Genomic DNA, 56,333 nt, shown 5'->3' with positions numbered 1-56,333 from the left:
CCTCGAAATCCGGGGTCAGCTCATGCACCCGCCAGGGCCGGGACGTGAATTCGGTATTCGGCAGCCTCATAGGGGATCTCCATCCGGTGTGACCACTGATCGCCATGAGTGCGACCATGGCTTCATGGTCGAGCAGCCGCGGGCGTGGCGTCTTGAACGAAACGGCAATACCGTTTTCGCCGCCGTCTGCGCCGAATTCGCCTGCTATGCCGAGGACTCCGGCCCCACCGGCGGCGCGCACCGCAATCCGGCCTGGCACCTGGGACTCCCCTGGGACGGTCCCATCACGGCCGTCGACGAGACGGGGCGAACGATCACCGGGGCCGGTCTGCTCGTCCCGCCGGGCCTGCTCTCCGCGGTCGAGCACGCCCCCGGCATCACCGCGCTGTGGATCGACCCGCACCGGCTGGCCATTCCGGGCACGCCGCGCATTCACGCGCTGACGCGCAGCCAAGCCCAGCGCCTGCTGACCGCCATTACCGACGATTTCGATCCGGAGCGCCTGCGCCACACGGTCCACCGGATATTCGGCGGATCGCCGCTCGTCGATCCCCGGTTGCAGCAGGTCCTGCAGGTTCTCGACCACGACGTCGAGATCGACGAGCTGGCCGATCGGGTCGGACTCTCACCCCGGCGGCTGCGCCAGCTCTCCGGTCAGTTACTCGGCGGCCCGCTCGTCAAGCTGCGCCGCTGGCATCGCCTGCGGGAGGCCGGGCTCCAGCTTCCCTTCCTCCCGGCGGCCGAGGTCGCGGCCCGCACCGGCTTCGCCGATCAGTCGCATTTGATTCGCACCATGGTCGCGCTGTGCGGCCGGACGCCCACATCGAGCGCCGTGCACTGGCGGTGAAACTTGCCGGGCGGCGGGGCGGCATGGCTAGGGTGGGTGCGAAGGATGTGATCGAGCAACCGCCGGAGGCACCGTGCACGTGATTCGCCGACTCTTGTTCGTCCTGCTCGCGCTGGCCGGATGTGTCGCGCTGGCCGTGCCCGCGGCGCATGCCACGCCATCGGTGACTCTCGACGACGCCACCGCGTGCACGCTCGACGAGGCCCTGGCCGCGCGGGCGGGCGCGGGCGCGGTGAGCGCCGGGGAGCTCGCCGAGGTGGTCTCCCGGCAGTTCCTGGGCACGCCGTATGTCGCGAATATGCTCGTCGGCTCGGCGAATCAGCCGGAGCAGCTGGTCATCGACTTCCGCGGCCTGGATTGCTTCACCTATCTGGATTACGTGGCGGCGCTGAGCAAGTCCGCCGATCGGGAGCAGTTCGTGCAGAACGTGGTGCGGCAGCGGTATGTCGACGGGCAGGTCGATTTCGCGCATCGCAAGCACTTCTTCACCGACTGGGCCACCACCTCGCCGGTCAATGCCAAGGACATCACGGCCGCGCTGAGCCCGAACGCGGTGACGGTGACCAAACAGCTCAATGCCAAGGGCGACGAGAGCAACTATCTGCCCGGCCTGCCGGTCGTGCAGCGCGGAATCACCTATATCCCCAGCCAGTTCGTGGACCAGAACCTGGTGAACCAGCTGCGCAACGGTGACTGCATCGGCGCGTACACCGATCTGCCCGGGCTCGATGTGACGCATACCGGACTGTTCGCCACGACGGCCGCCGGGCCGGTGTTCCGCAATGCGTCCTCCCTGGCAGCCAACAACAAGGTCGTGGATTCGCCCTTCTTCGACTATGTGAATTCGGTACCGGGCATCGTGGTGCTGCTCACCGAATGATAACGAAATAGTCACGCTACCTACTGCTCGCTAGGTCGCATCCGCTACCGTCTCGGCCCATGAGGAACCGCTTGGGCAAGAGTCTCGTGTCGCTGGTCGCGGCGATCGCGGGATCGACCGTCATCGGGGCGGGCGCGCACGCCGATACTCCTGCCCCGGGCAATCTGCCCACGGGGGCCATCGAGTCCACGTATTTCGAGCCGGGGCCGTGGGCGGTGACCGAGCAGGCCGGATTCGGCTGCTGCGATTCCGCCGGGTCGGCATTCGATATCTGGTACCCGTCGGAGCTGGGCGCGGGCGTGGTCCGGCATCCGATCATCACGTGGGGCGACGGGACCTGGGCGCATCCCTACCAGTACCGGTACCTGCTGTCCCATTTGGCCTCATGGGGTTTCGTGGTGATCGCGCCGGACAATACGAATACCGGCACCGGAGAGGAGATGCTGGACGCGGTCGAGTATCTGGTGGGTCGGGCGGCCGATCCCGCGAGCCCGTTCCATGGGAAGCTCGACACCGGCGCGGTCGGGGCAATGGGGCACTCGCAGGGCGCATCCGGTGCGCTCAATGCCTTCGCGCACTCCGGTGGGGCGATCAGGACCGCGGTGACCATCGAGCTCGTCGGGCAGTTGCTGTGCCCCATCGGCCCGATCGTGTCCGGGGAGGCCGGAATGTCGACCTGTGCCGATCCGCAGCAGCTCGGTTCCGGATCGATCTTCTACATCAATGGTTCGGGCAGCCCCATTTCGCCTACCAGCCAGTCGATTCCGTGGCCGCTCGGCGGAATCCAGTCCGCGCAGGGGTATTACGACGCGACCCCCGAGGCGGTGGAGAAGGTGCGGGCCACCCTGAACGGACCGAACCACAATGACATTCAGGGCGGGCCGGATTACGCCGGGATCAGCGCGGGCCGTGTGAACGGGGTCTACGGGTTCCTCAGCTACGCGACGGCCTGGTTCATGGACCGGCTGCGCGGGGATGCCTTGGCGCACAGCGCTTTCGTCGCTGGATCGGGTGAGTTGTTCGCGCAGACCGCCAATTGGAGCGAGCCGCGGAGCAACATCACCCGATGACCGGCGTCAGTTGCCGGGGAGCGGGATATCGGCCTTGAAGCGCGGGCCGGGCGACAACCCCCGCAGGACGGCGCTGGTCCAGGCCACCGCCGGGGGCCAGCCCGCGACCGCGTTCACCACGTGTTCGGGCAGTGGCATGGTGTAGAAGCGCAGGTCCGCGCCGCGGTTCCAGTAGTCGTTGACCGTGAGCAGGACGGCGGACGCCGGGATCAGCTCGTCCCAGATGCCGTGCCACCAGAAGATGGGCGTATCCGGAATGTGTTTGCCGAGGCTGTTGTCGCGGAGCACATCCATGACCGCCGGAGTGCCCTCCAGGGATTTACCGGGCTGGAAATAGGCGCTGATCGGACGGTACATGCCGGTAGGGGCAATGGTCAGGACACAGCGGCTCTGGAAGTCGGCGAGGATGGCTTGACCCTCCTCGGTCAACAATTCCTCGGCATTGAAGGCGTCCGGGTATTCGCGGGACAGGGAGGCGAAGCCCAGCCACATGGTGAAGTTGCTGATTCCGGTGAGTCCGGGCTGCTGCTGGATGGCGTAGCGCGCCTGCTCCACCAGATTGGCGGGCATACCGCCGACCGCGGTGCCCAGCAATTGCACATCGGGGGCGTAGCTCTGGCGGAGTTCGGCGGCGCGAATGGAACCGGAGCCGCCGCCGGAATAGCCGTAGAGGGCGATACCGGAATTCGTCAGGCCGAGGCTGGGCTCGTTCTTCATGGCGCGCAGGCTGTCCAGGACCATCTTGCCTTCGTCGAAGGTGTTGAAGGTATTGAACTTGCCGTCGAAGTCCGGGACGTTGATGGCGAAGCCCTGCATCAGCCAATACTGGTCCAGCAGCGCCTCTTTCATGGTGCCGACCTGCAAGGTGTAGGACGGGTTGCAGGAGGAGTCGGTGGAGTCGATGGCCTCCTGGAAGGACACCACTGGGCGCGGGCTGCCGATCCATGGAATGCCGGGGGTGATCACCGAAGTGGCGGTGGCAATGGCGTTTCCGTGTACATCCTCGCTGCGGTACAGCAGCTGTTTGGTGTCGACGGGGAACGGAATGCCCAGGAGTCGCGTCTGTACCGAGCGGGTGCGGATGATCTGGCCGGGCGCATGCGATTCCAGGTCCGCCGGATCGTCGTACCAGGGGTCTTCGTCGGGCACCGGGATCGGGAGCGCGTCGTAGAGCTGGGGTTCGGAGGGCAATTGCGGCAATTGATTCTGATCCGGCGGGAACACCGGCAGTGGATCCGCCGCGGCGATTCCGCCGCCCGCCATGACGCACAGTGCGGTCACGGGAGCCGCAACCCATCGGCAAAGCCCCGACGCTTTCACCATCTGTCTCCATTTCGGCTGGAGCATCGCCATTGATGCCCATAGGAATTGGTTATCAGTAGACAGTGCGGCGCAGGTCACTCGTATCCGGAATTCGACAGACTTCACCGGCTCCGATTGGTCGAGTGCACAAAGGCGATGGATGAACGGAACGCGCTCAGCTGGCGTCGACGGTGGCGAACCCGACCCAGACCAGCGGCGAATGCGCGATATCGCCGTTTTCCCGCCAGGTCGCCAGTTGGGTGCGCTGCCAGTCGTTCAGGGCGCGGACCGGGTCCTCGGCCTCGTGCGCGGTATCGATGGCGCACACCGCGTCCTGTAGCGGGCGGCTGTCCGCCGCCGCACCGCCGAAGCGCTGGAAGGCCAGATCGGTGGGCAATGGCCAGCGACCGGCGGTCACCAGCTCCGCCCCACCGGTGAGCATGGCCGCCACCAGCCCGAGCGGCTCACCGAACCGCAGATCCCCGCCGCTCTCACAGGCAATGAGCGCGACCCGGCTCGGAATCGGCCAGAGCGCGGGACCACTGCGCGGATCATCGGACAGCGTATGCGTGCCGAGCAGCAGATCCCGCGCCGCCAAGGGCCGGTGGTCACGCTGTGCGGGCGCGAACCCGACAGTGTCGGCCGTGCACGCCAAATGCAGTGTGGCCGACTCACTCCGCCCCGAAGCCGGTGCCGCCGCGGTCACATGACCCACATACAGCAGCCGAGATGCCCCGGCCCGCAAGACTTCCCCGAGCCAGTCCCGATCCACATCGGTGCGCCGGAAAACCGCGAGCGGATCGTCCCCGTCCGGCACCAACCGATCCACGGCGGCGTACTCGCCCACCCGAACCGCCAGCGGCGCGGCCGAATCCATACGCCCCAGCACCGACCCGAGCGCGGAATCGGCCCGGAAGCCCGGAATGCGCGGATCGAGCACGGCCACCACCGGCAGGCCCCGAGTCTGCCGCCACGACCTGCCGATACGCGCGGGCGCGTGCACGATCCCCGTCGGAGCCAGCACGCTCACATCCGCGATGTCGAGCAACCGCAGCCCCTGATCAGGCGCGATCAGCTCCCACGGAATCTGCGCGACCCGCGGCGACGGCTGAATGCGCAGGTGCGGCCGCACGCCCCGAACGGAAAGCTCATGTAGCTGCGCGGCCAGCCCGTAGGGCAGCAAGGCCGCCGAAAGCGCCTGCGCCAACTCGTGTTCAGCCTCGAAGGACGCCAATTCCCCGGTGCTGAGCGCGGCTTCCAGCCCGCCCGGCGCCCCGGGCACGGGCAACGCGGCCGCGAACCGCCGCACCACATGCTCGACCTGCTCCTCGGGAACGACCCCGACACCCTCCGGAGCAGCCTCGTCCACCCAACGCCAAGTCACATAGAGATCCCCGGCATCGGCCATGCGCACCAGCGCGGTCGGCCTCGCTTCAGTCATTCTCGAACCACGGATCATGCGGGGATCACCCGGTTTTCGCGGAGGGGGCGGCCGTAGCGCTGTTCCGCGGCGGTGATCCAGTCGGCCAGGGCGATGTGATTGTCGGGGGCGACGGCGATACGGGGTGGGAGGGTGATCGGCAGGCCCGCGCTGGCGGCAACCGCGGCCGACGCCGTACCCAATTGCAGGGCTTCGGGGACAGGGGCCTGATTCGTCACAGGTGGGGTCGGCAGGTCGAGGGTGTCGAAGGGCAGGCCGGATGGGGCGATGGAGAGGCGGTCCAGGTCCAAGGTCTCTCCGGCGCAGATTGTTTCGATGAGGTCGGCGATGAGGCGGGCGTCACCGGCCAGGTGGGCGTAGCGGAAGGCCAGGCGGAGCGCCGGATCGGCCATGCGGCGGTTCCAGTTCTCCCGTTGGGCGCCGTCGGGGAGTTCGTGGCGGACGGCGTCGAAGGCCAGGGCGGCGGGGACGGCCAGGTCCACGGCCTGGGGCAGCAGAGCCGGGAGGCTGTCGAGGAGGGGTTCCAGCAGACCGGCGTGCCAGAAGTCGAGCTGGGCGCAATGCAGGCCGAGGCCACGCTCGGCGTAGGTCTGGCGCGCGGCGGCCAGTTCGGCTTCACCGGTGGGATGGTCGCCGCCGGTGAAGGCGACGGTGGCGAGGCGGGTTCGGACGTCCGCGGCGTCGATTTCCGCGCCGGATTGCTCGAATCGCTCCAGGGCCTGCCGGTAGCGGGCGGCGGCGGTCTCGAGATCGACGCGGTGTTCGGCGATGAAACCCATGACCTTCCAGCCGATTCCGGCACGATAGGCCAGGCCTGCCGACTCGAAATAGTCCTGGGAGGCGGTCAACGGCGCTTCGGCCTCGTCGAAACGTCCGCTGCGCGTGTGCATCAGGGCAAGATTCTGGCGGGTCTCGGCCACGCCGTCGATATCACCGGCGGCTTCGAAGGCGGCCAGCGCCTGCCCCGCGAAGTCCTCGGCGAGGTCCCAGCGGCCGGTCTCGAAATGCGCGGCGGCCAGGTTCATCAGGGGGTGACCGGCCTGCTCTGGCGCGAACAGTGTTGCCGCATCCAGGGATTCGCTCGCCAATTCGATGGCGCGGGCCCACTGGCTCCGATGCAGCGCGATCGCGGTGGCCGAAACCCCACAGGCGAACCGCAGATCGACGGGCGCATCCTCGGCCGCCAGCAAGCCACGGGCCTGTTCGAGCGCGTCCTGGGCGGCATCCAGATCACCCAGGTGTTGCAGGGCCTGAGAGAGGCCGATCAATGCCCCCGGCCGCATGCGCGGGGCATGGGAGGGCATCTGCCCCAACGCTTCCCGGAACCGCTTCGCCGCCCCAGCATGATCACCCGAATGATCGGTCACCACGGCGGCATTGACCATAGCGGCCACCCGCACATCGCCGGTCGCCGTGCGCGCCGCATCCTCGAAGATGCGCAGGGCCGCACCCAGGTCGCCGCGCCCCATGGCCTCGGCGCCCGCCTGCATCAGATCCCACCCGCCGGGCTCGGGCTCATTCGTTGTCTCGGTCACGTCCCCACCGCCCATGTCAGAAGTCCGAATCTTGTGCGGCGGAGGCGATTTCGGCGAGTAGCGGCGCGTCGGGGGCCTCGGGGGCGGTGGCGGCGCCCGCCACGTGGCGGAGGCGGGCGGCGGCGAATTCGCGGATTCTGCGGCGGAGTTCGGTGGCGGCGGGGTCGGGGTCGGCGGGGGCGCCGAAGCCGGGGAGGTGGATGTCCACGTGGACGGCGGTGGCGGACGGGACTACGGCCTCGCCGGTCCAGGCGCCATCGGCCAGTACCAGTCCGGTTTGTTCGGCGCCCGCGCTGGTTTCGATGCGCGCCCAGGGGCGCAGGTAGGCCGGGACGGTGGCGGGGGCGCCGGGGGCGGCGACGGCGCTGACGGCGACAGTGGTGACACCGGCGTCGCGAATGACCTGCCAGGAGACGGCGCGTTCGGAGGCGTCGAGGAGGCGGGGCGGGCAGCAGCGCCAGTCCCAGCCGCCGCTGCCGCGGGCCAGGACCAGGGCGCCGGGGTGGGCTTCGTCCCCGGCGGCCAGGGCGTAATCGGCGGCGCGGGGGAAGGATTCGACGAGGGCGGTCACGGTCAGGACGAGGGCGTCGGCGCCGTCGACCATGTATTCGCAGTCGGCGGTGAGGGCGGCGATGTCCTGGTCGAGCAGCCCGGGATCGAGGGGCGGGATGCCGTCCAGGGTGGAGGCGGGCCACCACTGGGATGCCCAGTGCGCGTAGGCGAGTCGCCGAGCGCTCGCGGCGAGGGCGGGCAGGGCGGGTGCGGCCGTCACCTCGGTCATGCGGCCGTCGTCCAGGGCGAGGGCGGCGGGTTCGCCGTAGACGGCCCATACCCATTCCTGGGCTTGGTCCGCGTCGTGGATGACGGCGGCCGGAATCGGCTGTCCGGCGAGCACATTCCAGGTGAGGTGCCCGCCCGCCACTTCCAGGACCATCACGTCCACATCGGCCGTGGTGTCGAGCACCGTGGGTGCGCCGGGTGGCGCGATGACGCGCAGCCGGTCGGCGTTCTGCTGGATCAGCACGGTCGAATTCGTCATCCCGCCCTCGATTCCATCGGATCGAGTGTCGTCGTCTCGCCCGCGTCGGTCAGGGCCGTCGCGGCCAATGCCTTCTTCACCCGCTGGCGGTGATCGAGGATGACCGAGCGGGCCACCCCGTCGAGCACATCCCACAGCTCGTCCGGCGTGTACACCGGCATATCGCGCACATCCCGGCCGTGCAGGCGCGGCCATAGTCGCCGCAGGTAGGGCCGCCACGGTACGCGCAACTCGGCGGCAATGGCGGCCAGCGGTCCGGATGCGCCCTCGTACACGGTCATCCGGCGCGCTTGCAGCACATAGGCTTCCCGCTGCCACCGGCCGTTGACTATGCTGGCGGCGGGCGAGCTCGAGTTCGCGGCATCGGCGGGGCGCAGCTGTACGGCGAGCGCCACTCCGGCGGCGGCGGTCACGCGCAGCGATTCGTCCAGCAGCGCCCAGGGCGCGCAGGCCCGCGCGATCTCGGCGTCCACGAGTTCGGGAATCGGCGGCAGTTCGGCGCGCTCGCTGGAGGCCTGCAGCACCGTGAACACCCGCTCGTGAATGGTGCGGTCGAACGGCAGGCCCAGGCTCGCCTTGGAGGCGGAGTCGCCGACCGCGGGCGGCCGCGGCAGCGGATGCGCGGTGAGCCCGAGCCGCTGCGCATTGTTGTTCTGCCACAACCGGATTCCGGTGTGCGTGCCGATCAGCGCCGCCACCGGATCATCGATATCGGCGTCCTCGACAATCTCGCCGAGGCGTCCGGCGGCGCAGGTGTCCAGCAGATCGGCCAGCACGGCGCTGTGATCGGGGGTATCGGTGAGCGGCCGCCGCCGCCAGGCCGTGCCGATCAGCGCGCCCAGTTCGCGGGCGCGCTGCGGATCGGCGAGGTACTCCTTCAGGGCTTGGGTGGTGCGGCCCGCGGTCAGATCGTGGATCTCGCGCAGCGCGCCCTCGGCGGCGGCCCGATCCCGCAGTGCATCGGGCATTCCGGACACGGTAGCCAGTTCGAAGCAGCGCTGGAAGTACAGATCCTGGGCATTGCCCTCGGTGATCCGCAGCGCCCGGCGGGTCTGCTTGAGCAGCGTGAACCAGGCGGCGGTCGCGCGCAGCACATCGGCGGCCGCGTGAATCCGGGCGGCCAGCAGGGTGGCCCCGTCCGCGGACAGGATGGATCCGGCGCACAGCGGATGCTGCACCGGCCGGATCACCAGCGGATCCAGGATCAACTTCACCGTGCGCCGCAAGGGCCCGCCGTGTGGTCCGCTCAGGGCTTCCACACCGTCGAGGCGGCGCCAGACCTCATCCAGCACCATCGCCCGCGGTCGTCGCATTCGCCCAGGTTAGCGGAGTTTCCGTCGGATTCGCGTCGGAAAAGTTGGGATCGGTAGGGCGATCATCGATTCCTACCGTTCTGGCATCGGCTCCACCGGGAAGCCGAACGGACCAGAACGAGGAACCATCATGAACACCACGTCGATTCGCCTGACCGCCGCCTTCGCCGCCGCCTCCGCCGTCGCCCTGCTGGTGACGGGCTGCGGTGACAACTCCGGCAGCAAGCCCGCCACCTCGGCCGCCCCCGCCGCGGCGCCGGGCACCAGCGCACCGGCCGCCACGGAGCCCGCGGGCAAGTCGGCCGCCACCGTGGACGGCAAGGCGCTCACCGCCAAGTTCGAGACCACCTGCGTGCAGCAGGCGGGCACGCTGGCGCTGGCCCTGACCGATACCGCCAATGCCACCTACGGCGAGCTCGCCGTGAGCGCCACCGTGACCGGTGACAACACCGTGCAGGCGGTCGGCATCGCCGGTAGCAAGGGCGGCGAGAACGGTCTGCCGTACGCGCTCGGCTTCGGCAACGGCATGCCCGGCGGTTCGGCCAAGGTCGTCAAGAGCGGCACCACCTACACGGTCACCGGTGAGGGCGTCGGCACTCCGGATCTCACCAATCCGATTGCCGGAGCGAAGAACTCGACCTTCGAGATCACCTTCGCCTGCTCCAGCATCGTCGGCGGCTGATCCCGCCCCGCCCCGCCCCGCTCATGCCGCACGGCATGAGCGGGCTTCGTCCCATCCCACACCGATTCGACTCCCCCACCACTGATTTCGAGGACACCATGAAGACCCGAATCCGCGCCGCCGCCCTCGCCTTCCTCGCCTTCTCCATCGGCTACTACCTGGTCCACAGCCTGCTCTCCGACGATCCGTTCGCCTGGGCCGGTTGGCCGCTGGCCCTGCCGATCATCGCGATCACGCTGGCGCCCTTCGCCTTCGCCTTCACCGGCGACGGCATCCTGTCGGCCCTCACCGGCGCCAACAGCTCCGAATTCCGTAACGCCCCCATCGGTCTGGGCACTGTCGAATCCTTCCGCCACACCGGCGTCACCCTCAATGACCAGCCCCAGGTCCGCATCGAATTCCGCGTCGAAGGCAGCGACGGCAAATCCTTCCCCGCCCACGCGAAAATGATCGTCCCCCTCACCGAACTGGCCCTGCTCCGCCCCGGCGTGGTCCTCCCCGTCCGCTACCTCCCCGGCCGCACCGACCGCGTCGAGTTCGACCTCTCCGGCGACACCACCGCCGCCCAGCAGGCCATGAACGCCGCCATGCTCCGCAAAGGCTTCACCACCCCCGCCAAACTCGATATCGCCGCCCGCGGCATCCCCGCCCAGGCCGTGGTCCGCTCCCTCTCCGTCCCCGGCGAGATCCGCGACGGTCACACCCGCCTGGATCTGACCCTCCTGGTCACCCGCCCCGACGGCACCGCCTTCGAGGCCCACACCGAGAAATTCCTCCCGCCCGCGGGCGTCTCCCAGGTCCAGATCGGCCGCGTGATCAAGGTCCGCTACCTACCCGAGAACGAGCGAGAGGTGGTTCTCGTCCTCAACGCCAATGCCTCGATCCCCTGACCGGATCGATCCGGTGGCCTATCCCGTGAGCCGCCAGCCCTGTGCACGTTCGCGTTCCCGCCAGAAATCCCGATAACGACCCGCTTGCTCGATCAATTCGACATGGGTGCCGCGCTGAGTTATCCGGCCGCCGTCGAGGACCAGGATCTGGTCCGCGGCGGCGATCGTGTGGAGGCGGTGGGCCACTACGAGGAGGGTGCGGTGTTCGGCGAGGGCGCGGAGGGCATCGCCGACGGCGGCTTCGTTTTCCGGGTCGAGGGCGGCGGTGGCCTCGTCGAGGAGGACTATGGGTGCTTGCTTGACGAGGGCGCGGGCGATCGAGACGCGTTGGCGCTCACCGCCGGAGAGGGCCGTGCCGCCCTCGCCCACACGGGTGTTCCAGCCGTCGGGGAGACGGTCGATGATCTCGTCGACCCGGGACAGCCGGGCGGCTTCCTGGATTTCGGCGCGGGTGGCGTCGGGGCGGCCGAGGCGGATATTGGCTTCGATGGTGTCGTCGAAGAGGTAGACGTCCTGGAAGACCATGGCCAGCTGGGACATCAGGGCCTCGGAGGTGAAGTCGCGGACATCCGCACCGCCCACGCGGACGGTGCCCGCGCCGGTATCCCAGAAGCGGGCGGCCAGGCGGAGGATGGTGGTCTTGCCCGCACCGGACGGGCCCACAATGGCGGTGAGGGTGCCGGGGCGGGCCTCGAAGCCGATGTCGCGCAGTACCGGTCGATCCTCGTAGCCGAAGGTGACGTTCTCGAAGCGCACCGCGCCGGGCGACGGCGGACGGGTCAGCGCCCCTTCTGGCAGCGGCGGCACCGCGAGGACCTCGTCGATGCGGTCGATGTCCTCCGCCGCCATGCGCAGGGCGGCGGCGTGGTCCACGAGTTCAATGAGCGGACCGGCGAAGCGGGTGATCAGGACGAGCAGGGCGATCAGTTCGGCGGCGTCGAGCGAACCGCCCAGTGCCAGCGCCACTCCGAGGCTGATGAGGGCCAGGAAGGCCGCCTGCACGGCCACTGAGAAGGACAGCAGCGCGGTGACCGCATTGCGGTTCATGCCGCCGTAGGCGCGGCGCTGACCGGTGAGCGCGCCGTCGAGCAGGCGGTTGCCGTCCTCGCCGCGGCCGAAGGCGCGCAGGATGGGCTGGCTCTGCGCGAATTCCACCACGCGCCCGGCGGATTCGACCGCGGCGTCGTCGATGGCGCCGAAGCTGCGGGCAATGGCCTCCTGCGCCCAGGTGTGCGTGGCGAGCAGGACCAGACCAGCTATGAGCAGACCCGCGCCGAGCCGCCAGTCGAAGGCGAACATGCCCACGGCCACCACGGCGGGCGTCACCGCGCCGCTGATCACCGGCTGCATGAGGTGGGCGGGCACGCTGACGATATTCATCGAGCCCTGTGCGACGGAGGTGGTGAGGCGTCCGGTGCGATCGGCGCCGAACCAGCCGAGGGGCAAGCGCGCCAGGTGATCCCCGATGCGGTGGTGGATGCCGATCAGCAGGTCGATGGCAATGCGCTGACCGTGCGTGGCCTGGACGTAGTAGATCACCGCGGCCGCGGCCACCACCGCGGCCAGGGCGAGGAGCCAGGGCAGGGCGGCGGCGCGGTCGCCGGACAGTACGGGGCGCAGGACCGGAACCACCAGGAGGACAGCGAGTCCCTGCACTACCGAGAAGGTCATGATCAGGGCGATCCAGCGCACGAACCGGGGTCGGTCGCCGCCGTCGATCATGCGAAAAAGCTTGGCGATCACAGCGATTCCTTTCGTGCCGAGGATTGTGCGGCCCACATCCGGGCGTAGGGTCCACCGGCGGTGCGCAATTCGTCGTGGCGGCCGGTCTCGGCGATCCGGCCGTGTGCGAGCACGACAATGCGATCCGCGCCGCGAATGGTGTGCAGCCGGTGGGCGATCACCAGCAGGGTCCGGCCGGAGACCAGGCGGGACAGCGCATCCTGGACCGCCGCCTCGGATTCCGGGTCGGCGAAGGCCGTGGACTCGTCGAGCACCAGCACGGGGGTGTCGGCCAGTAGGGCGCGGGCGATCGAGATGCGTTGCGCCTCAACGCCAGAGAACCGGGCCTCGACGCCGACGACGCTGTCGTATCCCCGAGGCAGCGCCATGATGCGATCGTGGATCTGCGCCGCGCGGGCCGCGGCCTCGATCTCCGCGGGGTCGGCCTCGGGCCGCCCGAGGGCGATATTGTCGCGAATGCTGGTGCGCAGCAGCGTGGTCTCCTGGAAGACGAAGCCAACGCGGCGATACAGATCGCGCGGCGACATCTCCCGGATATCCGCTCCGCCGATCCGCACGGCGCCGGACCCGACATCCCAGAAGCGCGGAAGCAGTTGCGCGAGCGTCGATTTACCCGATCCGGACGGGCCGACCAGCGCGGTGACCGTCCCCGGCTCCAAGGTGAGATCGATGCCGTCGAGGACATTCGCGCGGCCGTCGTAGGCGAAGCGCACCCCGTCGAATTCGACCCGCGCGCCCTGCGACGTCCGGGGCGCGGCCGGGCGCGGCAGCTCCGGGGTCGCGAGCAGGTCAGCGATCCGCCGGGCCGCATCCGTGGCGACCTGAAAGGCCATGGCCCCGAATCCGAGTGCCAGCACGGGCCCGCCGAGCCCGACGGCCAGCATGACGAAGGCGATGACCTCCACCGGGTCCGCGCGCAGCCATACGCCCGCGCCCAGGGCCACCAGCAGCAGGACCGGCGGTGCGATGAGCACCGAGGACAGCGCCTCGAGCCGTTGCATCAGCCCGGCCCAGGCGGCGTGGAAGTGCGCCAGGCCGTCTCCGGCGCGGCGATACCGATCCTGTGCGCGACCGGCCTGGCCGAACGCCTTCACCACCGCGATGCCGTCGACGTACTCGACCACCGCGGCATTGACCTTGTCCAGCTCGGCGGTCCAGCGCCGCATCTGCACCTCTTCGTCGCGCAGCATGAAGACATTGATGGCGAGCCAGAGCGCCAGGGGCACAAGGCATATCAGGGCCAGCCGCCAATCCAGCACGAACAGGTACACCAGCGCCGCGACCGGGAAGATGACAGCGGCCACCAGATCGTTGAGCGCATGCGCCACCACGTGGTGCACCGCGGCCACATCGTCGGACAGCGCCCGCTTCACGCGCCCGGAGCTGCGCTCGGTGAACCAGCCCAGCGGCACCCGCCCCAGCCGGGCGGCCATTTCGCGCCGAATCCGCAGTCCGACCTCGGCATCCGCGATATGGCCGAGCGTATAGGCGGCGCCGGAACAGGCCGTCCGGATGGCGAACCCGGCCACCGCGATGCCCACCCACAGCCACACCGCGCGGTGGTCGGGCGTTGTGCCGGAGAGGAATTCGCGCGCGATCTCGACCACGGCGAGATAGGGCGCGAGCCCGGCCAGCGCACCGGCCGATTGCAGCCCGGCCGCCGCGGCCAGCCGCCCCCGCACGGGCGCGAGCACCACCCCCAGCCCGCCGCGCTTCGCCTCCGGCGGCGGCCCGGCCACCGATACCTGATCCATTACCGCTGTACTCATGGGCTCTCCCCGAGTGAAATTAGATCACTGTTCTAATTTCGAGCGTACAGCGCGGCTCGCGCGGGCGGCAAGGGCGAGATTTCACCCTCCCCGCAACTGCGCGGGATGGTTCTCCGATCAGCTCAATGCGGGGTATGAACTGCAGATTTCAATTCGACGAGACGGGCTTCGAGTCCGTCGAGCACACGGTCGAGGGCGTAGCGGCAGTACGCCCGCCGCGCGGCCGCCACGGCCGCGGCGTCACCGGTGAAGCGCGCTGCGAGCTGCCGCATCTGCTCCGCTCCGGCCCCGGCGGCGGGATGAGCGTCGATATTGTGCTGCAAACCGACGAGCCCGGTTTCCCCGCCGTCGCCCACCGGCTGATCGCCGAGCGCGATCAGGCCGAGGCAGGTATTGAAGGCCACGGAGTAGGCCGTGGCCGCCTCGTCGCCCCACCCCGCCGCCAGCATGCGCGCGATTCCGGCCTCCATGACCGGCACCAGACCCTCGGTCTGCGGGCCGTTGCGCAACAGCCAGGCCGCGACGCCGGGATACCGCGCCAGATGGTCGATCATCGGCGACAGCACACCGTAAATCTGCCCCCGCCAATCGGTTTCCTCGATGGGCAGCGCCATATCGGCATAAATGCTGTCCACCACCGCGGCGCACACCTGGCCGCGATCGCCGACATGGTGATAAATGACCGACAGCGAAGTCTCCAACCGCCCCGTCAGTTCACGCATGCTCCAGCCGTCCAGCCCCCGCTCCGCCGTCAGCGCCACCGCCGCGGCCACGATCAGTTCACGCGACAACCCGGTGCGGTACGCGCGCCGCGGAGCCTTGGCCATTCCGCTGCCCTCTCTGCCGCCGGAATCGGGAACAACCCATCCAACACTAGATCGATCCCGCACTCGCCTGCGGCACCGCCGATCTCGGTGTATACGTGGACGGTGGGGGCCGGTCGGCTCGAGGGGAATTCGGGCTGGAGCGAAATCCGCTGACCGGGCGCGGGAACGACGGAAAGAATCCGACTGTGATCTACCAGCATTCTGATCAACCCGGTGACGGGACGGGGGCCGGAAAACCCACGGACGCCACCGGCCCAGCCGACACCACTCCACCCACAGCCGCCACCACATACGGCTCCGCCACACCCGGTTCAGCCACAGCCGGGTCAGCCGCACATAGCTTCGCTCCAGCCGATTCGACCGCACCCGGTTCGGCCGCACGTAACTCCGCCCCAGCTGATTCGGCCGTATCCGGTCCGGCCTCGGACAGTTCGACCACAGCCGGTTATGACGCAACAGCCGGTTATGGCGCTGGAGGTTCTGGCGCAGCCGCATCAGGCGAGGTCGGGGCTGCCAATGCCGCACCCCGCACGGTTGATTCGGCGGGAGCTGTGTCAGACGCAGCCGGTGGGGCCAATGGTGTGGCCGACGGGGCGGGTAGTGCTGCGACCAGGGCGGCGGCCTTGGCGGCGGCGGATGAGTTGTTGGGGCGGTGTACCGAGTATCGGTTCGAGCCTGCGGAGAATCCGGCGGTGTCGGCGCTGGCGCTGGCGGTGGGGACGAATCTGCCGGTGTTGTTGTGGGGGGAGCTGGGGATTGGGAAGACGGCGGCGTTGCGGCAGCTCGGGGGCGGGCTCGGGATCACCGTGGAGACGGTGATCGCGAGTGTGCATGAGCCGTCGGATTTCTCCGGGTTGCCGATTGTGGAGCCGGATCCGACGGTGAACGGGGTGCCGATGGCGCCGCCGGATTGGGCGGTGCGGCTCTAGCATGCGGGGCAGGGGCTGCTGTTTTTGGATGAGCTTTCCTCCGCGCCGCCCGCGGTGCAGGCCGCACTGTTGCGCGTGGTGCTGGAGCGGCGGGTAGGCAGCCTCGATCTGCCGCCGCCGGTGCGCATTGTGGCGGCGGCGAATCCGGCTGCCAGTGCGGCCGACGGGTGGCATTTGAGTCCGCCGCTGGCCAATCGGTTCGTGCATCTGGATTGGGTGCACGATCCGGCGGTGGTGTCGCGCGGCCTCGCCGGGACCTGGCCCGCGGTGACCGTGCCGCGGGTGGATGCGGCGACCGGATCCTCCGCGGTCGCCAAGGCGCGCGGCCTGGTCGCCGGATTCCTGTCCGCGCGACCGACTCTCACCCACCAGCTGCCGCCCGATACCGAGGAGCGGGGCCGGGCCTGGCCCTCGCCGCGCACCTGGGAGATGGTGGTGCGGCTGCTCGCCTTCGGTTTCGCCGCCGACGCCGATGACCAGGCGGTGGCGCTGGCGGTATCGGGTGCGGTGGGGCCGGGCGCGGGGCTGGAGCTGCTGTCCTTCATCGCCGAACTGGATCTGCCGGATCCCGAAGCGGTACTCGCCGATCCGGCGGCCTTCGCCCTGCCGCGGCGCGGTGACCGGCAACTCGCCTTCCTCACCGCCGTGGTCGCGGCGGTGCAGGGCCGGGTCACCCGGGAACGCTGGGAGGCCGCCTGGGAGGTGCTCGGCAAGGCCGTACACGCGGGTTCCCCCGATGTGGCGGCCCGCGCGGCCTTCGATCTGGCGGCCCTGCGCACCGGATTCGATTGGCCCGCACCGGCGGTACTGGACGCCTTCATCGAGGTGCTGCGACTGTCGGGCCGAATGCCAGCGCGCTGATGAACGATTCACCTGAGATGGATCGAACCAAGATGCTGGCGGCCAGATTTCGCGCCGCCACCGACCGCCCGTACCTGGCAACGGCCCTGTACGCCCTGACCATGGTGCCCACCGCGCTGGTGCCGACCCTCGGCGTGGACGCCCGCTGGCGCTGCTATGTGAACGCGGAATTCGTTGCGAGCCTGACGGTTACGTAGCTGTCCGGGGTTCTCGTGCACGAGGTGTCGCATCTGCTTCGCGGGCACTTCGAGCGGGCGGCGCAACTCGCCGAGCCGGTGCATCCCATGCTGGTGAACATTGCCGAGGACTGCGAGATCAATGACGATCTCATCGCCGAGGAGCTGGTGCTGCCCGAGGGCGGCCTGCATCCCGCGCTGTTCGGCTGGCCCGAGGGCAAGCTGTTCGAGGAGTACCTACACCTGCTGCTCGACCAGCTCGACGACGAAAAGTCCTCGGCCACAGGCGACTCCGCCGACTCTCCGGAGCAGGACACCGACGCTCTCGCGGACCGCCTGTCCCAGCGGTTCGGCTTCCCGCTGGGCCCGCACACCGACTGCGGCTCCGGCGCGGTCCCGGGACCGCGCCCCTGGGAGGCCGCCGCCGATCGCGAAACCCCCTCCGTCCATCCCGCCGAAGCCGCCTCGCTGCGCAAGACCACGGCCGAGGCCATCCGCGCCCATGAGCGCACCGCCGGATCGGTCCCGGAGGGCTGGCTGCTGTGGGCCGACGACACCCTCGAGCCGGTCGTCGATTGGCGCACCCGCCTGGCAGGCGTTCTGCGCGAAGCGGTTTCGTGGGCCAGCGGCGCCATCGACTACACCCGCCGCCGCCCCGCCCGCCGCGGCGTCGCGGTCCCCGGCGTCGTGCTGCCCGCCCTTGCCCGGCCGCTGCCCCGGGTCGCGGTCGTCATCGACACCTCCGGTTCCATGCTCCCCGATGATCTGGCCGCCGCCTACGCCGAGACCACCGGCATCTTGCGCACCGTCGGTCTGGGCGGCGATCGCATCACCGTGCTGGCCTGCGACGCCGAGGTGCACACCGTCCGCCGCGTGCACCGCATCGAGGACATCGAGCTGCGCGGCGGTGGCGGCACCGATCTCACCGTGGGAATCGAAGCGGCCCTGCGGCTTCCGCAGCGACCGTAGGTGATCGTCGTCCTCACCGACGGCTATACCCCCTGGCCCGCCCTCACCCCCGGCGCCCGCGTGATCGCGGTGCTCATCGGCGTGGATCCCCCGGAACCTCCGGCCTGGATCGAATCGGTATTCGTGGACCGCGTCGAGCGCTGACCGTCAGGCCAGCAGCATGGCCGCGCCGAAATGCCCCTGCGCCATGGCTTCCTGCGCCGGTGTGCGCCCGCGCTTGTTCACCACGTCGCGATCCGCCCCCGCCGCGAGCAGGAATGTCACCACGCCCGACTGCCCATTGGCCGCCGCCACATGCAGCGCTGTGCGCCCAGCCCCGTCCCGGAAATCGACCTCGACCCCTTCGAAGAGCAGTATCCCCACGATCTCGGCGCGCCCGTACTCGGCGGCCACGTGCAGGGGCCGGTCCGGTCCCGCCGCCGGATCCGCCCCGTACCGCAGCAGGACCCGGACGATATCGGAAGTGCCCATGGCGCAAGCCATTCGAAGCGGTGTCCCGAATCGCTCGGCATGCGCCGCGATATCGTCGCCCACGCTGAGCAGCGCCTCCGCGATATCGGCCCGCTTGCCCTGCACGGCCCGGTGCAGCGGGGCGAGCTGGGTGCCCGGATCACGCTGATTGGGATCCGCCCCGCAGCGCACCAGATCCGCCATCTCCGCGAGCGCCCCGATCCCGTGCCGCCGCAGCGCCTGTTCCATCCGCTCCTGGATCCACGCCTGATATCCCCCGAACAGCAGGGCGAAACAACCGTCCGCCGTACCCCCCCAGCGCCACCAGCGCCCGTTCCCGCTCGATCGCGACCTCATCGTGCGCGGGCGCCCGAATTCGCCCGTCGCGATATCCGACTTCATGCTCCGCGCCTTGGCACAGCACCTTTTTCGGCATGAGCAACACGCGCCATGGTCGCACTCGCCCGTCGCCCAGGCAACAGTATTCAGTCATCGCCGAATGCGCCGGGGTCGCTGTCAGCGAACTGTCGGAGCGCTGTCAGCGCGGGCGGCGACAGTGGGCAGCACACCGCACACACCGCATGCGGAACCGACTCGGAGGAGACGACCATGAGCACTATCACGCTGAGCAAGGACGACCAGCACACCCTGCAGACCGCCGCCTACGGGGTGGTCGCGCTACTGACCGCCGGGGACACCGGCATCGCCATGTCGGCGCGGATCGGATCAGCGGCGGGCAATGTGGTGCGGACGGCCACCGGTCTGGTGGGGCATGTGCTGAACGACAAGCGGCCGAAGCCGTACCTGAAGGGCCGGACCATCGCGGATATCGCCGATGTAGTCCTGCCCGCCGTCACCGATTCGCTGCGGATTCTGGAGGCGAACGCGCCCGCCGAGGTCGACAATTTCCGGCGGACCATTGCCACCGCGGTCGAGGCGGCCGAGTACTGCCTGGGCGGGCAGCCCAATCCGGCGGCCGCGGAGATCATGCGCAAGATCGCGGGAGCGCTCGAGGGCTGAGGCGGCGCGGTACGGAGGGCCGGGCGCCCTCTGGTTGGATGGGCATGTGACCAGCGTGCCCTTCCGATTGATCGAATCCGTCCGCATCGACCGCGCAATGCCGGGTTGGGCGGAGCACTTCCCGCAGTTCGACACGGTCGTCGGCTACACCGACCTGGGCCACGCCTTCCTCATGAGCACCCGCACCGGCGAGTACGGCGTCCTCGACCCGTACAGCGCGGGCACCAAACGCTACGGCGTCTTCACCGAGGTCACCGAATTCATCGACCAGGTCCTGTTCGACCCGAATTTCGTGACCTACGTCCTGCAACCCGATCACGTCGCCCAGATCCGCAAACGCCTCGGCCCGCTCGGCCCGAACGAGGTCTATATCGCGACGCCGTACCCGTTCCTCGGCGACTCCGAGCACCCCGACTCCTACGACAAGGGCGGCGTCTGGGTCTTCTTCGACCTGGTTGCGCAGGCGCACGGATTCGAGTGAGCCGCCCTACCGAGGCCGCAGCGCCCTATCCGAGCTCGGCGAGCTGCGGTACGACGGGGGCGATCTCGTCGATCCAGGCCGCGGGCGATCCGCCGGGCAGCATGACAATGGCGGTGTCGATGCCGAGCTTGGCGTAAGCGGCCATGCTGCGCACGAATTCGTCGCGGCCCTGCGGGTTGCCGTAGGGGTAGTAGGCGAGGGCCGTCTTGCGGATCTCCGCGTAGTCTCGGCCGACCGCGTCGCAATGCCGTTGCAGCACATCGAGTTTGTGCTCGATGTCGGCGGGGTCGGCGGCGAAGAGGTTGCAGGCGTCGCCGTATTGCGCGACCAGGCGCAGGGTCTTGCGTTCGCCGCTACCGCCGATGAGCACCTTCGGCCGGTGCAGTGGTTGTGGTGCGCAGAGGGTCTCGGCGAGCTGATAGTGCTTGCCCTCGAACGGCCCGTTGTTCGCCGGATCCCACATCTGCGCGCAGATGCGCAGCGCCTCCTCGAGCCGCTCGAAGCGTTCGGCGATGGGCGGATAGGGCACGCCGAGCCCGCGATGCTCGCGCTCGAACCAGGCCGCGCCGATACCGAGGGCGGCGCGGCCGCCGGAGAGCACGTCGAGGGTGCCGACGATCTTGGCGAGCAGGCCCGGATGCCGATAGGTGACGCCGGTGACCAGCAGGCCCAGCTCGATCTCCGAGGTGTGCGCGGCCATATAGCCGAGGGTGGTGTAACCCTCGAGCATGTTCGATTCGGCGGGCAGGCCGGTCGGCTCGATCTGGAAGAAGTGGTCCATGAACGACAGCCACGTCGCGCCGGAAGCCTCCGCCGCCGCGCCGACCCGGGCCAGTTCACCGGCGATAGCCGTTGGACCACCGTCGATTTCGAATATGGGCAGATGGAATCCGAGCTCCATGACATCCTCCGATGCGGTCGTTGCCCTCATTCTTGTTCCGGCGTCACACCGTTTCCATGGACTGTCGATCCCTTGTTATGCGGCGCGAATCGTGGTTCGGCACCCGGTCGGCCGGTGTCGGCGCGCTGTCAGGGCCCTGTCAGCGCCGCCGTGCACTGTGAGATCACGCCGAACGGCACACCACACAGCGATAAGGAGCAAGACCATGAGCACCCTGACCCAGGACGAGCGGAACACCCTGCAGACCGCCGCGTACGGCGTCGTCACCCTGCTGGCCGCCGCCGACCGCGGTAAGGCCGGGGCCGTCAGCACCGCTACGGTGGTGGCGCTCAATGCCGCCACCGGCGTGGTCGGCCACATCATCAACGACATGAAGGCGAAGCCGAACCTGAAGGGCCGCACCGTGGCCGATATCGCCGACAGCGTGCTGCCCGCGCTCACCGCCTCGGTGGGGATCCTCGAGGCCAAGGAACCGGCGGAGGCCGAGAACTTCCGCCGGACCATCGGCACCGCCGTCAGCGCCGCCGAGCAGGTGCACGGCGGTCGCCCGCATCCGGCGGCGGCGGAGCTGATCCGCAAGATCAATTCCGCCCTCGCGGCGTGAAATCCCTACTGCTTCAGCAGTTCCAGGAGTGCGTGATGCGGTAGGGCGGGCGTCCAGTGCCCATCCCGGCCGGTCATGTCGCGGTTCACGACGAGCGCGTTCAGCACCGCCTCCTCCACGGCGTGCGCGGTCGCCTCGTAGAGCAGATTCATGCGGTTCCACGGCATCATCCGCTGCGTTTCGATCTCGGTCTCCGAAATCTCCCGCCGCGGAAACGAGGTCGAGGATTCGCGATCATCGGCCGTGGAGAAGGCCAGGAAGATATCGCCGGAGAAGAAGCTGCCGGTGGTCCCGGTTCTGGCCAGCCCCAGGGGAACCCGGCGTGCGAGCGCCTTGCACTGTAGCGGCGAGAGCGGGGCGTCGGTGGCCACGATGGCGATGACCGATCCCGCGCCCGCCGGGGCGGGGGGCTCGGACCGGCGCGGCGTCTCCATCGGATTGGGCACGTCGAGCCGCGCGCCCACCGGCCGCCCGAGCACCGTCAACTCGGCGCGTGAACCGAAGTTCGCCTGGACGAAGACACCGACGGTGAAGTTCCGCGCACCGAAAGCGATACGGCGCGACGAGGTTCCGCTGCCGCCCTTGAAGCCGTAGCAGTTCATCCCGGTGCCGCCGCCCACCGAGCCCTCCGCGACCGGCCCGGACCGCGCCGCGTCCAGGGCGCTGCGCACCACCGCGGGCGTCACATGCCCGCCGTTGATGTCGTTGAGATAGCCGTCCCAGGTCTCGGCGCACACCGGCAGCAGCCACTCGCGCGCCTGCCCCGGATGCACCTCGTTGACCCATTCGATCACGCCGGTATGGCAGGCGCCGACCGCGTGGGTATTGGAAATCGTAATGGGCACACCCAATTCCCCCACCTCGTCGATCCAGGTGGTGCCGGTCATCTCGCCATTGCCGTTGAGCGAGAACCACCCCGCCGAACAGGGCCGTCCCACTCCGGCCCGCCCGCGCGGCAGGATGGCGGTGACCCCGGTGCGCACCGGACCGCGCCCGACCTTCAGCGCGCCCTCGCCCTCGATCAGCGTCCGATACCCGACCTCGACCCCTGCGACATCGGTAATCGCATTGAAAGGCCCCGGCGTGCCGTGGAATTCGAGTCCCAGATCGCGCCCGCGCGGCTGTCCCGTCGATGTCATGCGGTCTCCCCGGAGGTCGTGGTGATATCCGCGCACCCCGTGGCGGTGCGGGCATAGGAGCAGATGAGCTCGGCCGCCCGCGCGGGCGGCACCGCCCGATTGGGCGTGATGATGTGCAGCCCGTAGGCGTCCTCGAGCGCCACCAGATTGTTGGCGATGTCCAACGCCGATTCGGTGAGCGTGAAATGCCCTTGCGCCGCACCGACTTCCAGCACCGCCAGGTAGAGCGCCACCTGCTTCTCGTACAGGGCGGTGGTGAGCGCCGCGTGGTGATCGCGGAAGTTCATATAGGCATTGAGCGCGTACAGCGCGATGACGAGCGGATCCTCCGTCGAACTGGGCAGTCCGGCCACGATCATGGCCCGCATCTTCGCCCGCGCGTCCGGAATCCCGGCCACCATGGCCATGCGATCGGTGCAGAACCGTTCGCTCGCTTGCCGATGCACCTCGTGCAGCAGGTTGTCGAAGTCCTCGAAGTAGTAGTGCACGGTGCCCGTGGACACCCCCGCGAGCTGCGCCACGTCCCGGATGCGCAGCGCGTCCACCCCGCGCTCGCGGATGGCGGCCAGGGTGGCGTCGACAATGGCGGCCCGCGCCTTCTCCTGATCCTTCCGCCTGCCCATCCCGCCCTTTCCCTGACTTCCAGTTAAAAACAAATTAACCAAACTTACGGCCATTGAAAAGCGGATTCATTGATTCTTTGATTGAACAATCAAAGAAAGGTGGCTTGCGATGCCCGATCCCGCGCCCCCTGGAGCCCAGTCCGTCTCCACCTACCGCCAGCAACTGTCGCGCTCGCTGTCCATGCGCGAGAACATCCTCATCACCCTGTCCGCGGTGACCCCGGCGTCCAGCGTCTTCATCATCGTCCCGGCGGTGCTGCTGGGCGCCGGGGGCGCGTCGGTCTCGATCTTCCTGGTCGCCGCGCTCGCCGCCGTCTTCGTCGGCCTCTGCTACGCCGAACTCTCCGCCACCTATCCGGTGGCGGGCGGCGAATACAGCTGGGCCGCACGGCTGCTCGGCAAACCCGTCGGCTTCGCCACCTTCCTGCTCACCCTGGTCTCCGGCATCCTCATCATCGCCGTTATCGCCCTGGGCACCGGCGACTATCTGGGTGCGGTCTGGGAAGTCCTGAGCGGCAAGTGGATCGGCGTGGCCGTCATCCTCGCCACCACCGCCGTCGCCCTGCTGAAGATCCGCACCAATGCGTGGATCACCGGCATCGCCCTGGCCATGGAGATCCTCGCCATCATCACCCTGGCCGTTCTCGGCTTCGCCAATGTGGAACGCGGCCCGGGCGAGTTCTTCCGCGCCCAGACCCTGGACGGCGATCAGTTGACCGGCATTACCGCGGGCGCGGCCGCGGCGCTGATCCCCGTGGCCCTGTTCGCCTACAACGGATACGGCGCCGCGGTCTACTACGCCGAGGAGACCAAGAACGCCGTCACCTCCATCGGCCGCGTCATCATGGTCTGTCTGGCGGTCACCGTGGCCGTGGAGGTGATCCCCTTGGCCGCGGTCGTTCTCGGCGCACCGAGCATGACGGAGCTGCTCGGCAGCGACGCCCCCATGAACTACCTGCTCACCAGCCGCGGCGGTGAACTGATCAACAAACTGGTGAGCCTGGGCATTGCCATTGCCATCATCAATGCCGTAATCGCCATCATCCTGCAGATCGCGCGGCTGCTGTTCGCGTCGGCCCGCGACCGCTCCTGGCCCGATCCGATCGACCGCGTCCTGGGCGGGGTCCATCCCGCGCTGCACACCCCCGTCGCCGCCACCCTCGCGGTCGGCGCGCTCGCCGCCCTGGCGGCGAGTTTCATCCCCCTCGACTGGCTCATCACCGCCACCGGCGCGACCGTCGTCCTCGTCTACCTCATAGTCGCCCTGGCAGCCCTCCGCCTGCGCCGCCCCCACGCCCGCACCAGCCGCGGCTACCGCATGCCGCTGTGGCCGATCCCGCCGCTGATCGTCATCGCGGTGGTCCTCTACATCAGCTACCGGGTCCTGGTGGAGACCTGGACGCAGCTGGCGGTGGGCGTGCTCACCATGCTCCTGGGCGCGCTCTACTACCGCCTCTACCTGCGACCCCGCCGCACCGACCGCTGGACCCTGCCCGACCCGATCGCCGAAGCGCCCGAACCGGATTGATTCGGGGAAGTTTCGGCCCGAAACCGCTGTTGGCGTAGGGGTGAACGCATTCAACGAGAACGTGATCGCCGAATTCCGCGCCAATGGCGGCAAGGTGGGCGGCCCCTTCGAGGGGCGCGACAATATGGTCCTCATCACCACTACCGGCGCGAAATCCGGCCGCCGCATTACCAATCCGCTGGTGTGCGTGCCCGGCGCCGACCGCATCGTGCTGATCGCGTCGAACGGCGGCGCCGACAAGCATCCGGCCTGGTACCACAACCTGCGCGCCAATCCGGAGCTCACGGTCGAGACCGGCGCCGAAACCTACACCGGCAAGGCCGAATTCCTCACCGGCGACGAGGCCGACACCCAGTTCAACCGCATGGTCGAGATCCTCCCCGAGTTCGCCAACTACCGCGCGAACACCTCCCGCCGCATCCCGGTCATCGCCGTGTACCGCGAATCCGCCTAGGTTCAGTTGGCCAGCGGGTTGACGCCAGCCGAGACGGGCACGCCGCCCAGATGGTGGAGCAGGTCGGCCGTCGCGGTCACCGCGCCGCAGCGGCGGGTGACGTAGTTGAGGGCCATGACGTGTTCGTCGCGGCTGAAGTCGGCGGTGGCGTCGGAGACCAGGAACGGATGGATATCGCTCATGAAAGCGTCCGCGGCGCTGAGCATGCAGCCCATGTGGGTGTAGACGCCGGTGACGATGAGCTGATCGCGGTTGTAGAAGCTGAGCAGGTCGCGTAGGTCGGTGCGCTGGAAGGCCGAGTAGCGCCACTTGGTGACCTGGATGTCACGCGGGGTGGGCCGCAGTTCGGCGATGACCTCGGTGTCGGGGCCGGTGGACATGCCCGAACCCCAGAAGTCGGCGAGAATGCCGCGGCGCGAAGGGTGCTGGTTGCCGGGCTGCATGGTGTAGATGACCGGGATGCCGAGGTCGTGGCAGCGGGCGCGCAGGGTCGCGATGTTGTCGATGAGCGTGCTGGCCGGTTCCCGCGTGGTGTCGTAGGCCGAGATGAAGTACTCCTGCATATCGTGGATGAGCAGGGCCGCGCGGGTGGGATCGATGGTCCAGTCGACCTGATTGGGGGTGACCTCGTCGGCGGTCGGCATCGAATAGGGGGCGATCGGGGGGATAGGCATGGAAACTCCGGTAATCGTTCTTGTGGATCGGTGACCCACTGATTTCGTGAGGGCCGGGTAACTCATCGGGTACGCCCAAAATTCAGACACCCACCTGACCGCTGGCACGCGTGCGCGTCTCCAACGGCTCTCAGCCGGGCGCTGAAGTTCCGGGGAGGCGGGACAGTCAGGCGACTGTGACCGGTACGTCGGTTATGCCGAGGGGGCCGAGGATGCGCTGGAATTTGCCGGTGGTCTCGGCCAGTTCGGCGGCCGGATCGGATTCGGCGACAATGCCGCCGCCCGCGTGGGCGAGCAGGCTCCGTCCGTCGGCGGCCAGTTCGGCGCAGCGGATGCTGACCATCCATTCACCGTCGCCGGAGGCGGCGCACCAGCCGACCGCACCGGCGTAGAAGCCGCGATCGCCCTCGAGGTCGGCGATCACGCGGGCGGCCGCGGCGGTCGGGGTGCCGCAGATGGCGGGGGTGGGGTGCAGGGCGGCCGCGAGTTCGAGAGCGGACGGGCCGTCGACGGGCACGGTGGCGGTGATCGGGGTGCCCAGATGCCACATCTCCGGAGTGCTCGTGAGTTCCGGTGCGGCAGGGGTGTTCACGGCGGCGCAGCGGTCCCGCAGCACATCGCTGACCTGTTCCACCACATAGCCGTGCTCGTGCTGATCCTTCGCGGAGCCGAGCAGATGCTGCGCGGCCGCGCGGTCGGCGTCGGCATCGGGGGCGCGGCGGGTCGAACCGGCCAGCGGGTGACTGAGCACCTCGGCGCCGTCGCGGCGGACGAGAATTTCGGGGCTGGAGCCGACCAGGTGCTTACCGTCGTACACCTCGCCCGCGGCGGACAGGTCCACGAGGAAGCCATTGCCGACCGGATCGGTGGCCACCAGCAGGTCCAGCAGTTCGGCGGCCCGCATGGGCCGGTCGGCGCGGGCGCTAATCGACCTGGCCAGCACCACTTTTCGTGGCGAGTGGACCGGGTCGGCCAGCAGCCGGACCGCGGCGGCGACCCGCTCCATATGGGCGCTCGGCGGTACCGCGGAGTCGATCTCGAAGCGCGGTAGGGACTCCGGCGCAGCGGGCCGGTACGGGGAGTCCAGCACCGTGACGGACTGCGGCGCGAACAGCGCGGCGGGTGCGCCCACTTCGAAAGGCAGTGCGCCGACAATGTATTCGACCTGCCCGCCGCGCAGGGCGGCGACCGCCTCGGCGGCGCCGGTGAACACCCGGCCGATGCCGTGCGCGATCACGGTCCGGTGCGGCCGGGCCAGGATAAAGGCGGGTTCCGAGGTATCGGGGGTCGTGGCGGAAATGGGGATCATCCTCTCGGGTCACATGTCGAGCGTCGCGCCGCCGTCCACCCGCAGATCGTGCAGGGTGATGTGGCGGGCGTCGTCGGATACCAGGAAGCTGACCGCCGCGGCGATATCGGCGGGAGCGGCAATGCGCCGCAGGGGAATTCCGAGGCGGTAGGCCGTCGGATCACCGTCCAGCAGGGCGGTGTGGGAAGCATCGGTGAGCGGCTGGTCGCCGTCGGCGAACAGGCCCCGCAACATGGGGGTGTCGGTGGAACCGGGCGAGACCAGGTTCACGCGCACCCCGTGCGGGGCGACCTGCAGGGCGAGGGCCCGGGTGAAGGCGGCGGCGGCCTTGGAGGCGCAGTAGGCGGCCATGCCGACGCGCGGAGCGCTTGCGGCATTGGAGGATACGACGACGATGGCGCCGCCGCCCGCGCTCACCATATCGGCGGCGGCGCGCTGGGTGACGTGCACGACGCCGGTGGCATTGACCGCCATGCTGCGGTCCCAGTCCTCCGGTGTGGTGTCCAGGCCGGTGCTCGCGAGCATGATTCCGGCCGCGTGCACGACCACGGTGGCCGAGCCGTGCTCGACGCTCAATTTGTCGAAGGCGTCCCCGACTGCGCTACGGTCGGTGACGTCCACCTCCACGCTGGAGACGGAAGCCGGTGTCCCGGCGCTCAATTCCCGTGCCACCTCGTGGACCCGCGGATCTCGGTCCCACAGCGATATCGCGTCGGCGTCGCTCGCGAGGGCGGCCGCCACGGCGGCTCCGATACCCGCGGCGGCTCCGGTCACGACGACCACGCGCTCACCCGAATCGATCATGGCCATAAGGTTAGCCTAACCTGATAAGAATGTGGTGCGCCCGTTCGCAAAGTTAGCTTTTCGCCCTCGGGCGCGCCGACCGAATTCTCCTGAAAAGAGTTGTCCCACAATGTCATCGACCGTTCTCCCCGGCTTCACACCGTGGCCCGCGGCCGACGCCCAACGGTATCGAGAGCTCGGCTTGTGGACCGGCGAGACCTTCGGGGACATGCTGGCCGCGCGGGCCGCCGCCACTCCCGATGCCGTCGCCGTGGTCGATCCGGCCGTCAGCTGGAGCTACGCGGAGCTGGATCGGCGTTCCCGCGCATTGGCCACCGGCCTGGCGCGGCTCGGGATCGGCAGACAGGACCGGGTGCTGGTGCAGCTGCCGAACCGGGCCGAATTCGTCGAGGTGATCTTCGCGCTGTTCCGGCTGGGGGCGCTGCCGGTGTTCTGCCTGCCCGCGCATCGGCAGGCCGAACTGGTGCCCATCGCCACCGCCAGCGGGGCCAAGGCCATGATCAGCTGCGGCAAGCATCAACTGTTCGACTATGCGGCGCTGGCGGATTCGATCCGGCAGCAGGTCGACTCGCTCGAGCATCTGCTGATCGTCGGCGACGAGGCCGAGCTGCCTGCGGGCGCGCGCACCCTCGACGAGTTCCGCGACGAACCGGGCGAACTGCCCGTGCTGGATGCCGGTGAGGTGGCCTTCCTGCAGCTGTCCGGCGGCAGTACCGGCATTCCCAAGCTCATTCCCCGCACCCACGACGACTACCTGTTCAGCGTGCGGCGCAGCGCCGAGATCTGCGAACTCGGCAGCGACAGCGTGTATCTCGCGACGCTGCCGGTGGCGCACAACTTCCCGATGAGCTCGCCCGGCATTCTGGGCGTGCTGTGGGCGGGCGGCACCGTGGCGCTAACGCCGGATCCCACACCGGCGACGGCGTTTCCGCTCATCGAACGGTTCGGCGTGACCATGACCGGTCTGGTGCCGCCGCTGGCACGGCTGTGGGTGGAGCGGGCCGAAGCCGGTGACACCCCGGACCTGTCCAGCCTGCGGGTGGTGCTGGTGGGCGGTGCGCGCTGCCCGGAGGAGCTGGCCGAGCGCGTCGGACCGGCGCTGGGGGTCACCTTGCAGCAGGTGTTCGGCATGGCCGAAGGTCTGGTCTGCTACACGCGATTGGATGATCCGCACGAGGTGGTGATCTGCACCCAGGGCCGCCCGATGTCGGAGTACGACCGGGTCAAGGTGGTCGACGACCACGGCGTCGAGGTGCCGCCGGGGACGGACGGCAATCTGGTCACCCAGGGGCCGTACACGATTCGCGGCTACTACGACAATCCCGAGGCCAATGCCCGCAGCTTCACCGCCGACGGCTGGTACACCACCGGTGACATCGTGAGCCTGCGGCCCGACGGCAATCTCGAGGTGCGCGGCCGGGCCGGGGACTGGATCAACCGCGGCGGTGAGAAGGTGTCGGCCGAGGAGCTCGAGGAACACCTGCTTGCGCATCCGGGCATTCGCCATGCGGTGATCGTGGGCACGCCGGATCCGGTACTGGGACAACGCATCAGCGCCTTCGTGCGCGAGCGCGGGGTGGCGGCATGGAAGATGCCCGACTCGGTGGTGGTCGTCGAGAACTTCCCGGAGACCGGGGTCGGCAAGATCAGCCGCAAGGATCTGCGGCAGCTGCTCGCCGAAGGGGCGCACCGGAACTGACAGCAATAGCCGCACAGCCCCGCGGGGCCGTGCGGCTACCGCACCGCGAGGTGGCGCGGATACCGCCGCGCCACCCGTCAAGACAGCACGTCGATCCACGATCCCAGGACGGGAGCGGCCGCGAGACTGGGGAAGTCGACGTGCTCGAAGCCGTCGGCCCGCCACTTCTCCACCAGCGACATGATGCGCACCGAGTCCAGCCCGGCGTCGAGCAGATTGGTCTCGTCGTCCAGTTCACTCGCGTCGATGCCCAGAGCGGCTGCGACATCGTCGATTACGCGCTGCCGCTCGGCGCCCGCCGCGCTCTCGTCGGCTGGCGCCGTGTTCTCGTCGGCTAGCGCGGTGTTCTCGTTGGTCATGATCCCTCACTCGTCTCGGTCGTAATCGGCGACGCCGCGCTTCCAGTACCCGGCGATCAGGCAGTCCTTGGGGCCGATGCCGAGCTCGGTGCGCACCCAGCGGCGCATCGGCTTCAGCACGCCCGACTCACCGGCGAGCCAGGCGTAAACCCGTTCTCCGGCAGTAACTTCCACCATGCGCGCGGCCTTCTCCAGGGCGTCGCCGGTGCCCGGCTCGGCATCACCGCGGTGCACCCAGTGCACGGCGAATCCCGGCGGGGCGTCGATGGCGATCTCCTCATCGGGTCCGGTCACCTCGATGAATGCCCAGCCCGCGGAGTCGCGCGGCAGCCATTCCAGCCAGCGGGCAATGGCGGGCAGCGCGGTGATATCGCCGATCAGCAGGTACTTGTCGTAGGTCTTGGGCACCACCACGCCGCCGGGCGGGCCCGCAATGTGCATGGGGGTGCCGGGGACGGCCGCCAGGGCCCAGTCCGAGGCCAAACCGCCAGGGTGGATGGCGAAATCGATATCCAGTTCCCGGTCTTCGGCGCTGAAGCGGCGCACGGTGTACTCGCGCGACACCGGGCGCGGGTTGCCCCATTCCAGGGACAGCCCGTCCTTCTTGGGCAGCCGCAGCACGCCGTCCTCGCCCGGGAAGACCAGGCGCACATGCTCGTCCGGCACATAGCTGTGGAATCCGGCGAGATCCGCACCGCGGAAGGTGATCCGCACCAGGCCCGCACCCACCGGCACGGTGCGCACTACTTCCACGGCACACAAGCCGATCGGATAACCGACCTTGTGCCCGTGCTCACCGGCGAGCACTTCGGTGATGCGTTCGGCGTAGGCCGCGCGATCCATCAGTTTTCTTCCTTTCCATCAGGCGGGGCCGGGGCGGGAACCGGTGCGGCGCTGTCTTTTCCGCCGAGCCGGTAGAGCGGACCGGCGAAGGCCGCCGCGAGCCCGGCCAGAATCAGCACCGCGACGCCGTAGGCGATGAAGGCGGTGTCGGGCGCGAAGAGTTGTCCCACCACACCGGCGGCCATGGAGCCGATCGCGGAGCCGGTGACCGCCTGCACCATGAGCAGGCCGGAGATCCGGCCCCGGAACTCCTCCGGGGACTGCTGTTGCAGCAGCGTGTAGCGCAGCACCATGCTGACCGCGCGGGCCAGGCCGAATGCGGCCAGGCCGAGGAAGACCCAGGCCGCATTGGCCCACAGTCCGGCCGCGATCACGCCGAGCGGCATGACGGCCACCGCGAGCAGCAGCGCCTGGCCGGGGCGGTGATTGCGGCCGATCCAGCCGCTGGTCAGCGAACCGAGCACCGCGCCAGCGCCGGGTGCGGCATACAGCAGGCCGAGCACCGTCGGGCCGCCGCCGAGTTCGACGTCGACGAAGGCCGGGAGCAGCACCAGCGGGCCGCTCACCAGCATGGCGACCAAGCCGGTGAACAGGACCGCGCGAATGAGGTTGTGCCGCATGGCGAATTGGATGCCGGTGGCGAGTTCGCGCAGCGGATGCTCGGTATTGCGGGCCGGTGCTGGTGCGGGGCCGATGGCGCGAATGAGGCCGACGGTCGCGACGGTGGCGCCCGCGGCAATGAAAAAGGCCGGGCCGACGCCGGTTTCGGCGATCAGCAGACCGGCGATGGCCGGGATGATCATGGTCCCGAGGTCGGAGGTGAGCGCGGTCAGCGCTCCGGCGGCGGCCAGCTTCTCCCGGCCGACCAATTGCGGGACCAGCGCCATGAGCGCCGATCCGCTGATACCGCCCGCCAGGCCGTCGACCACGCCCGCGGCGTAGATGACGCCCAGGAACGGGTCCGGCAGCACGGCATTGATCCCGAGTGCGAGAAAGCCGAAACCCGCTGCACTGCCCGACCATTGGGTGACATCGCGCCGGTCGTACCGGTCCGCGATCACCCCGCCCGCCAGGCTTCCGGCGAACAGGGCGACCGCGGTGACCGTGGTGACGCCGGCGACATGCAGGGAGGATCCGGTGAGCTGGTAGACCTGCACGGGCAGGGCCACCATGAGCAGGCCGATCCCGAGCACCGATACCAGCCGGGCCGCGAAGGCGCAGCGGAATCCCCGGCTGGCCTTCAGGGGTGAGGTATCGATGAGCAGGCCGCCGACGGCTGTCACTTGAAGCGCTCCCCCAGCAGATCGAGGGTGGCCATGGTGTTGCGGTAGTCGGGCCGCTGCGAGGTGGCGGGCAGCTCGTAGACGTGACCGGCCTGGAAGGCCGGGAGCTTCGCGATGACCGGATCCTCCTTCAGCTGGGCGATGCTGCGGCCGCCGTCGAGCTGCACCACGAACAGGTTGGGGGCGTCGACAACGGTGCTGGCCAGTTCGGGGCTGAAGTTCACCCAGTCGGCGGCGGCGAGGCGGGCCGGGTTACCGGCCTTGGCCTCGACCTTGTCGTCGACGGTGAAGCCGACCGCGGTCAGCAGGCCGAACAGCGGGGTGCCGGGGGCGATGACCGAGGGCTTCTGATCCTTGCGCGACTGGTACACCGACACCGCGCCCTGCGGCACCTTGATGCTGGACTTCACCGCGGCGACCTTGTCGTTGTACTTGGCGATCATGCCGTCGACCTTGTCGGACTGGTTCACGATGTCGGCGACGGACTTCAGCTGGTCCTGCCACTGCAGCAGGTCCGAGGGCACCAGCGCGGTGGGGGCGATGGCGGTCAACTTGTCGTAGTTGTCGATGGTCTGCTGGCCCGGGAAGCCCAGGCCGCCGCCGATGATCAGATCCGGCTGCTGGGCCGCGATGAACTCCAGGTTCAGGTTGTCGCCCGAGGGCACCACCTCGGTGCCCTGCTGCTTGGCGTCCGCCGACCACGCGGCCGGGAACTCGCCCGGCTCGAGGGTCACACCTAACACGCGCGGATCCGCGGCCTTCACCTTCGCGCCCAGGTCGTACAGGTACCCGGCGAGCGAGCCGTTCAGCACCACGATGCGCTGCGGATCGGCGGGCACGGTGACCGCGCCCTTGGCGGTCTGCACCTCCCGCGTGCCGGACTTGCTCGCCTCGTCCGAGGAGGAGCTACTGCAGCCCGCCACCACCGCGACCAGCGCGAGGATGAGCAGCGCGACGGCGGCGCGCACGCGAGCCGTCATTCGGTACAACATCATTGGATTGGGTGTTCTTTCTCTTTCGGTGTGGAAATCCCGAAACGGGAGAGTCATGCGCCGATCGCGGGATCGACATCGAGCAGCGCCGCGACCTCGGTCCACCCGGCCGGGGACACGATGCCGTAGTGCGAGTACGGAAGCCGCCGGACCACCAGCCGCGCCCCCGCCGTCCGCCAGCCGTCCAGCTGGGCCTCGGTGCGCGCGGGCAGCGATCCGTCATCGGCGGCATAGAGATTCATCGCCCCGCCGTACCGCGGGGTCGAGGACCGCTCGACCAGCCCGAGCAGCTCCGCCGCCGCGGATCGGATGGCTTCGGCGAGTTCCGTTGCGTCCGCGGTCAATTCGGGCAGTAGCCGATCCAGCGCCGCCGGATCCTCCAACGCCCGCCCCGCCTGCTCGGCGAGATTGACCAGCGGATGCGAATCGACCAGCCCCGCAAAGGCAACCGACTCGCCCGCCGTCTCCAGCGCCGCCGCGATCGCATGCACGACATTCCCGCCCAGCGAGTACCCGAGCAGGTGGTACGGCCCCTCCAGCTGAATCCGCCGAATCGTCGCCAGATAGTGCCCGGCCAGCTCCTCGATGGTCCGAGCCCAGAAGTCGTTGCCACTCAACGCAGGCAACTGCAACCCGACAATCGGCCGATCCGCCCGCAGCACCCGCGCCAACGGCCCGAACTGCCACGCGGTACCGCCCACCGGATGCACGCAGAACAGCGGCGCACCCACCCCACCGGAACGCAGTTCCAGCACATGGTCCAGACGCCTGCCGAACATCGCGCGCCAGTCTGCGAACTCGGCCTCGGCCGTCAACTCCGATGACCCGGCCGTCCGCACACCGGAACCACCTGCGGCCGAATCATCCAGCGCCCCAGCGGTCATCGCGTTCTCCGCCACCGCTGCGGGCGCGTCGATCCGCGCCGCCAGCGCATGCGGGGTGGGTGCGGCGAACACATCGTCGAGCACCACCGCCAGCCCCGCACGCCGCAACCTGCCGACCAGTCGCACCGCTGTGAGCGAATGCCCACCGGCGGCGAAGAAGTCGTCGTCCGCGCCGATCTCGGGCAGCGAGAGCACCGCGGTCATCGCGCCGCGAACGGTGTCCACGGAGACGGAGCCCCGCGCTGCGGCCACCCCCTGCGGCACTCCGCGCGGATCGGGCAGCTGCCCGCTGGCCTGGAGGCTCGACGGAGCGTGGAGATCACCCGGGGCAGGGAGGGCCTTGCGGTCGATCTTCTCGCTGGTGGTGCGGGGGATGTGGTCCAGTGCGACGTAGGCGGCGGGGATCATGTACGCGGGCAGCTTGGTTCGCAGGTCGGCCGCTATGGCGTCGGTGGACAGGGTGGTTCCGGCGCGGGCGATGAGGTAGGCGACCAGGCGTTGGTCGCCGGGGGTGTCCTCGCGGAGGAGGACTGCCGCCTGGGCGACGCCGGGGCGGGTGAGCAGGGCGGATTCGATATCGCCGAGTTCGATACGCTGGCCGCGGAGTTTGACCTGGCTGTCGGCGCGGCCGATGTAGTCGAGTTCGCCCTGGGCGGTCCACTTCACCAGGTCGCCGGTGCGGTACATGCGGTCGCCGTGGCCGTGGGGGTCCGGGACGAAGGCGCTCGCGGTCAGGTCGGGGCGGGCCAGGTAGCCGCGGGCCAATTGCACGCCCGTGAGGTACAACTCGCCGATTGTGCCCGCGGGGACCGGGCGTAGTCGGTCGTCGAGGACGCGGACTCCGGTGCGGGTCGCGGGACGGCCGATGGGGACCGAGGTCGTGTCGGCTTCGGTGGTGTCGTGGTAGGTGATGCAGACCGCGGCCTCGGTCGGGCCGTAGAGGTTGTTCACGTGTGCGCCGGTGAGGGCGCGGACGCGGTGGGCGGTGGCGGGCGGGAGGGCCTCGCCGCCGGTGATGACACAGCGCAGGGCGGTGCAGGCGGTGAGGTCGGTTTCCTCGGCCAGGACGGTGAGCATGGAGGTCGTCATCTGGACGGTGGTGACCTGCTCATCGGCCATGAGTTGCGCCTGGTAGTACGGGTCCTTGTGGCCGTTCGGGCGGGTCAGCACGATGCGCGCGCCGACCAGCAGCGGGAGGAAGAGTTCCAGCAGGGAGGCGTCGAAGGTGGGCGGGGTCCGGTAGAGGACGGTGTCGCCCTGGCCGAAATGCTGTTGGCGCTGTAGCCATTCGAAGGTGTTCACGATCGACTCGTGTGCGACGGTGACGCCCTTCGGCACGCCGGTGGAGCCGGAGGTGAACAGCAGGTAGGCGGAGTTCGTCGGCCGCAGGGGCGCGATTCGCTCGGCGTCGGAGATCTCGGTGGCCGCGAAGCCGGTGGTGTCCAGCTGGTCGACGGCGACGACCTGGGCGCGCACGGTGTCGAAGCCGTCGGCGGTGTGGCTGAGAACCAGTGCCGGAGCGGCGGTTTCGAGAATGCTGTCGATACTCTGCGCGGGCTGTTCCGGATCGATCGGCAGGTAGACGCCGCCGGATCGGATGATGGCGTGCGCCGCGACCACCGCGTCCGGGCAGCGGTGCATGGCCACCGCGACCACCGTCTCCGGGCCGATGCGCTGCGAAATTAACCAGTGTGCAAGCCGATTCACGCGAGCGTGGAAGTCGCCGTAGGCGATCGTCAGCTCCCCGCTCGTCACGGCGGGCGCGCTGGCGTCCAGTGCCGTGGCCGAACCCCATGTGGCGAGAGTGGGACCGTGCGTCTGACGCGGCCGGGTCGTCTCGGCCACCGAGGCGACCGCAGCCTCCGGCTCGGCGATCAGGGCGGTCAGCACCGCGCCGAGATGATCCGCCAGCTCGGTGGCCACCGCCTCCGGCACGGCAGCCGGATCATGGTGCAGCAGTAGGTCGAAACGCTCTCCGGGCCGCGCGGTCACCACGATCGGATAATGCGTGAGGCTGTGGACGAAGACGTCGGCCACCCGCAGCTCATGCAATTCCGGCTGGCGCAGCCCGGATTTCGGGAAGTTCTCGAAAACGACCAGGCTGTCGAACAGATGACCCAGGCCCACGGCCCGTTCGACGGTGGCCAGCCCCAGATAGCCCTGCGCCTGCATCTCGAACGACGTCCGCTGGAAGTCGACCAGTTGCTCCGGCAGCGACCGCCGCGAATCCAGGTGCAGCCGAACGGGAACCGTATTGCTGAACAGGCCCACGGTGGACTCGACATCCGGCAGATCCGCCGGGCGACCGGAGGCGACCGTGCCGAAGACCACGTCGGTGCGGCCGAGGTGAGCGGCCAGCACCGTCGACCACGCACCCTGGAGCAGGGTGCTCATGGTCAGTCCGAAGCGGCGGCTCACCGCCTCCAACATCGCCAGTGCGTTGTCCGGCAAGAAAACTCGCCGCCCGACCGCGTGCGACCGCTGTCCGGGAATCCCGATCAGCGACGGCGCGGGCAGCCCGGCGAGGTAGTCGCGCCACCGCTCGGCCGCCGCCACCGAATCGCGCGCACCCAGCCAAGCGAGGTAATCACCGTAGTAACCGGGAACGGGCAGCTGCACGTCCGCGTCGTGGTACAGCGCGAGCGCCTCGCGCAGCATGATCGGCACCGACCAGCCGTCGGCCAGCAGATGATGCGCGATCAGCACCAGGCGCTGCGAGGTATCGCTCATACGAATCAGCACGACCCGCAACAGCGGCGGCGCGGCGATATCGAACCGCTCGGCGCCCGACTGCTGTTCCACCTCCGCGGCAACCCGCCCCGCATCATCCGTCGCGAGCGCGCGCAAATCCTCCACGCGCCAGCCCAACCCGGGCGTGCGCGGCACCACCTGCACCGGCTCGTCGAACTGCTCGTAGCAGAACGCCGCACCCAGATTCGGATGCCGAGCCAGCATGCGCTCGAACGCGGCGAGCAACCGATCCGGATCGACCGCCCCGGCCAACTCGAAACGCGCCGTCATGGTGTAGATGTCGTCATCACCATCACGCAGCGCATGGAAGAGCAACCCCTCCTGCAACGGCGAGAGCGGCAGCACATCGGCAATCGGCCCGTACTGCTCCGCCAGCTCGTCAATGCTGTGCTGCGGCAACGTCATCGAAATCCCGCGCTCCGCCTTCGAGACGGCGGCCGTGCCACCGGCGGCAGCCCCGCCGGTAGAGCCCACGCGGGCCGCCGCCGCGGTGGCCGCGAGCTCCGCCAGCGGACGCCTGGTCAGCAGATCCTGCGGCGACAGCACCAGCCCCTGCTCCCGCAACCGGCTGCTCACACTGATGGCCGTGATGCTGTCACCACCGACCCCGAAGAAGTCGTCGTCCACGCTCACCGCGCCATGCCCCAGTGCGGCCGCGATCACAGCACACACAGCCTCTTCGGCGGCCGTCGCCGGTGCCCGCCCCTCGCTTTCCGACGACGGTTCGGGCAGCGCGGCGCGATCCAGCTTCCCATTGACGGTGTGCGGCAACGCATCGAGGAAAACCAGCCGCGACGGCACCATATGGTCCGGCACCAGATCAGCCAGCCGCGACCGCAGTCCAACCGCGTCCAACGCGCCGGACCCCACGTTCCCGTCGGACCGGTCGGACGTGGAGGTGTGTTCCACAGCGGGAACGACATATCCGATGAGGGTCGGTCGTCCGGCGATCTCACGGATGTCGGCGGCGGCCGTCCGCACTTCGGGCAGACCGGCCAGCGCGGCCTCGACCTCACCCAGTTCGACGCGGTGCCCGCGAATCTTCACCTGGTTGTCGACACGCCCCTGGTATTCGTAGCCACGCCCTGGAACCCAGCGAGCCCGGTCTCCGGTGCGGTACATGCGCGCCCCGGGCGGTCCGTACGGGTCGGCGACGAACCGGTCCGAGGTGGCGTCCGGCCTCCCGAGGTACCCGCGCGCCAGCTGCGGACCGGCCAGGTACAACTCCCCTACCCGGCCGTCGGCCACCAGCTGCAAACCATTGTCCAGCAGGTAAACCCGCGCACCGGGCACCGGATGCCCGATATGCGGCGTCGTACCGGTCACCGCCGCGGTGATCGCGTCGACGGTCGCTTCGGTCGGTCCGTACAGATTGACCGCCGGAATTCCGGCGCGCTGAATGGCCTGCCACAGATCCGGCGAACACGCGTCGCCGCCGAGCGCGAGCAACCGCGGCCCGGTTTCCGCGAGCCCGTGCTCCAGCAGCCCGGCGACGAATGCGGGCGTCCCATCCACGACATCGATCCGATCCCGCCCGAGCGCCGCCGGATCCCGCCGAATCTCACTGTCGTACACCCGAACGCAATGCCCGTCCAGCATCCACAACAGCGGATCGATCGCCGCGTCGAACGCGAACGACGTCGTATGCGCCACCCGCAACGCCCGCCCGGCCCGTGCCGCCGTCTCGGCATACATCCCGGACCGCTGCGCCGCCACCAACTGCGCCAGCGCCCCGTGATCCACCAGCACACCCTTGGGCCGCCCCGTCTACCCCGAGGTGTAGATCAGATATGCGCCATTGCCCGAATCCACCTGTGCACCAGCCGCATCCGACCGCTGGGTAGCGGAGAGGGCTTCCAGCTCGGATCGGAGTTCCGCACTGTCGATATCCAGCACACCGGCACCGAGCTCGACCGCCAGCTGCCCGGCGCTGAGCACCAATTGCGGTGCGGCGTCGTCGATCATGCCGAGCAAGCGGGGTACCGGATGCTCGGGATCGAGGGGTAGGTAGACGCCTCCGGCCTGCCAGACGGCGAACAGGGCGACCACCAGCTCCGCGGAGCGCGGCAGGTCCACGCCGACGATCGTGTCGGGGCGAACTCCATTGGCGCGCAGGTAGTTCGCGACGCGGCTGACTCGGTGGCCGAATTCGGCGTCGGTCCATTCCACATCGTCGGCTGCGAGCACGATCGCGTCGGGACGCTCGGTGATCAAGCGGGTGAGAGCGTCCGGAACGAGTTCGACGAGAGCGGTGGCGGCGGGGACGGAGCGGGCGGTCAGCAGACGGTCGCGGTCGGCGCGGTCGAGTAGTTCGAGGGCTCCCGCGGGCGGCTTGTCGGCGCCGGTGAAGGCGTCGATCACGCGCATGAGGCCGTCTATGCGGCGGCGGACGGAGTCGCCGTCATTGGTTCGGCCGTCGGATTCGAAGCCGACCAGGACCGTGCCGTCGGGCAGGGGGGTCACCACGACGCCGAGGTCTTCGGGCGGGCCGCCCGCGACATTGCGCAGGACGCCGCGGGAGCCGTCGAAGTCGAGGGAGAAGTCGAAGACCTTGAGGTTCATGCCGACTCCGTGCAGGAGTTCACCCGCGCCGTAGCCGTGGAAGTCGCGGGCCAGGTCGTCGCCGCTGTAGCGCTGGTGGGCGCGTACGTCGCGCAGCGTGGCCGCGACGCGCGGGGCGAGTTCGCCGAGGCGGTCGTCGGCGCGCACGGTCAGGCGCAGGGGCAGCACGTTCACGGCCATGGATGGGGTGGACAGCGCGGCGCGGCCGACGCGGCCCATGAGCAGCATGGAGATGACTACGTCGGAGCTGCCGAGCTCGCGCTGGATGTAGGCGGCGTAGCAGGCGACCAGAACATCGGCCCAGGTGACGCCGTAGCTGTCGGCGCATTCCTTCAGGGTCGCGAGGGTCTCTGCGGTCAGGATGGCCTCGCCGCGGACGGTCCGCTCCACCGCGCCGCCGACATGCTGTCCACGTCCGTCCAGGGACGGCCACGGCGTCAGCTGGTCGCGCCAGAACTGCCGATCCTGTTCGAATTGCTCCCCGGCGCGGTACTCCTGCTCCTCGGCGACGAGCGCGGCAATGGTGCCGAAAGTTTGCTTGGGCGGCTTGGTTCCGCGCCGCATGGAGGTGTAGTGCCCGGCCACCCGGCGCGAGAGCAGCGCCGCGCTGTAGCCGTAGACGATGAGGTGGTGGTACAGCTGCACGCACCACACCTCGGTGTCGCTCAGCCGGATCAGCGTGTAGATGTACAGCTGCCGATCGACCATGGCCTTGCAGTATTCGGCGGCGCGATGCCGTTCCAGGGCCACGGCCTCGTGGGCCAGCGCCAGCGGATCGGCCGCCACCCGCAGATCGATGGTGGGCCGCAGCTCGGCGGCCGCTTCGGTGACGAATTGCCGTGGCCCCTCGGCGGTTTCGCGGAAGCGCAGCCGCATGTTCTCGGATTCGGCCACCGTCTTGCGAATGGCCTCGGCCAGCAGCTCGATATCGATGGGCTGCTCGCCGGAGATCTCGAGGACCTCACCGACCAGGTAGCGCCCGGATTCGGGATCGAACCGCTGAGCGTTCCAGATTCCCAGTTGCGGCCCGGTCAGCGGCAGTGCCGCCCCGGCCTCCGGCAACTCGGCCCGGTCGGCGCCCGAGTCGTTCCGATCCACCCGCAACTCCCTTCACCCTCAACGTCATTCGGCCCCTCCCTCGGTCCACCCGGGCTCGATGAGTCCAGCGAGGGAGGGGCCAAAATCGGTTAGCCTAAGTTTAATTCCAAGTGGGAACCTTCCTGTTCACACTGGTCAGGACGGCCTTCAGGCCACCGGGGCGGCATTCTCGGCCAGCGGGATGACCAAGGGCGCCCCGGTCTCCGGATCGTCGATGATCCGGCAACCCAGCGCGAAGACCTCGTGCACCAGCTCGGCGGTGACGATCTCCTTCGGCGGCCCCGCCGCGATCACCCGGCCGTCCTTCATGGCGATCAGGTGATCGGCGTAGCGGAAGGCGTGGTTCAGGTCGTGCAGCACCGCCACCACGGTGCGCCCGGACTCCCGGTTCAGCTTCCGGCACAGATCCAGCAACTGGATCTGATGGGCGATGTCCAGATACGTGGTCGGCTCGTCGAGCAGGACGATCGGGGTGTCCTGGGCGAGCACCATGGCGATCCACACCCGCTGCCGCTGACCGCCGGACAACTCGTCCACCAGCCGCGCCGACAACTCGGTCACACCGGTGGCGGCCATGGCCGCGGCCACCGCCTCCTCATCGGCCTTCGACCACTGCCGCAGCAGCGTCTGATGCGGGAACCGCCCGCGCGCCACCAGATCCGCCACCCGAATGCCGTCCGGCGCGGTGGAGGTCTGCGGCAGCAGCCCGATCCGGCGCGCCACCTCCTTGGCGGGATACGACCCGATGGCCTTGTCGTCCAGCAGCACCGCCCCCGATTCGGGCGCGAGCAAGCGCGCCAGCGCGCGCAGCAGCGTGGATTTACCGCAGGCGTTCGGCCCGATCACGACCGTGAACTCGCCGTCGGGAATGCCCACCGAGAGCTCATCGCTGATGGTCCGTCCCCGATACCCCAGGCGGACCCGATCCGCCCGCAGCCGTGCGGCTTTCGCGTCCTCGGCGACCGGCTCGGTTCCGGGATCGTGCTTTTCGTGCATCAACAGCTTCCTCTAGTTCCTTCGAGCCTCTGCCACCAGCAGATACGCCAGATACAGCCCGCCGATCGAGACGGTGACGACGCCCACCGGCAGGATGGTGGGCGCGAAGACGCGCTGGGAGATCCAGTCGCAGACCACCAGCAGCAAGGCGCCCATGGCCGCGGCCGGGAACAACGCGGTGGAGGGCGTGCGCGCCAGACGGCGACCCAGTTGCGGCGCGGCCAGTGCGACGAAGGCGATGGGCCCGGCGACCGCGGTGGCCGCCGCGGTCAGCGCCACGCTCAGCACAATGAGCAGCAGGCGAATCCGGCCCACGTTCAACCCGAACGAGCGAGCCAGGTCGTCACCCAGTTCCAGGGTGTGCAGTTTCGGCGCGGCCGGAATCACCACGAGACCCAGAATGGCCAGGATGATCAGCGCGGGCGCGACCTGCGACCAGGTCACGCCGTTGAGCGTGCCCACGCCCCACGCCGCCGCCAACATGGCCGATTGGAGATCGGCGCGCAGGATCAGCCAGGTATTGACCGAGGCCAGCATGGCGCTCACCCCGATACCCACGATGATCAGCCGGAATCCGGTCACATTGTGCCGGAGGGCGAGTAGCTGAATGACCAGCGCGGAACCCAGGCCACCCACCAGCGCGCCGACCGCGGTCGGGAAGGGACCGCCGCCCATGGTCAGAATCACGATCAGCGCACCGGTGTAGGCGCCGGTATTGAAGCCGACCATATCCGGGCTGCCGAGCGGGTTCCGCGTCACCGATTGCAGGATCGCCCCGCTCACGCCCAGCGCCGCGCCCAAGGCCAGGGCCAGGACCACGCGCGGAAACCTCCACTCCCACACCACGAGCCGATCGAAGCGTTGATCGCCGAACACCAGCGCGCGCACCACCCGGTCCGGCGGGATCGGATAATCCCCGGTGCCGAGCGACAGGACGGCCACGGCCAGCGCCGCCACGATCAGAATGGCGCACACCACCACGGTCCGCACACCCACGCGCGCGGTCAGCCCGCGCGCCCGCACCACCAATTGGGTACGGCCGAAATCGATTCCCGTACTCATGCTGTGCCCTCTCCGGCATGAGCGGAGCGCTGCGTGGTTACGCTGCGCTGCCGCCTACGCGCTTGACCGCTCATGCCGCCGCTCCCATGCGCGCCCGCCGGGCCAGATAGATGAGCGCCGGCGCGCCGAGGAAGGCGCTCACCAGTCCGGCCGGTACCTCGTCGGACGGAATGAGCACGCGGCCCAGCACATCCGCGCCGATCACCAGGATGGGGGCGAGCACCATCGAATAGGCCACGATCCAGCGCTGATCCGGTCCGACGATCCAGCGCGCGATATGCGGCACCGCCAGGCCGACGAAGGTGATCGGACCGACCGCCGCGGTGGCGGTACCGCACAGCAGGGTGAGCGCCACCGCCGTGAGCAGCCGGGTACGGCCCACGTTCACGCCCAGCGCATGGGCGAGGTCCTCCCCGAGCGCCACGGCATTGAGCGAGCGCGAGGCGATGATCGCGGCGATCAGGCCGATGGCGATGAACGGCGCGGCCCCGGCGATCACGTCGTATCCGCGACCGGTCAGCGCGCCCGATTCCCAATGCCGCCATTCCTCGAACGCCTTGGGGTTCAACAGGATCAACCCCTTGGTGAGCCCGGTCAGCACGGCGGTCACGGCGACGCCCGCGAGGGTCAGCCGGATCGGGTCCGAACCCTGCCTGCCCGCGGTCCCGATCCGGTAGACCACCAGCGAGACCGCCGCCGCGCCCGAGAAGCCGAACCACACATACGAGGTGATCTCCGCCGCACCGAGAAAGGCCACCGCGAGGGTGATGCCGAAGGCCGCCCCGGCATTGATGCCGAGCAGGCCCGGATCTGCCAGCGGGTTGCGGGTGAGCCCCTGCATGAGGCATCCGGCCACCCCGAGCGCCATGCCCGCCAGCAGTCCGACCAGCGTCCGGGGCACCCGGTACTCGGTGACGATGAGGTGATCCGGTGATCCGGCACTGCTCCAGAGTGCGTTCCAGACCTCACCGACCGGAATGGATTTGGTGCCGACGAGCAGGCTGAGCAAGCAGGCGGCAGCCAGCGCGGCCACCGCCACCAACCATCCTGACCAGGGCCGGGACCGCGAAGGCGGGCTATCCATAGGGTCGTATCTCTCAACTGGTTCGAGCTGTTCGCAGCGCTTCCCGGACCCGATTCGCCGGGCCTTCGCGCCGCCGATCGGACGTAGGTGTTGCGACTTAGGCTTACCTACCCTTACGTGTCCGCTGTCCGGTTTCACAGCTGCCGCTCAGCAAAGCATCAGCTGTCGCCAATCCCCCGCCGGCCGGACGAAAGCCGTGTTCGCATGGCCCGCAGTGCGATTGACCACCGATCACACCGGGCCGGACGTCGCATGTCCTGATGAGGGAACAGAAAGAGGTTCACCCCCCGTGAGATTCACCAAGGCCGCCCTGGTCGCCGCCGCGCTCGCCGCCGCCACCACGTTCACCGCCGGAGCGGGCAACGCTGCGCCGCTGGCGGATACCGCCGAGGCCGACGCGATCAACTACACCCGCACCAACAGTGAGACCAACACCGTCATCCGCACCGATGCCGGTTCCCTGGTGGTCGAGGACGGCGTCTTCAAGGTCAAGGCCGCCAACGGCACCACCATCGCCGGGACCGAGCTGAAGTTCCGCGTCGACGAGTTCGAGTTCCCGATCGCCGCCGACATCTCCGGCAACACCGCGACGCTGACCCCGCAGTTCGAGATCGACAAGACCGTCTACAAGCCGGTCGCCCTGCCGTATGAGAACGTCGCGCCGTGGAAGAGCGAGTACGACCGTGAGGTCGCCGCCTGGTCCCGCATGACCAGCACCATCGCCCTGGGCGCCTCCATCGCCACCCTGGTCGGCGGCATCGGCGGCGCGGCCGTCGGCTGCGTCATCGGCGGCGCGGCCGTCGGCTGCGTCATCGGCGGCATCGCCGGAGCCGCGCTGACCGGTCCCCTGGCGCTCATGTTCGGCGCCGGGCCCCTCGCCGGATGCCCCATCGGCGCCTCCTCCCCCGGCTTCCTCGGCACCCTCGCCGGACAGGTCTTCTTCACCGCCCCGGTCGCCCTGATGGCCGCCGCGCAGTACTTCACCACCATCAACTCGCCGATGCCCAACACACCGGCCAAGTAAGATCACCTCAGGTCAGGCCCGGCAGCTCGCTGCCGGGCCTGATTTGCGTTGTGCGGCAGGCCTATCGGCGCAGCGAGGCCAGGATGAGGTCGAGGCCGAATTCGAGGCGATCGTCGAAAGAGTCGTCGCTCATATCGAATCCGGCGCGGATGAGAGCCGGGTACGCGCCCGAGACGAGGCGGTCGGCCATGCGCTCCGTGTCCGCCAGGGGGTAGCCCTGTTCCTCCTGGACGAGTCCGAGCACGAAATACACGATGGTCCAACAGGTCCAGGATGCGCGCTTGGGTTCGAGGCCGCCCTCCAGGAGGGCGGCGACGAGGGTGTCGGCGAAATGCAGGGTGCCGGGTTCGGGGGTGTAGGTGCCCGCGACGACCGCGGCCCCGTCGCGATAGGCGAGCATGGACCGCCGCGCTCGGCGCATGAGTTCCCGCACCCGCTCGTCCCAGGGGTCGGGGAGGTCCGAGGTGTCGGTCGCGCCGAGGATGGCGTCGGCCATCAATTCCAGCAGGCGGTTCTTGGTCTTGGCGTGCCAGAGGACCGTATTCATGCGCACGCCCAGGCGGTCGGCAATGGCGCGCATGGAGACCGCGTCGCGGCCCTTCTCGTTCAGGATCACCAGGGCCGCTTCGACGACCGACTCCTGAGCCAGTCCCACGCGGGCGGTGCGCGCCGGTTGCTTGTTGGTCACCGACCTAGCCTAGTGCGGGAGTCCGGCGGCTCGGAGTGCGGCCGGGAGGCCCGTGGTGTCGTCGCCGACCCAGGCGAGATATCCGTCGGGCCGGACCAGGGCCGCGGCCACACCCGTCCAGTCCGGCCGATCCGAAATCGGAAGCAGCCGGGTGACACCCGCCGCCCGGCACGCCGAGACCCTGTCCGTGAAATCGAGCAGCACATGGGTTCCGCCGCACAATGCCGCGAACAGCGTCGACCCATCCGGTAGCTCGAAATCCGGTGCGCGCGTGCCGGTCAGCGGATGAGCGTCCGGTGCGGCGGGATAGGCGACCGCCAGCCCGGAGAGTTGCTCGGCCAGCGGGTGCGCGAATCCCGGTCGGGTGGCGATCAATTCGGAGAGCAGGGCCCGCAGTTGTGCGCCCTCCGGCGAGAAGGCGCTCATGACCGCCGTCTGCGCCTGGGTGCTGCGCAGCAGCGCGGCGCCGACCGGATGTCTTTCCGTGTGGTAGCTGTCCAGCAGTCCTTCCGGCGCCCAGCCGTGCACGGTCGCCGCGAGTTTCCAGCCGAGATTCATCGCGTCCTGGATGCCAACGTTCATCCCGACGCCACCGGCGGGAAAGTGCTGATGCGCCGCGTCACCGGCGATCAGGACCCGCCCCTGCCGGTATCTGTCGGCCTGCCTGCTCGCATTCCCGAAGCGGGACAACCAGATCGGCGAGTGTATTCCCCAGTCGGTTCCCGTGACGGTCCGCGTGCGTGTGCGCACCTCGTCCAGGGACAGCTCGCCCGGCCAATCGGTGCGCAGATCCTCCGGCCCGAATCCCACCAACCGGTGATGCCCCCCGGGAATCGGCGCAACCAGCATGAGCCCCGCCTGATCCCAGCGACTGAACGCCGGAACCTCCGGCGGCGCGGCCAGTTCCACATCCGCCAGCCAGCCCAGCACGGTGGACGGCGTTCCCGGATAGCCGATCCCGGAGGCCTCCCGCACCACGCTGCGCACCCCGTCGCATCCGACGACCCAGCGCGCGGTCAGATCCGGCTGCTCCTCGAAATGCACGGTCACTTCATCCTCATTCTGATGCAGTCCCGAAACCCGTTGCCCCCGGCGGATATCCGCCCCCGCGGCCCGCGCGCGCTCCTCGAGCAACTCCTCGGTCCGCGCCTGCGGCAGCACCAACGTGAACGGGTACTGCGTATCCAGCAGCTCGAAATCCAGCCAGCTTTCAAGCATTCCGAAGTGCCCGCGCGGAATCGTCCTGCCCTCCTTCAGGAATCGCTCGGCCAGCCCGCGCGAGGCCAGCACCTCGATGGTACGCGGGTGAATGGTCAGCGCCTTGGAATTCGGATCCCGCTCCGTGCGCGCCTCCAGCACCACCACCGAAACCCCCGCCAGCCGCAGCTCCCCCGCGAGCCACAGCCCCACCGGCCCGGCCCCGACGATCGCCACCTCGAAATCAGTCATGACATCCTCCTTGTTGGTCACTGACCAACAAGTCTAGGTCAGCGACCAAGAGGCGACAAGAGCCGCTCAGAATTAGCGCTAACAAATCAGCATGAAACCCGAAGTGGAAGAACACTCGGCCGGTACCTTGGGCGGGCCACTCGTCGGCAAGATCGTCTCTATCCACTGGAGCGCATATGAGTTCAATCAAGTCCGCGTTCGCCATAACCGCTGCAAGCGTCGGTGCGATTGCGTTCACCATCGGTTCCGCCGCCCCCTCCCACGCGGGCCCGGGCGGAAAGTTCAACACCATCTACTCGCTCACGCAGGGCCCCTGCGTAGCCGTCGTGGACACCTCGATCAACGGCAATGCCTACCCGGCCTCCGCGGGCTTCACCGTCGGCGCCAATATGATCGGCGTCGGCTCCTGCGACCTGACCGTCACACTCCACTACCGCAACAAGAACAATGGAGCCACCGGCACCTTCGACGTCCACCCCCACGGCCCCGGCTACTGGATGAACAGCGGCCCCGCCGCCATCGTCTACCTCGGCGCGGGCTCCTACACCGGCTGGGTCACCGTCAACGCCGCCAGCATCGGCAGCTCCGGCCAGATCGACTTCGACGTCCCCTGATCCTCGAAGACCCTGCCACACAACAAAACCCCGCGAGCCATGCGGCTCGCGGGGTTCCGTGTATTCCCGAACTCAGCGCAGCGCCGGGTCCGTCACCCGATCACTGCTCCCCGCGGCGGCGAAAGCCCGGTCCTGTGCATCGAGGACCGGATTGCCCGGCTGCACCGCGACATAGCCGCGCCAGATGACGCCGCCTTGCGGGCACCACACCATGACATGGCTCTGGCCCGCGGCAATGCCTTCGGCGACAAGGGTTCCCGAGGCCGGAACGGCCAGCCCCTGGGTGTTCCGCTCGGAATCCGGGTCGACGATGCAGCGATCGACCGGGTATTCGGTACCGGCGACCGTGATCTTGATGCGCTCCCGGCCGCCGACCACCTGGACGGACGGCTCGGCAGCGGCCAAAGCCGGATCGGCGAGCATGAGGGCGCCAGCCGCCAACAGCGTGGAAAGGATTCGAGCAGAGGTCACAAGCCGCTCCTGCGAAGTCGAGGGACACAATCGGTTCGAGCCAGATCTGCATCATCCCGCATCCCCACAGCAACCAGCTATCGGGCACATGCCCCATTCCCGCGAACACCCGGAACCCGCGAGCGGCTACCCCGAGTAACCCCTCACACAGCAGAACCCGGCGAGCGGCTCCGACTCACCCCACACACAGAAGAACCCCGCGAGCGGCTCCGACTCACCCCACACACAGAAGAACCCCGCGAGCCGTAAGGCTCGCGGGGTTCTTCTGCTCTTGCCTAGACCAGGTCAGACCAGGTCGAAGCGATCCAGGTTGGAGACCTTCGTCCAAGCCTTGACGAAGTCCTCCACGAACTTCTGCTTGTTGTCGTCCTGGGCGTAGACCTCGGCCAGGGCGCGCAGCTGGGAGTTGGAGCCGAAGACCAGGTCGACGCGGCTGGCGGTCCACTTGGGGGCGCCGGTGACGCGATCGGTGCCGTTGTAGTTGCCGTCCTCGGTCGGCTCCCACTTGGTGCCCATATCAAGGAGATTCACGAAGAAGTCCGTGGTGAGGGCGCCCGGGTTGGCGGTGAAGACGCCGAGCGCGGACTGGCCGTGGTTGGCGCCCAGTACGCGCAGGCCACCGACCAGGACGGTCATCTCCGGCGCGCTCAGGGTGAGCAGGTTGGCCTTGTCCAGCAGCGAGTACTCGGCGGGCAGGCGGCTGCCCTTGCCGAGGTAGTTGCGGAAGCCGTCGGCGGCGGGCTCGAGCGCGGAGAAGGACTCCACATCGGTCTGCTCCTGAGCGGCATCGGTGCGGCCGGGGCTGAACGGCACCTGAACATCGAAACCGGCTGCCTTGGAGGCCTTTTCGACGGCGGCGGCGCCACCGAGCACGACAAGGTCGGCGAAGGAGATCTTCTTGCCGCCGGTCTGGGCGGAGTTGAAGGACTCCTGCACGCCTTCCAGCACGCGGATGGCCTGGGCGAGCTCATCGGGCTCATTGGCCTCCCACCCGGCCTGCGGCTGCAGGCGGATGCGGCCGCCATTGGCGCCACCGCGCTTATCGCTGCCGCGGAAGGACGCGGCCGCGCCCCACGCGGTCGAAACCAGCTGGGCGACGGTCAGACCCGAGGCGAGGATCTGCTCCTTGAGCGCCGCGATATCGGCGGCGTCGACCAGGGCGTGATCGACGGCGGGAACCGGGTCCTGCCACAGCAGGGTCTCGGCCGGGACCTCGGGGCCGAGGTAGCGGACCTTGGGACCCATATCGCGGTGGGTCAGCTTGTACCAGGCCTTGGAGAACTCCTGCGCGAGCTCTTCCGGGTGCTCGAGCCAGCGGCGGGTGATCTGCTCGTAGATCGGATCGATCCGCATGGACAGGTCGGTGGTGAGCATGGTCGGCAGGTGCTTCTTGGCCGAGTCGAACGCGTCGGGGATGATCGCCTCGGCGTTCTTGGCGACCCACTGGTGCGCACCGGCGGGCGAGCTGGTCAGCTCCCACTCGTAGCCGTAGAGGGTCTCCAGGAAGGAGTTGTCCCACGTGGTCGGGGTGGGGGTCCAGCTGACCTCGAGGCCGGAGGTGATGGCGTCCTTGCCGACGCCGGTGCCGAAGCTGGAGCGCCAGCCCAGGCCCTGCTCCTCGAGCGGGGCGGCCTCGGGCTCGGGGCCGACGTGATCGGCCGGGCCCGCGCCATGGGTCTTGCCGAAGGTGTGGCCGCCGACGATGAGCGCCGCGGTCTCCACATCGTTCATGGCCATGCGGCGGAAGGTCTCACGGATATCGACGGCCGCCAGCTGCGGATCCGGATTGGCGTTGGGGCCTTCCGGATTCACGTAGATCAGGCCCATCTGCACCGCGGCCAGGGGGTTTTCGAGGTCGCGCTGTCCGGTGTAGCGCTCATCGCCGAGCCAGGTCTGTTCCGGACCCCAGTACACGTCCTCCTCGGGCTCCCACTGGTCGACGCGGCCGCCGCCGAAGCCGAAGGTCTCGAAGCCCATGTCCTCGAGCGCAACATTGCCCGCGTAGACGATGAGGTCGGCCCAGGACAGCTTGTTGCCGTACTTGGCCTTGACCGGCCACAGCAGACGCCGCGCCTTGTCCAGGCTGGCATTGTCGGGCCAGGAGTTCAGCGGCGCGAAGCGCTGCATGCCCGCGCCCGCTCCACCGCGGCCGTCATTGATGCGGTAGGTACCGGCCGCGTGCCAGGCCATACGAATGAAGAAGGGACCGTAGTGGCCGAAGTCGGCGGGCCACCAGTCCTGGGAGGTGGTCATGACCTCGACGATGTCGGCCTTCACCGCGGCCAGGTCGAGGGTCTTGAACGCCGCGGCGTAGTCGAAGTCCGCGCCTAGCGGATTGATGACATCCGGGTTCTTCTGCAGGATCTTCAGGTTGAGCTGGTTGGGCCACCACTCACGGTTGCTGCTGCCGCCCTCGGTCGGGAACTTGAGCCGACCGGTCACGGGGCAACCTGCTGCGGGTTCCGTATTCGCTTCTCCGATTGGCGGGTGTTCCTGGGACACGATGATTCCTTTCGGGAGTTGGTATTTCGGGCTGCTGTTCAGGAGGGTTGCTGTGCCGCCCGGCAATCCGGGCTCAGCCCCCAATAGATGACTTCGGCCTCGTCGAGGGCGAATCCGTTGTCGTCCGAGGCGGTCAGGCAGGGCGCGTCGCCGACGGCGCATTCGACATCGGCGATCACGCCGCAGGAGCGGCACACGACGTGATGATGGTTGTCACCGACCCGCGTCTCGTACCGCGCCACCGACCCCATGGGCTGGATCCGCCGCAGCAGACCGGCATCGGTGAGCGCGCGCAGCACGTCGTACACCGCCTGATGAGAGACGGCGCCCAACGTCCCGCGCACACGTTGCAGGATCGAGTCGGTATCCGAATGAGGGTGCTCGTGCACCGCGGTCAACACCGCAACCCGCGGTGCCGTCACACGTAGCGCCGCGCCACGCAGCATGCCCTGAAAATCCGCAGCTGTGGACACGTTCCGAATTATGACTCATTCAAGTCTAGGACGCACCAGATTCGGGAAAGATATATGAAAATGCCCGAGCACCGACGGGTCAGCCCGCATAACCGAAGACCGGATAGTGGTCGCTGTAGTCGGTATAGGTGTAGGTCTTCCCCCACGATGTGACGCTCCACTGCGGACTCTTCACCCGCCGCGTCTCATTGACATACCGAGCCGGACCCGCATACCCGGCCAGGGGCAGCACGTAGTCCAAGTGTTCGGAGGCATAGTCGGCGCCGTACTGGCCGAGGCAGACGCCGTTGTCCCGGCAGTCCCACGAGTACGGATGCCCGGTATGTATGCCCTACATGAACTTTCTTGCTGCCAATGCCCGGTCAGGCGGGGCGGCGTTCGGCGTGCAGAGTGGCGAGTGCGGCCATGACGGCGCGCTCAGCGGCGGCACGGCTGACAAGTTCGGTATCGTCGGGCCATTGTGCGTTAGCGGCTCCGATCGCGATCCATTCGCGGATGACGTCGGAGTCCGTGACACCGCGCGCGACGGCCTCGTCCCGGATGCGCTGATTGAGGTCGAGCGGCAGTCGGACAGTGCGTGACACCGTGACAGGTGCGCCAGTGGCGGGCAGCTCGGGGGCCCGGGTGGTGTCATCGAAGGTGAGCTTGTCCATGAACTGCTGGGCTTCGTCGGCGTCGGTCGGGTAGCGGTGCTGCTCAGTCATTGTGCTCCTCCCATTTCTCGAAGTCGGCGAGCAGTTCGCCGGTCACCGGCATGACACCGATGACCTGTTGATCCCACTGTGACAGCGGTCGTACGACGATCGCTAGCGGGGTGCCGGAAGCAATACGGGCAATGATCATGAGTGCAGGCAAGTCGCCCTGTCCGCGCACCGGTCGCGGCCATTTTCGACCTGGCCCGGTGAGTGCCTGCATGATCTGGTACGGCTCGATGCCGTAGCGTGCCGCGAGCTCCAGCGCCCATTCGGGAATGTCGTATCCCACGTAGGCCATCTTACATTCGTATGACAGCAGGTGGCGAGTGGTTTCTGGCATCAGTTGGGTCGTTGGCGGCATAGGAAAGGCCGGTCCGGACGAATCGTCCGGACCGGCCTTGTCTGCCGAGTCGTCAGTCCTTGACCAGATTCGGCGCGGTTTCCAGCGCGAGCTCGTCGTCGATGGTGAGGCCGTGCTCGTCGGACTCCTCGGGTGCGGGGGCCCGGTTCGGGAGCAGCACCGCCATGACGATGACGATGACCGAGAGGACCGCGGAGAGGCCGAAGGCCAGCTTCATGCCTGAGAGCAGAGCATCCTGCGGGCCGGTGCCGGACTCGATGAGCGACTCACTGCGGGTGGACATGACGGTGACCACCAGGGCGGTGCCGAAGGCGGCGGCCACCTGCTGGAGGGTGCCCAGCATGGAGCTGCCGTGCGAGTACAGGTGCGGCGGCAGCGCGCCCAGGCCGAGGGTGAAGACCGGGGTGAAGGCCGCGGCCAGGGAGATCATCAGCAGGATGTGCAGGCCCAGCAGTGCGGCGTACGGGATGGACATGGAGATGAACGCGAAGCCCGCCAGCGCCAGGGTGACGCCGATGGCGCCGGGAATCACCAGGACGCGGCCGCCGAACTTGTCGAAGATGCGACCCACGGTCGGGCCGAGCAGGCCCATGGCCAGACCGCCGGGCATGACCAGCAGGCCGGTCTCCAGCGGGGTGAGGCCTCGCAGGTTCTGCAGGAACAGCGGCAGCAGGATCATCGAGCCCATCATGGCCATGAACGCCACCGACATGAGCACGATCGCCTTGGCGTAGGTGCTGGACAGCAGCACCCGCAGATCCAGCAGGGGGGTGCCCTTGCGCTGGAGCTGCAGCTGGCGGGCCACGAACACGCCGACCAGCGCCAGACCGCCCGCGGCGATCAGCAGCGGGGTGGTGGGGTTGTCCATCTCGAACTTGCTGAGGCCGTACACCAGGCCGCCGAAGCCGAAGGACGCGAACATGACACTGGCCCAGTCGATGGAACCGGACTGCGGCTCACCGACATTCTCGAGCTTGCGCAGACCGAAGAAGGTGACGACACCGGCGATCGGGAGCATGAGCAGGAACAGATAGCGCCAATTGTCGTTGCCGACCTCCAGCACCACGCCGGACAGGACCGGACCCATGACCGGAGCCACCGAGATGGCGAGGGTGACATTGCCCATGACGCGGCCGCGATCCTGCTCGGCCACCATGGTCATCAGAGTGGTCATGAGCAGCGGCATCATGACCGCGGTGCCACCGGCCTGGACGACGCGGCCGACCAGCAGTATGGCGAAGTTCGGCGCGATGGCCGAGAGCGTGGTGCCCGCGAGGAAGACGCCCATGGCGATGGCGTAGGCCTGGCGGGTGGTGACCCGCTGCAGGAACCATCCGGTCACCGGGATGACCGCCGCCATGGTGAGCATGAATGCGGTGGAAACCCATTGGGCCGACCGCTCGGTGATCTCGAGGTCGTGCATCAGCGCTGGCAGAGCGTTGACCATGACGGTTTCGTTCAGAATCACCACGAATGTCGCGAGCACCAGGAGCCGGACGACGATGGGCGTCTTCCCTCCGGAGGTGGTGCTTGCGGATATTTCGGGGGCCAAGGGGTTACCTCCGGGGCGTAGTGCTTGCTGGACGACGTGTGGCCCGATGCGAGTCACTGCCTGTTTCCCGGCGCCACACGAGATCAGACGGCAATAGATCACTCAACTCATCGGTCGGGAAAAAGTATTCCTGTCGGGTACGACACGTTTCATCCGAATATTCGGGGGCGCCACGGTCATAGCGCGACGAAATCGCCTGCTCACCTGCGACTCTCACAGCTGTTCAAGATCGAAGGGTGAGGCTGGTCACGCTCCTGGACGCGGCTTGCCCCAGCTCCGTGGGCATGATCGCGGCCCCGTGCTTACGTAGGGTAAGTAGCCGTGGGCACTGCGGGGGCGGCTGAGGTGACGCGGTCGCGTCCCACCTTCTCGATACTCGCCGCGGGGGCGGGCCTGGCCTTGATCCTGCTGTTCACCACGGTCGATCCGTGGCTGGACAAGGCCGGAATCCTGGCGGGCGGGCTGGATGCGCACATCTATCGCGACGGGGCGTTGAAGGCGCTGCACGGGGATCCGCTCTATACCGAGCCGACGCTGTACGGACTGCTGTATACCTATACGCCGTTCTCCGCCATCGCCTTCATTCCAATTGCCGTGGTGCCGTGGGGCTATGTCACCTACACCTGGCTGCTGTTGAATCTGGCCGCGCTGTACGGCTGCGTGTTGTCGAGCTGGCGGCTGCTGGGCTATCGCCTGACCGGGCGGCTCGCGGCGGTCAGCGCACTGCTCGCGATGACGTGCCTGTTCCTCGAGCCGGTGCGCACCACCTTGTTCTACGGGCAGATCAATCTGATGTTGATGCTGGTCGTGCTGTGGAGCTTCGCGCGGCCCGAGTCCAGCCGGACGCGCGGTGTGGGGGTCGGGGTGGCGGCGGGGATCAAGCTGGTCCCGGGCTACTTCATCATTCAGTTTTTCGCCTTGCGGCAATGGCGTTCGGCGGGCATCGCGGCCGCGACATTCGCCGGGACCGCCATGCTGGCCGGGATCGCGCTGCCCGGTGATTCGCGGCAGTACTGGTTGCGGACCTTCTTCGAATCCGATCGCATTGCCCCCGACGACAATCCGGCCAACCAGTCCATCCGCGGCACCATCGCCCATCTGAGTCATGGCGCGGCTCCCGTGTGGTGGTGGCTGGCGATCGCCGGTGTGGTCGCCGTGGCGAGCCTGATCCTCACCAGCGCGCTGTACCGGCGCGGTGAACAATTGCTCGCCGTGACCATCGCCGGGTTGACGGCCTGTGCGGTGTCGCCGTTCTCGTGGGGCCACCACTGGGTGTGGTTCGTCCCGCTGTTCGTCTATCTCGTGCATCGGGCGCAATCCCGGGCGCGGTGGTGGATTGTCGCGGTGGTGCTGTTCGGCGTGCTCGGCGCCTGGTCCTACCGGTGGAACGAGGACTATGTGTCGATCGGCTTGTTCCTCTATCCCCAGTGGTGGACGATCGCGCCGTTGCTGCTGAATATCTACGTCATCGTCTACATGATCGTGCTGGTATTCGCACTCCGAAAAACGCTTCCACCAAGCATTTTTCACCGGATCCAGCGCAGAGGTGATTAACTGGCGCGAAGTTTCGCGACGGTGATGGCTAGAGTCGGTCTTCGTGCGTGCAGATTCACCTCGGTTCAACCGAGTTCGAGTAATCGCCGCCGTATCGGGGGTAGTAGCAGTTCTACTGGCGGTGGCTACGCCGCTGCTCCCGGTCCGGCAGGACAGGGCGAGCCTGGATTGGCCACAGCCGCAAGCGGTTCAACTGACCGCGCCGCTGGTCGGCTACGTGCCGCTATCGCTGGATGTCACGATCCCGTGCACCGCGATCCGCGACACCCCCGGCGGAACGGTGCTCTCGACAATCCCGGCCATGGCCCCCGGGGCCGCCGAAAAGGGCCTCCTCATCCGCGTAGAGGACAAACCCGACACCGGCCGCACCCTCGCGGTCCTGCTCCGCAACCACCCCTTGCTGACCGCCCCGATCACCGAAATCATCGGCCCGGGAACCACATCCGACGGCGCGCCCACCACCCAGAATGGCAACGGCGCGGGCACCGGCCCAGGCGCACCGCAGCCCGCCACCACCGCACCCGGTGGGACACCGCCGCACCCGGTGGGACACCGCCGCCGGGCGCATTCCCCTCGCCGGGCTCGACTCCTCCGCCAGGCTCCACGCCGCCGGGTTCCACTCTCCCGCCCGGTGCCACCCCGCCGGGTGGCACCAGCCCGGGGGCGACTCCACCATCGGGCGTCACTCAGCCGGGTAGCACGGCCCAGCCGGGGACGACGCCGCCATCGGGTGAAAACCCGCCGCCCACCAGCGATTCGGCGCTCAGCCCCGGCACGGCCCCGGGCGCGAATCCGAACGTCGTGTCCGCGCCACGCTGCGCGGCCCTCACCGTGCAGTCGACTTCCACCGCCACCACGGCCGAGCTGACCGGCCTCACCCGCACCGACGGTTCGGCGTTCCGCACTGTGATCGAATCGGACATCCGTCCCCAAATGGTCGGCGTCTACACCGATCTGGAGCGCGCCCGACTAGGCGATGCCCGACTGCACGCCGATATCGACGCCCGTTTCTCCTCCAGCCCGAGCCCGCTGAAGCTGGCCGCCATCGCCGGTGCGGTGCTGTTCACCCTGATCTCC

The 56,333-nt window shown here is 68.7% G+C and carries 53 protein-coding genes and 2 pseudogenes (2 of these 55 running past the window's edge); 21 read left to right on the top strand and 34 right to left on the bottom strand.

Going from position 1 to position 56,333, the window contains the following annotated elements; translation table 11 throughout:
- Window positions 1-70, bottom strand: partial view of a DUF2867 domain-containing protein gene (locus NC4_RS21510; RefSeq protein WP_067541236.1) — the beginning only. Its footprint begins 515 nt before the window's first position; only the first 70 of its 585 coding nucleotides appear in the window; the start codon lies at window positions 68-70; the stop codon falls past the left edge of the window.
- Window positions 71-124: 54 nt separating this feature from the next.
- Here NC4_RS21510 and NC4_RS39225 point away from each other — a divergent pair, with 54 nt between their 5' ends.
- The 3 genes from NC4_RS39225 to NC4_RS21495 all read left to right on the top strand — a co-directional run bounded on the left by NC4_RS39225 (window position 125) and on the right by NC4_RS21495 (window position 2,797).
- The gene (locus tag NC4_RS39225; protein ID WP_084529641.1) at window positions 125-847 is read left to right on the top strand and encodes an AraC family transcriptional regulator; all 723 of its coding nucleotides are present in this window, start codon (window positions 125-127) and stop codon (window positions 845-847) included.
- Window positions 848-920: 73 nt separating this feature from the next.
- Window positions 921-1,727: a DUF1460 domain-containing protein gene (locus NC4_RS21500; protein ID WP_067541234.1), complete on the top strand. Its 807-nt coding sequence runs from the start codon at window positions 921-923 to the stop codon at window positions 1,725-1,727.
- A gap of 59 nt (window positions 1,728-1,786) precedes the next feature.
- Entirely contained in the window at window positions 1,787-2,797 is a 1,011-nt protein-coding gene (locus tag NC4_RS21495) for a poly(ethylene terephthalate) hydrolase family protein (RefSeq protein WP_157555020.1), read from the top strand.
- A gap of 6 nt (window positions 2,798-2,803) precedes the next feature.
- On the opposite strand, the gene NC4_RS21490 is transcribed toward NC4_RS21495, so the two are convergent.
- From NC4_RS21490 to NC4_RS21470, 5 genes are all read right to left on the bottom strand, one after another.
- Window positions 2,804-4,120: a lipase family protein gene (locus NC4_RS21490; protein WP_067541230.1), complete on the bottom strand. Its 1,317-nt coding sequence runs from the start codon at window positions 4,118-4,120 to the stop codon at window positions 2,804-2,806.
- 154 nt (window positions 4,121-4,274) lie between these two features.
- On the bottom strand, window positions 4,275-5,540 hold the full coding sequence (locus tag NC4_RS21485; RefSeq protein WP_067541228.1) for a CHAT domain-containing protein: 1,266 nt from the start codon (window positions 5,538-5,540) through the stop codon (window positions 4,275-4,277).
- A 14-nt stretch (window positions 5,541-5,554) separates the two neighbouring features.
- A complete protein-coding gene (locus NC4_RS21480; RefSeq protein ID WP_245721856.1) occupies window positions 5,555-7,030 on the bottom strand; it encodes a tetratricopeptide repeat protein in 1,476 nt (491 codons plus the stop codon).
- A gap of 61 nt (window positions 7,031-7,091) precedes the next feature.
- Window positions 7,092-8,114, bottom strand: a complete 1,023-nt coding sequence (locus tag NC4_RS21475) for a hypothetical protein (RefSeq protein ID WP_067541224.1) — start codon at window positions 8,112-8,114, stop codon at window positions 7,092-7,094.
- On the bottom strand, window positions 8,111-9,409 hold the full coding sequence (locus NC4_RS21470) for a hypothetical protein (RefSeq protein WP_067541222.1): 1,299 nt from the start codon (window positions 9,407-9,409) through the stop codon (window positions 8,111-8,113). The genes NC4_RS21475 and NC4_RS21470 overlap by 4 nt, the downstream gene beginning before the upstream one ends.
- Before the next feature lie 148 nt (window positions 9,410-9,557).
- Here NC4_RS21470 and NC4_RS21465 point away from each other — a divergent pair, with 148 nt between their 5' ends.
- On the top strand, window positions 9,558-10,109 hold the full coding sequence (locus NC4_RS21465) for a lipoprotein LpqH (RefSeq protein WP_067541220.1): 552 nt from the start codon (window positions 9,558-9,560) through the stop codon (window positions 10,107-10,109).
- Between the two features lie 98 nt (window positions 10,110-10,207).
- On the top strand, window positions 10,208-10,999 hold the full coding sequence (locus NC4_RS21460) for a hypothetical protein (RefSeq protein WP_067541218.1): 792 nt from the start codon (window positions 10,208-10,210) through the stop codon (window positions 10,997-10,999).
- Between the two features lie 18 nt (window positions 11,000-11,017).
- Here the strand turns inward: NC4_RS21460 and NC4_RS21455 are convergent, their stop codons facing one another.
- The 3 genes from NC4_RS21455 to NC4_RS41090 all read right to left on the bottom strand — a co-directional run bounded on the left by NC4_RS21455 (window position 11,018) and on the right by NC4_RS41090 (window position 15,338).
- Window positions 11,018-12,742 carry an ABC transporter ATP-binding protein gene (locus tag NC4_RS21455; protein ID WP_218021257.1) on the bottom strand — a complete coding sequence of 575 codons (1,725 nt, stop codon included), beginning with the start codon at window positions 12,740-12,742 and terminating at the stop codon, window positions 11,018-11,020.
- Window positions 12,739-14,511, bottom strand: coding sequence for an ABC transporter ATP-binding protein (locus tag NC4_RS21450; protein WP_067541216.1), 1,773 nt, complete (start codon window positions 14,509-14,511; stop codon window positions 12,739-12,741). The genes NC4_RS21455 and NC4_RS21450 overlap by 4 nt, the downstream gene beginning before the upstream one ends.
- Window positions 14,512-14,633: 122 nt before the next feature.
- A complete protein-coding gene (locus tag NC4_RS41090) occupies window positions 14,634-15,338 on the bottom strand; it encodes a TetR/AcrR family transcriptional regulator (RefSeq protein WP_084529562.1) in 705 nt (234 codons plus the stop codon).
- A gap of 551 nt (window positions 15,339-15,889) precedes the next feature.
- Here NC4_RS41090 and NC4_RS44775 point away from each other — a divergent pair.
- The 5 genes from NC4_RS44775 to NC4_RS40415 are packed head-to-tail and all read left to right on the top strand — an operon-like array spanning window position 15,890 to window position 18,417.
- Window positions 15,890-16,267: a MoxR family ATPase gene (locus NC4_RS44775; RefSeq protein WP_245721865.1), complete on the top strand. Its 378-nt coding sequence runs from the start codon at window positions 15,890-15,892 to the stop codon at window positions 16,265-16,267.
- 15 nt (window positions 16,268-16,282) lie between these two features.
- Window positions 16,283-17,128 carry a P-loop NTPase family protein gene (locus NC4_RS21440; RefSeq protein WP_369690780.1) on the top strand — a complete coding sequence of 282 codons (846 nt, stop codon included), beginning with the start codon at window positions 16,283-16,285 and terminating at the stop codon, window positions 17,126-17,128.
- A 17-nt stretch (window positions 17,129-17,145) separates the two neighbouring features.
- Window positions 17,146-17,325 carry a hypothetical protein gene (locus tag NC4_RS41735; RefSeq protein WP_218021256.1) on the top strand — a complete coding sequence of 60 codons (180 nt, stop codon included), beginning with the start codon at window positions 17,146-17,148 and terminating at the stop codon, window positions 17,323-17,325.
- A 15-nt stretch (window positions 17,326-17,340) separates the two neighbouring features.
- Window positions 17,341-18,273, top strand: coding sequence for a vWA domain-containing protein (locus NC4_RS21435; RefSeq protein ID WP_281186351.1), 933 nt, complete (start codon window positions 17,341-17,343; stop codon window positions 18,271-18,273).
- Window positions 18,274-18,417 (top strand): hypothetical protein, encoded by a 144-nt coding sequence (locus NC4_RS40415; RefSeq protein ID WP_157555014.1) that lies wholly within the window; start codon window positions 18,274-18,276, stop codon window positions 18,415-18,417.
- Between the two features lie 3 nt (window positions 18,418-18,420).
- Here NC4_RS40415 and NC4_RS21430 read toward each other — a convergent pair whose 3' ends face one another.
- A complete protein-coding gene (locus NC4_RS21430; RefSeq protein ID WP_067541214.1) occupies window positions 18,421-19,125 on the bottom strand; it encodes an ankyrin repeat domain-containing protein in 705 nt (234 codons plus the stop codon).
- A gap of 207 nt (window positions 19,126-19,332) precedes the next feature.
- On the opposite strand from NC4_RS21430, the gene NC4_RS21425 reads away from it, so the two are divergent.
- Both NC4_RS21425 and NC4_RS21420 read left to right on the top strand, forming a co-directional pair.
- Window positions 19,333-19,743, top strand: a complete 411-nt coding sequence (locus tag NC4_RS21425; RefSeq protein WP_067541212.1) for a hypothetical protein — start codon at window positions 19,333-19,335, stop codon at window positions 19,741-19,743.
- A gap of 46 nt (window positions 19,744-19,789) precedes the next feature.
- The gene (locus tag NC4_RS21420; RefSeq protein WP_218021254.1) at window positions 19,790-20,224 is read left to right on the top strand and encodes a T6SS immunity protein Tdi1 domain-containing protein; all 435 of its coding nucleotides are present in this window, start codon (window positions 19,790-19,792) and stop codon (window positions 20,222-20,224) included.
- A gap of 25 nt (window positions 20,225-20,249) precedes the next feature.
- Here the strand turns inward: NC4_RS21420 and NC4_RS21415 are convergent, their stop codons facing one another.
- Window positions 20,250-21,125 (bottom strand): LLM class F420-dependent oxidoreductase, encoded by an 876-nt coding sequence (locus NC4_RS21415; RefSeq protein WP_067541210.1) that lies wholly within the window; start codon window positions 21,123-21,125, stop codon window positions 20,250-20,252.
- Window positions 21,126-21,330: 205 nt separating this feature from the next.
- Between NC4_RS21415 and NC4_RS21410 the strand changes: the two genes are divergently transcribed.
- A complete protein-coding gene (locus NC4_RS21410) occupies window positions 21,331-21,729 on the top strand; it encodes a hypothetical protein (RefSeq protein ID WP_067541208.1) in 399 nt (132 codons plus the stop codon).
- Between the two features lie 5 nt (window positions 21,730-21,734).
- Here NC4_RS21410 and NC4_RS21405 read toward each other — a convergent pair whose 3' ends face one another.
- Both NC4_RS21405 and NC4_RS21400 read right to left on the bottom strand, forming a co-directional pair.
- Window positions 21,735-22,868 carry a DmpA family aminopeptidase gene (locus NC4_RS21405; RefSeq protein ID WP_067541206.1) on the bottom strand — a complete coding sequence of 378 codons (1,134 nt, stop codon included), beginning with the start codon at window positions 22,866-22,868 and terminating at the stop codon, window positions 21,735-21,737.
- Window positions 22,865-23,491: a TetR/AcrR family transcriptional regulator gene (locus NC4_RS21400; protein WP_067541204.1), complete on the bottom strand. Its 627-nt coding sequence runs from the start codon at window positions 23,489-23,491 to the stop codon at window positions 22,865-22,867. The genes NC4_RS21405 and NC4_RS21400 overlap by 4 nt, the downstream gene beginning before the upstream one ends.
- Before the next feature lie 109 nt (window positions 23,492-23,600).
- Here NC4_RS21400 and NC4_RS21395 point away from each other — a divergent pair, with 109 nt between their 5' ends.
- Together NC4_RS21395 and NC4_RS21390 are read left to right on the top strand one after the other, a co-directional pair.
- A complete protein-coding gene (locus NC4_RS21395; protein ID WP_067541202.1) occupies window positions 23,601-25,019 on the top strand; it encodes an APC family permease in 1,419 nt (472 codons plus the stop codon).
- Between the two features lie 40 nt (window positions 25,020-25,059).
- Entirely contained in the window at window positions 25,060-25,473 is a 414-nt protein-coding gene (locus tag NC4_RS21390; RefSeq protein ID WP_067541199.1) for a nitroreductase/quinone reductase family protein, read from the top strand.
- 2 nt (window positions 25,474-25,475) lie between these two features.
- On the opposite strand, the gene NC4_RS21385 is transcribed toward NC4_RS21390, so the two are convergent.
- The 3 genes from NC4_RS21385 to NC4_RS21375 form a co-directional block, all read right to left on the bottom strand.
- A complete protein-coding gene (locus tag NC4_RS21385) occupies window positions 25,476-26,147 on the bottom strand; it encodes an isochorismatase family protein (RefSeq protein WP_067541197.1) in 672 nt (223 codons plus the stop codon).
- 166 nt (window positions 26,148-26,313) lie between these two features.
- Complete coding sequence (locus tag NC4_RS21380; RefSeq protein WP_067541195.1) at window positions 26,314-27,456, bottom strand: isochorismate synthase; 1,143 nt, start codon at window positions 27,454-27,456, stop codon at window positions 26,314-26,316.
- 9 nt (window positions 27,457-27,465) lie between these two features.
- The gene (locus NC4_RS21375) at window positions 27,466-28,266 is read right to left on the bottom strand and encodes an SDR family oxidoreductase (RefSeq protein ID WP_067541193.1); all 801 of its coding nucleotides are present in this window, start codon (window positions 28,264-28,266) and stop codon (window positions 27,466-27,468) included.
- A gap of 103 nt (window positions 28,267-28,369) precedes the next feature.
- Between NC4_RS21375 and NC4_RS21370 the strand changes: the two genes are divergently transcribed.
- The gene (locus NC4_RS21370) at window positions 28,370-29,959 is read left to right on the top strand and encodes a (2,3-dihydroxybenzoyl)adenylate synthase (protein WP_067541191.1); all 1,590 of its coding nucleotides are present in this window, start codon (window positions 28,370-28,372) and stop codon (window positions 29,957-29,959) included.
- A gap of 77 nt (window positions 29,960-30,036) precedes the next feature.
- Here NC4_RS21370 and NC4_RS21365 read toward each other — a convergent pair whose 3' ends face one another.
- The 9 genes and pseudogenes from NC4_RS21365 to NC4_RS21325 form a co-directional block, all read right to left on the bottom strand.
- Window positions 30,037-30,318, bottom strand: a complete 282-nt coding sequence (locus tag NC4_RS21365; protein WP_084529560.1) for a phosphopantetheine-binding protein — start codon at window positions 30,316-30,318, stop codon at window positions 30,037-30,039.
- Window positions 30,319-30,324: 6 nt separating this feature from the next.
- Window positions 30,325-31,161: a siderophore-interacting protein gene (locus NC4_RS21360; RefSeq protein ID WP_067541189.1), complete on the bottom strand. Its 837-nt coding sequence runs from the start codon at window positions 31,159-31,161 to the stop codon at window positions 30,325-30,327.
- Window positions 31,161-32,444, bottom strand: a complete 1,284-nt coding sequence (entS, locus tag NC4_RS21355; RefSeq protein ID WP_084529558.1) for an enterobactin transporter EntS — start codon at window positions 32,442-32,444, stop codon at window positions 31,161-31,163. The genes NC4_RS21360 and entS overlap by 1 nt, the downstream gene beginning before the upstream one ends.
- Complete coding sequence (locus tag NC4_RS21350; RefSeq protein WP_245721829.1) at window positions 32,441-33,424, bottom strand: ABC transporter substrate-binding protein; 984 nt, start codon at window positions 33,422-33,424, stop codon at window positions 32,441-32,443. Before NC4_RS21350 ends, entS begins: the two co-directional genes overlap by 4 nt.
- A gap of 65 nt (window positions 33,425-33,489) precedes the next feature.
- Window positions 33,490-38,193 (bottom strand): non-ribosomal peptide synthetase, encoded by a 4,704-nt coding sequence (locus NC4_RS44770; protein WP_369690779.1) that lies wholly within the window; start codon window positions 38,191-38,193, stop codon window positions 33,490-33,492.
- Between the two features lie 75 nt (window positions 38,194-38,268).
- Window positions 38,269-40,731 (bottom strand): annotated as a pseudogene (locus NC4_RS44765) (AMP-binding protein); the annotation flags it as partial.
- A 147-nt stretch (window positions 40,732-40,878) separates the two neighbouring features.
- Window positions 40,879-41,727: an ABC transporter ATP-binding protein gene (locus NC4_RS21335; protein ID WP_067541180.1), complete on the bottom strand. Its 849-nt coding sequence runs from the start codon at window positions 41,725-41,727 to the stop codon at window positions 40,879-40,881.
- Between the two features lie 12 nt (window positions 41,728-41,739).
- Window positions 41,740-42,789, bottom strand: coding sequence for a FecCD family ABC transporter permease (locus NC4_RS21330; protein ID WP_067541178.1), 1,050 nt, complete (start codon window positions 42,787-42,789; stop codon window positions 41,740-41,742).
- 70 nt (window positions 42,790-42,859) lie between these two features.
- On the bottom strand, window positions 42,860-43,828 hold the full coding sequence (locus NC4_RS21325; protein ID WP_245721828.1) for a FecCD family ABC transporter permease: 969 nt from the start codon (window positions 43,826-43,828) through the stop codon (window positions 42,860-42,862).
- Between the two features lie 334 nt (window positions 43,829-44,162).
- Here NC4_RS21325 and NC4_RS21320 point away from each other — a divergent pair, with 334 nt between their 5' ends.
- On the top strand, window positions 44,163-44,897 hold the full coding sequence (locus NC4_RS21320; RefSeq protein WP_067541175.1) for a DUF8020 domain-containing protein: 735 nt from the start codon (window positions 44,163-44,165) through the stop codon (window positions 44,895-44,897).
- A gap of 61 nt (window positions 44,898-44,958) precedes the next feature.
- Here the strand turns inward: NC4_RS21320 and NC4_RS21315 are convergent, their stop codons facing one another.
- Window positions 44,959-45,585 carry a TetR/AcrR family transcriptional regulator C-terminal domain-containing protein gene (locus tag NC4_RS21315; RefSeq protein ID WP_067541173.1) on the bottom strand — a complete coding sequence of 209 codons (627 nt, stop codon included), beginning with the start codon at window positions 45,583-45,585 and terminating at the stop codon, window positions 44,959-44,961.
- A 9-nt stretch (window positions 45,586-45,594) separates the two neighbouring features.
- Window positions 45,595-47,034 carry an FAD-dependent monooxygenase gene (locus tag NC4_RS21310; protein WP_067541672.1) on the bottom strand — a complete coding sequence of 480 codons (1,440 nt, stop codon included), beginning with the start codon at window positions 47,032-47,034 and terminating at the stop codon, window positions 45,595-45,597.
- Between the two features lie 176 nt (window positions 47,035-47,210).
- Here NC4_RS21310 and NC4_RS21305 point away from each other — a divergent pair, with 176 nt between their 5' ends.
- The gene (locus NC4_RS21305) at window positions 47,211-47,648 is read left to right on the top strand and encodes a hypothetical protein (protein WP_067541171.1); all 438 of its coding nucleotides are present in this window, start codon (window positions 47,211-47,213) and stop codon (window positions 47,646-47,648) included.
- A gap of 72 nt (window positions 47,649-47,720) precedes the next feature.
- Here NC4_RS21305 and NC4_RS21300 read toward each other — a convergent pair whose 3' ends face one another.
- The 7 genes from NC4_RS21300 to NC4_RS21275 form a co-directional block, all read right to left on the bottom strand.
- Window positions 47,721-48,119 (bottom strand): hypothetical protein, encoded by a 399-nt coding sequence (locus tag NC4_RS21300; RefSeq protein WP_067541170.1) that lies wholly within the window; start codon window positions 48,117-48,119, stop codon window positions 47,721-47,723.
- A 285-nt stretch (window positions 48,120-48,404) separates the two neighbouring features.
- Window positions 48,405-50,621 carry a catalase/peroxidase HPI gene (gene katG / locus NC4_RS21295; protein ID WP_067541670.1) on the bottom strand — a complete coding sequence of 739 codons (2,217 nt, stop codon included), beginning with the start codon at window positions 50,619-50,621 and terminating at the stop codon, window positions 48,405-48,407.
- 38 nt (window positions 50,622-50,659) lie between these two features.
- On the bottom strand, window positions 50,660-51,094 hold the full coding sequence (locus NC4_RS21290; protein WP_067541169.1) for a Fur family transcriptional regulator: 435 nt from the start codon (window positions 51,092-51,094) through the stop codon (window positions 50,660-50,662).
- A 79-nt stretch (window positions 51,095-51,173) separates the two neighbouring features.
- Entirely contained in the window at window positions 51,174-51,326 is a 153-nt protein-coding gene (locus NC4_RS40410; RefSeq protein WP_174566871.1) for a hypothetical protein, read from the bottom strand.
- A gap of 130 nt (window positions 51,327-51,456) precedes the next feature.
- A complete protein-coding gene (locus NC4_RS21285) occupies window positions 51,457-51,798 on the bottom strand; it encodes a hypothetical protein (protein ID WP_067541166.1) in 342 nt (113 codons plus the stop codon).
- A complete protein-coding gene (locus NC4_RS21280) occupies window positions 51,791-52,129 on the bottom strand; it encodes a hypothetical protein (protein ID WP_157555011.1) in 339 nt (112 codons plus the stop codon). The genes NC4_RS21285 and NC4_RS21280 overlap by 8 nt, the downstream gene beginning before the upstream one ends.
- Window positions 52,130-52,202: 73 nt before the next feature.
- Window positions 52,203-53,702, bottom strand: a complete 1,500-nt coding sequence (locus NC4_RS21275; protein WP_067541163.1) for an MDR family MFS transporter — start codon at window positions 53,700-53,702, stop codon at window positions 52,203-52,205.
- Window positions 53,703-54,047: 345 nt separating this feature from the next.
- On the opposite strand from NC4_RS21275, the gene NC4_RS21270 reads away from it, so the two are divergent.
- The 3 genes and pseudogenes from NC4_RS21270 to NC4_RS44755 form a co-directional block, all read left to right on the top strand.
- Window positions 54,048-55,256, top strand: a complete 1,209-nt coding sequence (locus NC4_RS21270) for a glycosyltransferase 87 family protein (protein WP_245721827.1) — start codon at window positions 54,048-54,050, stop codon at window positions 55,254-55,256.
- A 43-nt stretch (window positions 55,257-55,299) separates the two neighbouring features.
- Window positions 55,300-56,124 (top strand): hypothetical protein, encoded by an 825-nt coding sequence (locus tag NC4_RS44760; RefSeq protein ID WP_157555005.1) that lies wholly within the window; start codon window positions 55,300-55,302, stop codon window positions 56,122-56,124.
- A pseudogene (locus tag NC4_RS44755) lies at window positions 56,058-56,333 on the top strand (arabinosyltransferase domain-containing protein); its annotated part runs 1,267 nt beyond the window's last position; the annotation flags it as partial. The gene NC4_RS44760 and the pseudogene NC4_RS44755, both read left to right, overlap by 67 nt.

Origin of the sequence: Nocardia crassostreae, from assembly GCF_001613405.1 — a bacterium.
Lineage (GTDB): Bacteria > Actinomycetota > Actinomycetes > Mycobacteriales > Mycobacteriaceae > Nocardia > Nocardia crassostreae.
This window is presented reverse-complemented; position numbering and strand designations above follow the sequence as displayed.

What these genes read in the sequence shown, in the direction of transcription:
- NC4_RS39225 (WP_084529641.1), top strand. Translation starts at nt 125, where the DNA reads ATGGTCGAGCAGCCGCGGGCGTGGCGTCTTGAACGAAACGGCAATACC.
- NC4_RS21495 (WP_157555020.1), top strand. Translation starts at nt 1,787, where the DNA reads ATGAGGAACCGCTTGGGCAAGAGTCTCGTGTCGCTGGTCGCGGCGATC.
- NC4_RS21490 (WP_067541230.1), bottom strand. Translation starts at nt 4,120, where the DNA reads ATGGTGAAAGCGTCGGGGCTTTGCCGATGGGTTGCGGCTCCCGTGACC.
- NC4_RS21485 (WP_067541228.1), bottom strand. Translation starts at nt 5,540, where the DNA reads ATGACTGAAGCGAGGCCGACCGCGCTGGTGCGCATGGCCGATGCCGGG.
- NC4_RS21480 (WP_245721856.1), bottom strand. Translation starts at nt 7,030, where the DNA reads ATGCAGGCGGGCGCCGAGGCCATGGGGCGCGGCGACCTGGGTGCGGCC.
- NC4_RS21475 (WP_067541224.1), bottom strand. Translation starts at nt 8,114, where the DNA reads ATGACGAATTCGACCGTGCTGATCCAGCAGAACGCCGACCGGCTGCGC.
- NC4_RS21470 (WP_067541222.1), bottom strand. Translation starts at nt 9,409, where the DNA reads ATGGTGCTGGATGAGGTCTGGCGCCGCCTCGACGGTGTGGAAGCCCTG.
- NC4_RS21465 (WP_067541220.1), top strand. Translation starts at nt 9,558, where the DNA reads ATGAACACCACGTCGATTCGCCTGACCGCCGCCTTCGCCGCCGCCTCC.
- NC4_RS21460 (WP_067541218.1), top strand. Translation starts at nt 10,208, where the DNA reads ATGAAGACCCGAATCCGCGCCGCCGCCCTCGCCTTCCTCGCCTTCTCC.
- NC4_RS21450 (WP_067541216.1), bottom strand. Translation starts at nt 14,511, where the DNA reads ATGAGTACAGCGGTAATGGATCAGGTATCGGTGGCCGGGCCGCCGCCG.
- NC4_RS41090 (WP_084529562.1), bottom strand. Translation starts at nt 15,338, where the DNA reads ATGGCCAAGGCTCCGCGGCGCGCGTACCGCACCGGGTTGTCGCGTGAA.
- NC4_RS41735 (WP_218021256.1), top strand. Translation starts at nt 17,146, where the DNA reads ATGGATCGAACCAAGATGCTGGCGGCCAGATTTCGCGCCGCCACCGAC.
- NC4_RS21430 (WP_067541214.1), bottom strand. Translation starts at nt 19,125, where the DNA reads ATGAAGTCGGATATCGCGACGGGCGAATTCGGGCGCCCGCGCACGATG.
- NC4_RS21425 (WP_067541212.1), top strand. Translation starts at nt 19,333, where the DNA reads ATGAGCACTATCACGCTGAGCAAGGACGACCAGCACACCCTGCAGACC.
- NC4_RS21415 (WP_067541210.1), bottom strand. Translation starts at nt 21,125, where the DNA reads ATGGAGCTCGGATTCCATCTGCCCATATTCGAAATCGACGGTGGTCCA.
- NC4_RS21410 (WP_067541208.1), top strand. Translation starts at nt 21,331, where the DNA reads ATGAGCACCCTGACCCAGGACGAGCGGAACACCCTGCAGACCGCCGCG.
- NC4_RS21405 (WP_067541206.1), bottom strand. Translation starts at nt 22,868, where the DNA reads ATGACATCGACGGGACAGCCGCGCGGGCGCGATCTGGGACTCGAATTC.
- NC4_RS21400 (WP_067541204.1), bottom strand. Translation starts at nt 23,491, where the DNA reads ATGGGCAGGCGGAAGGATCAGGAGAAGGCGCGGGCCGCCATTGTCGAC.
- NC4_RS21395 (WP_067541202.1), top strand. Translation starts at nt 23,601, where the DNA reads ATGCCCGATCCCGCGCCCCCTGGAGCCCAGTCCGTCTCCACCTACCGC.
- NC4_RS21385 (WP_067541197.1), bottom strand. Translation starts at nt 26,147, where the DNA reads ATGCCTATCCCCCCGATCGCCCCCTATTCGATGCCGACCGCCGACGAG.
- NC4_RS21380 (WP_067541195.1), bottom strand. Translation starts at nt 27,456, where the DNA reads ATGATCCCCATTTCCGCCACGACCCCCGATACCTCGGAACCCGCCTTT.
- NC4_RS21375 (WP_067541193.1), bottom strand. Translation starts at nt 28,266, where the DNA reads ATGGCCATGATCGATTCGGGTGAGCGCGTGGTCGTCGTGACCGGAGCC.
- NC4_RS21370 (WP_067541191.1), top strand. Translation starts at nt 28,370, where the DNA reads ATGTCATCGACCGTTCTCCCCGGCTTCACACCGTGGCCCGCGGCCGAC.
- NC4_RS21365 (WP_084529560.1), bottom strand. Translation starts at nt 30,318, where the DNA reads ATGACCAACGAGAACACCGCGCTAGCCGACGAGAACACGGCGCCAGCC.
- NC4_RS21360 (WP_067541189.1), bottom strand. Translation starts at nt 31,161, where the DNA reads ATGGATCGCGCGGCCTACGCCGAACGCATCACCGAAGTGCTCGCCGGT.
- NC4_RS21350 (WP_245721829.1), bottom strand. Translation starts at nt 33,424, where the DNA reads ATGACGGCTCGCGTGCGCGCCGCCGTCGCGCTGCTCATCCTCGCGCTG.
- NC4_RS44770 (WP_369690779.1), bottom strand. Translation starts at nt 38,193, where the DNA reads ATGTACCGCACCGGAGACCGGGCTCGCTGGGTTCCAGGGCGTGGCTAC.
- NC4_RS21335 (WP_067541180.1), bottom strand. Translation starts at nt 41,727, where the DNA reads ATGCACGAAAAGCACGATCCCGGAACCGAGCCGGTCGCCGAGGACGCG.
- NC4_RS21330 (WP_067541178.1), bottom strand. Translation starts at nt 42,789, where the DNA reads ATGAGTACGGGAATCGATTTCGGCCGTACCCAATTGGTGGTGCGGGCG.
- NC4_RS21310 (WP_067541672.1), bottom strand. Translation starts at nt 47,034, where the DNA reads ATGACTGATTTCGAGGTGGCGATCGTCGGGGCCGGGCCGGTGGGGCTG.
- NC4_RS21305 (WP_067541171.1), top strand. Translation starts at nt 47,211, where the DNA reads ATGAGTTCAATCAAGTCCGCGTTCGCCATAACCGCTGCAAGCGTCGGT.
- NC4_RS21285 (WP_067541166.1), bottom strand. Translation starts at nt 51,798, where the DNA reads ATGACTGAGCAGCACCGCTACCCGACCGACGCCGACGAAGCCCAGCAG.
- NC4_RS21280 (WP_157555011.1), bottom strand. Translation starts at nt 52,129, where the DNA reads ATGCCAGAAACCACTCGCCACCTGCTGTCATACGAATGTAAGATGGCC.